This window comes from Streptococcus sp. HMSC034B03 (assembly GCF_001838575.1).
Lineage (GTDB): Bacteria > Bacillota > Bacilli > Lactobacillales > Streptococcaceae > Streptococcus > Streptococcus anginosus.
Window position 1 is genome coordinate 1 of sequence record NZ_KV837619.1, and the last position, 57,671, is coordinate 57,671.

58 protein-coding genes, 1 tRNA gene, 3 pseudogenes and 1 riboswitch (1 of these 63 running past the window's edge) are annotated in these 57,671 nt (G+C 38.9%); of the genes and pseudogenes, 6 read left to right on the forward strand and 56 right to left on the reverse strand.

Going from position 1 to position 57,671, the window contains the following annotated elements; translation table 11 throughout:
• Positions 1–118 precede the first annotated feature (118 nt).
• Positions 119–1,470 (forward strand): IS3 family transposase gene (locus HMPREF2634_RS09585; RefSeq protein ID WP_142350290.1). Its coding sequence is split into 2 segments (ribosomal slippage): positions 119–560 and positions 560–1,470, totalling 1,353 coding nucleotides; the frame shifts between segments, so codons are not numbered across the junction.
• A gap of 44 nt (positions 1,471–1,514) precedes the next feature.
• On the opposite strand, the gene kphA is transcribed toward HMPREF2634_RS09585, so the two are convergent.
• The 5 genes from kphA to ligA all read right to left on the reverse strand — a co-directional run bounded on the left by kphA (position 1,515) and on the right by ligA (position 7,404).
• Positions 1,515–1,754: an RNA-binding protein KphA gene (gene kphA / locus HMPREF2634_RS00015; protein WP_003001620.1), complete on the reverse strand. Its 240-nt coding sequence runs from the start codon at positions 1,752–1,754 to the stop codon at positions 1,515–1,517.
• A gap of 18 nt (positions 1,755–1,772) precedes the next feature.
• On the reverse strand, positions 1,773–2,045 hold the full coding sequence (gene rpsP, locus HMPREF2634_RS00020) for a 30S ribosomal protein S16 (RefSeq protein ID WP_003024685.1): 273 nt from the start codon (positions 2,043–2,045) through the stop codon (positions 1,773–1,775).
• 118 nt (positions 2,046–2,163) lie between these two features.
• A complete protein-coding gene (pulA, locus tag HMPREF2634_RS00025; protein ID WP_070836080.1) occupies positions 2,164–4,464 on the reverse strand; it encodes a type I pullulanase in 2,301 nt (766 codons plus the stop codon).
• Between the two features lie 13 nt (positions 4,465–4,477).
• The gene (locus tag HMPREF2634_RS00030; RefSeq protein WP_003024688.1) at positions 4,478–5,437 is read right to left on the reverse strand and encodes a diacylglycerol kinase family lipid kinase; all 960 of its coding nucleotides are present in this window, start codon (positions 5,435–5,437) and stop codon (positions 4,478–4,480) included.
• Between the two features lie 8 nt (positions 5,438–5,445).
• On the reverse strand, positions 5,446–7,404 hold the full coding sequence (gene ligA / locus HMPREF2634_RS00035; RefSeq protein ID WP_070836082.1) for an NAD-dependent DNA ligase LigA: 1,959 nt from the start codon (positions 7,402–7,404) through the stop codon (positions 5,446–5,448).
• Positions 7,405–7,602: 198 nt separating this feature from the next.
• Between ligA and HMPREF2634_RS00040 the strand changes: the two genes are divergently transcribed.
• Positions 7,603–8,550, forward strand: a complete 948-nt coding sequence (locus HMPREF2634_RS00040; RefSeq protein WP_021001645.1) for a 2-dehydropantoate 2-reductase — start codon at positions 7,603–7,605, stop codon at positions 8,548–8,550.
• A 135-nt stretch (positions 8,551–8,685) separates the two neighbouring features.
• On the opposite strand, the gene HMPREF2634_RS00045 is transcribed toward HMPREF2634_RS00040, so the two are convergent.
• A complete protein-coding gene (locus HMPREF2634_RS00045; RefSeq protein WP_018543497.1) occupies positions 8,686–9,195 on the reverse strand; it encodes a QueT transporter family protein in 510 nt (169 codons plus the stop codon).
• Positions 9,193–9,301, reverse strand: a riboswitch (PreQ1 riboswitch). (Overlaps the previous gene by 3 nt.)
• 28 nt (positions 9,302–9,329) lie before the next feature.
• Between HMPREF2634_RS00045 and HMPREF2634_RS00050 the strand changes: the two genes are divergently transcribed.
• A complete protein-coding gene (locus tag HMPREF2634_RS00050) occupies positions 9,330–9,773 on the forward strand; it encodes a GtrA family protein (protein ID WP_021001644.1) in 444 nt (147 codons plus the stop codon).
• Positions 9,774–9,839: 66 nt separating this feature from the next.
• On the opposite strand, the gene HMPREF2634_RS00055 is transcribed toward HMPREF2634_RS00050, so the two are convergent.
• From HMPREF2634_RS00055 to HMPREF2634_RS00125, 15 genes are all read right to left on the reverse strand, one after another.
• Positions 9,840–10,547: a B3/B4 domain-containing protein gene (locus HMPREF2634_RS00055; RefSeq protein WP_021001643.1), complete on the reverse strand. Its 708-nt coding sequence runs from the start codon at positions 10,545–10,547 to the stop codon at positions 9,840–9,842.
• 10 nt (positions 10,548–10,557) lie between these two features.
• Positions 10,558–11,007 carry a MarR family winged helix-turn-helix transcriptional regulator gene (locus HMPREF2634_RS00060; protein WP_021001642.1) on the reverse strand — a complete coding sequence of 150 codons (450 nt, stop codon included), beginning with the start codon at positions 11,005–11,007 and terminating at the stop codon, positions 10,558–10,560.
• A 71-nt stretch (positions 11,008–11,078) separates the two neighbouring features.
• Positions 11,079–11,987: a YihY/virulence factor BrkB family protein gene (locus HMPREF2634_RS00065; RefSeq protein WP_003024700.1), complete on the reverse strand. Its 909-nt coding sequence runs from the start codon at positions 11,985–11,987 to the stop codon at positions 11,079–11,081.
• A 50-nt stretch (positions 11,988–12,037) separates the two neighbouring features.
• Entirely contained in the window at positions 12,038–12,895 is an 858-nt protein-coding gene (locus HMPREF2634_RS00070) for a methionyl aminopeptidase (RefSeq protein ID WP_021001640.1), read from the reverse strand.
• A 24-nt stretch (positions 12,896–12,919) separates the two neighbouring features.
• Positions 12,920–14,197, reverse strand: coding sequence for a CBS-HotDog domain-containing transcription factor SpxR (gene spxR / locus HMPREF2634_RS00075; RefSeq protein ID WP_070836084.1), 1,278 nt, complete (start codon positions 14,195–14,197; stop codon positions 12,920–12,922).
• Entirely contained in the window at positions 14,190–14,741 is a 552-nt protein-coding gene (locus HMPREF2634_RS00080) for a GNAT family N-acetyltransferase (protein ID WP_021001638.1), read from the reverse strand. The genes spxR and HMPREF2634_RS00080 overlap by 8 nt, the downstream gene beginning before the upstream one ends.
• Positions 14,742–14,819: 78 nt before the next feature.
• Positions 14,820–16,079 (reverse strand): UDP-N-acetylglucosamine 1-carboxyvinyltransferase, encoded by a 1,260-nt coding sequence (locus tag HMPREF2634_RS00085; RefSeq protein WP_021001637.1) that lies wholly within the window; start codon positions 16,077–16,079, stop codon positions 14,820–14,822.
• Between the two features lie 196 nt (positions 16,080–16,275).
• The gene (gene metK, locus HMPREF2634_RS00090) at positions 16,276–17,466 is read right to left on the reverse strand and encodes a methionine adenosyltransferase (RefSeq protein ID WP_021001636.1); all 1,191 of its coding nucleotides are present in this window, start codon (positions 17,464–17,466) and stop codon (positions 16,276–16,278) included.
• Between the two features lie 265 nt (positions 17,467–17,731).
• Positions 17,732–19,009 (reverse strand): dihydroorotase, encoded by a 1,278-nt coding sequence (locus HMPREF2634_RS00095; protein ID WP_021001635.1) that lies wholly within the window; start codon positions 19,007–19,009, stop codon positions 17,732–17,734.
• Between the two features lie 12 nt (positions 19,010–19,021).
• Positions 19,022–19,492: an NUDIX hydrolase gene (locus HMPREF2634_RS00100; protein ID WP_021001634.1), complete on the reverse strand. Its 471-nt coding sequence runs from the start codon at positions 19,490–19,492 to the stop codon at positions 19,022–19,024.
• A 36-nt stretch (positions 19,493–19,528) separates the two neighbouring features.
• Positions 19,529–20,182, reverse strand: coding sequence for a uracil-DNA glycosylase (locus tag HMPREF2634_RS00105; RefSeq protein WP_003024719.1), 654 nt, complete (start codon positions 20,180–20,182; stop codon positions 19,529–19,531).
• Positions 20,183–20,203: 21 nt separating this feature from the next.
• Complete coding sequence (locus HMPREF2634_RS00110; RefSeq protein ID WP_003024723.1) at positions 20,204–21,190, reverse strand: Gfo/Idh/MocA family protein; 987 nt, start codon at positions 21,188–21,190, stop codon at positions 20,204–20,206.
• A 630-nt stretch (positions 21,191–21,820) separates the two neighbouring features.
• Positions 21,821–22,387, reverse strand: coding sequence for a DUF805 domain-containing protein (locus tag HMPREF2634_RS00115; protein WP_021001633.1), 567 nt, complete (start codon positions 22,385–22,387; stop codon positions 21,821–21,823).
• Between the two features lie 81 nt (positions 22,388–22,468).
• On the reverse strand, positions 22,469–24,697 hold the full coding sequence (locus HMPREF2634_RS00120; RefSeq protein ID WP_037613581.1) for a DNA internalization-related competence protein ComEC/Rec2: 2,229 nt from the start codon (positions 24,695–24,697) through the stop codon (positions 22,469–22,471).
• Positions 24,681–25,385 (reverse strand): helix-hairpin-helix domain-containing protein, encoded by a 705-nt coding sequence (locus tag HMPREF2634_RS00125; protein ID WP_003024731.1) that lies wholly within the window; start codon positions 25,383–25,385, stop codon positions 24,681–24,683. Before HMPREF2634_RS00125 ends, HMPREF2634_RS00120 begins: the two co-directional genes overlap by 17 nt.
• 130 nt (positions 25,386–25,515) lie before the next feature.
• Here HMPREF2634_RS00125 and HMPREF2634_RS09590 point away from each other — a divergent pair.
• Positions 25,516–26,867, forward strand: a protein-coding gene (locus tag HMPREF2634_RS09590; protein ID WP_106079248.1) for an IS3 family transposase whose coding sequence is annotated in 2 segments (ribosomal slippage) — positions 25,516–25,978 and positions 25,978–26,867 — 1,353 coding nt in all. Because the reading frame shifts where the segments join, the coding sequence is not laid out codon by codon here.
• Positions 26,868–27,009: 142 nt separating this feature from the next.
• On the opposite strand, the gene smpB is transcribed toward HMPREF2634_RS09590, so the two are convergent.
• From smpB to HMPREF2634_RS00235, 19 genes and pseudogenes are all read right to left on the reverse strand, one after another.
• Positions 27,010–27,477, reverse strand: a complete 468-nt coding sequence (gene smpB / locus HMPREF2634_RS00140; protein WP_003024738.1) for an SsrA-binding protein SmpB — start codon at positions 27,475–27,477, stop codon at positions 27,010–27,012.
• The gene (gene rnr / locus HMPREF2634_RS00145; protein ID WP_021001630.1) at positions 27,440–29,773 is read right to left on the reverse strand and encodes a ribonuclease R; all 2,334 of its coding nucleotides are present in this window, start codon (positions 29,771–29,773) and stop codon (positions 27,440–27,442) included. Before rnr ends, smpB begins: the two co-directional genes overlap by 38 nt.
• Positions 29,774–29,865: 92 nt before the next feature.
• Positions 29,866–30,099, reverse strand: coding sequence for a preprotein translocase subunit SecG (gene secG / locus HMPREF2634_RS00150; protein ID WP_003024744.1), 234 nt, complete (start codon positions 30,097–30,099; stop codon positions 29,866–29,868).
• A 39-nt stretch (positions 30,100–30,138) separates the two neighbouring features.
• The gene (gene rpmG, locus HMPREF2634_RS09595) at positions 30,139–30,288 is read right to left on the reverse strand and encodes a 50S ribosomal protein L33 (RefSeq protein WP_003024746.1); all 150 of its coding nucleotides are present in this window, start codon (positions 30,286–30,288) and stop codon (positions 30,139–30,141) included.
• A complete protein-coding gene (locus HMPREF2634_RS00155) occupies positions 30,272–31,477 on the reverse strand; it encodes a multidrug efflux MFS transporter (RefSeq protein WP_171004446.1) in 1,206 nt (401 codons plus the stop codon). The genes rpmG and HMPREF2634_RS00155 overlap by 17 nt, the downstream gene beginning before the upstream one ends.
• 16 nt (positions 31,478–31,493) lie before the next feature.
• Positions 31,494–32,087, reverse strand: a complete 594-nt coding sequence (gene coaE, locus HMPREF2634_RS00160) for a dephospho-CoA kinase (RefSeq protein ID WP_021001628.1) — start codon at positions 32,085–32,087, stop codon at positions 31,494–31,496.
• Positions 32,088–32,090: 3 nt separating this feature from the next.
• Positions 32,091–32,915 (reverse strand): DNA-formamidopyrimidine glycosylase, encoded by an 825-nt coding sequence (gene mutM / locus HMPREF2634_RS00165; protein ID WP_070836086.1) that lies wholly within the window; start codon positions 32,913–32,915, stop codon positions 32,091–32,093.
• A 7-nt stretch (positions 32,916–32,922) separates the two neighbouring features.
• Positions 32,923–33,366, reverse strand: a complete 444-nt coding sequence (locus tag HMPREF2634_RS00170) for a GNAT family N-acetyltransferase (RefSeq protein ID WP_021001627.1) — start codon at positions 33,364–33,366, stop codon at positions 32,923–32,925.
• 8 nt (positions 33,367–33,374) lie between these two features.
• Positions 33,375–33,899 (reverse strand): DinB family protein, encoded by a 525-nt coding sequence (locus tag HMPREF2634_RS00175; protein WP_003032811.1) that lies wholly within the window; start codon positions 33,897–33,899, stop codon positions 33,375–33,377.
• Between the two features lie 53 nt (positions 33,900–33,952).
• Positions 33,953–34,423 carry an NUDIX hydrolase gene (locus HMPREF2634_RS00180; protein ID WP_003024764.1) on the reverse strand — a complete coding sequence of 157 codons (471 nt, stop codon included), beginning with the start codon at positions 34,421–34,423 and terminating at the stop codon, positions 33,953–33,955.
• Between the two features lie 2 nt (positions 34,424–34,425).
• Positions 34,426–35,200 (reverse strand): annotated as a pseudogene (locus HMPREF2634_RS09825) (alpha/beta fold hydrolase).
• Between the two features lie 12 nt (positions 35,201–35,212).
• Positions 35,213–36,112 (reverse strand): GTPase Era, encoded by a 900-nt coding sequence (gene era, locus HMPREF2634_RS00195; RefSeq protein ID WP_021001626.1) that lies wholly within the window; start codon positions 36,110–36,112, stop codon positions 35,213–35,215.
• Between the two features lie 67 nt (positions 36,113–36,179).
• Positions 36,180–36,584: a diacylglycerol kinase family protein gene (locus HMPREF2634_RS00200; RefSeq protein ID WP_003024772.1), complete on the reverse strand. Its 405-nt coding sequence runs from the start codon at positions 36,582–36,584 to the stop codon at positions 36,180–36,182.
• Positions 36,565–37,062 carry an rRNA maturation RNase YbeY gene (gene ybeY, locus HMPREF2634_RS00205; protein ID WP_003024775.1) on the reverse strand — a complete coding sequence of 166 codons (498 nt, stop codon included), beginning with the start codon at positions 37,060–37,062 and terminating at the stop codon, positions 36,565–36,567. Before ybeY ends, HMPREF2634_RS00200 begins: the two co-directional genes overlap by 20 nt.
• A 117-nt stretch (positions 37,063–37,179) precedes the next feature.
• The gene (locus tag HMPREF2634_RS00210) at positions 37,180–38,916 is read right to left on the reverse strand and encodes an ABC transporter ATP-binding protein (RefSeq protein ID WP_021001625.1); all 1,737 of its coding nucleotides are present in this window, start codon (positions 38,914–38,916) and stop codon (positions 37,180–37,182) included.
• Positions 38,913–40,643: an ABC transporter ATP-binding protein gene (locus tag HMPREF2634_RS00215; protein ID WP_021001624.1), complete on the reverse strand. Its 1,731-nt coding sequence runs from the start codon at positions 40,641–40,643 to the stop codon at positions 38,913–38,915. Before HMPREF2634_RS00215 ends, HMPREF2634_RS00210 begins: the two co-directional genes overlap by 4 nt.
• Positions 40,644–40,929: 286 nt before the next feature.
• Positions 40,930–41,701: pseudogene (locus tag HMPREF2634_RS00220) on the reverse strand (FAD-binding protein); the annotation flags it as partial.
• 170 nt (positions 41,702–41,871) lie between these two features.
• Positions 41,872–41,944, reverse strand: a tRNA-Thr gene (locus HMPREF2634_RS00230).
• 144 nt (positions 41,945–42,088) lie between these two features.
• Complete coding sequence (locus HMPREF2634_RS00235; RefSeq protein ID WP_070836088.1) at positions 42,089–42,658, reverse strand: GNAT family N-acetyltransferase; 570 nt, start codon at positions 42,656–42,658, stop codon at positions 42,089–42,091.
• 130 nt (positions 42,659–42,788) lie between these two features.
• Here HMPREF2634_RS00235 and ald point away from each other — a divergent pair, with 130 nt between their 5' ends.
• Positions 42,789–43,901 carry an alanine dehydrogenase gene (gene ald / locus HMPREF2634_RS00240; RefSeq protein ID WP_021001622.1) on the forward strand — a complete coding sequence of 371 codons (1,113 nt, stop codon included), beginning with the start codon at positions 42,789–42,791 and terminating at the stop codon, positions 43,899–43,901.
• Between the two features lie 216 nt (positions 43,902–44,117).
• Here the strand turns inward: ald and HMPREF2634_RS00245 are convergent, their stop codons facing one another.
• The 11 genes from HMPREF2634_RS00245 to HMPREF2634_RS00295 form a co-directional block, all read right to left on the reverse strand.
• A complete protein-coding gene (locus tag HMPREF2634_RS00245) occupies positions 44,118–44,438 on the reverse strand; it encodes a TfoX/Sxy family protein (protein WP_003024793.1) in 321 nt (106 codons plus the stop codon).
• 2 nt (positions 44,439–44,440) lie between these two features.
• Entirely contained in the window at positions 44,441–44,941 is a 501-nt protein-coding gene (locus HMPREF2634_RS00250; RefSeq protein WP_021001621.1) for a GNAT family N-acetyltransferase, read from the reverse strand.
• Between the two features lie 127 nt (positions 44,942–45,068).
• A complete protein-coding gene (locus tag HMPREF2634_RS00255; protein WP_021001620.1) occupies positions 45,069–46,133 on the reverse strand; it encodes a PhoH family protein in 1,065 nt (354 codons plus the stop codon).
• A 75-nt stretch (positions 46,134–46,208) separates the two neighbouring features.
• Positions 46,209–46,424 (reverse strand): YozE family protein, encoded by a 216-nt coding sequence (locus HMPREF2634_RS00260; RefSeq protein ID WP_021001619.1) that lies wholly within the window; start codon positions 46,422–46,424, stop codon positions 46,209–46,211.
• Positions 46,421–47,950, reverse strand: coding sequence for a glycosyltransferase family protein (locus HMPREF2634_RS00265; protein WP_070836090.1), 1,530 nt, complete (start codon positions 47,948–47,950; stop codon positions 46,421–46,423). The genes HMPREF2634_RS00260 and HMPREF2634_RS00265 overlap by 4 nt, the downstream gene beginning before the upstream one ends.
• Positions 47,951–48,027: 77 nt before the next feature.
• Positions 48,028–48,483 (reverse strand): ASCH domain-containing protein, encoded by a 456-nt coding sequence (locus tag HMPREF2634_RS00270; RefSeq protein ID WP_003024806.1) that lies wholly within the window; start codon positions 48,481–48,483, stop codon positions 48,028–48,030.
• Positions 48,484–48,488: 5 nt separating this feature from the next.
• Positions 48,489–49,118, reverse strand: coding sequence for an orotate phosphoribosyltransferase (gene pyrE, locus HMPREF2634_RS00275; RefSeq protein WP_003024810.1), 630 nt, complete (start codon positions 49,116–49,118; stop codon positions 48,489–48,491).
• Between the two features lie 10 nt (positions 49,119–49,128).
• On the reverse strand, positions 49,129–49,455 hold the full coding sequence (locus HMPREF2634_RS00280; protein ID WP_003024813.1) for an inorganic diphosphatase: 327 nt from the start codon (positions 49,453–49,455) through the stop codon (positions 49,129–49,131).
• Positions 49,448–50,143 (reverse strand): orotidine-5'-phosphate decarboxylase, encoded by a 696-nt coding sequence (gene pyrF / locus HMPREF2634_RS00285; protein ID WP_021001617.1) that lies wholly within the window; start codon positions 50,141–50,143, stop codon positions 49,448–49,450. The genes HMPREF2634_RS00280 and pyrF overlap by 8 nt, the downstream gene beginning before the upstream one ends.
• 313 nt (positions 50,144–50,456) lie before the next feature.
• Positions 50,457–51,398, reverse strand: a complete 942-nt coding sequence (locus HMPREF2634_RS00290; protein ID WP_021001614.1) for a dihydroorotate dehydrogenase — start codon at positions 51,396–51,398, stop codon at positions 50,457–50,459.
• A 9-nt stretch (positions 51,399–51,407) separates the two neighbouring features.
• On the reverse strand, positions 51,408–52,214 hold the full coding sequence (locus tag HMPREF2634_RS00295; protein ID WP_070836092.1) for a dihydroorotate dehydrogenase electron transfer subunit: 807 nt from the start codon (positions 52,212–52,214) through the stop codon (positions 51,408–51,410).
• A 194-nt stretch (positions 52,215–52,408) separates the two neighbouring features.
• Between HMPREF2634_RS00295 and HMPREF2634_RS00300 the strand changes: the two genes are divergently transcribed.
• Entirely contained in the window at positions 52,409–53,317 is a 909-nt protein-coding gene (locus HMPREF2634_RS00300) for a LysR family transcriptional regulator (RefSeq protein WP_021001612.1), read from the forward strand.
• A 274-nt stretch (positions 53,318–53,591) separates the two neighbouring features.
• Here HMPREF2634_RS00300 and HMPREF2634_RS00305 read toward each other — a convergent pair.
• From HMPREF2634_RS00305 to HMPREF2634_RS00325, 5 genes and pseudogenes are all read right to left on the reverse strand, one after another.
• A pseudogene (locus HMPREF2634_RS00305) lies at positions 53,592–54,053 on the reverse strand (NAD(P)H-binding protein).
• 153 nt (positions 54,054–54,206) lie between these two features.
• The gene (locus HMPREF2634_RS00310) at positions 54,207–54,647 is read right to left on the reverse strand and encodes a cupin domain-containing protein (RefSeq protein ID WP_021001611.1); all 441 of its coding nucleotides are present in this window, start codon (positions 54,645–54,647) and stop codon (positions 54,207–54,209) included.
• 24 nt (positions 54,648–54,671) lie between these two features.
• Positions 54,672–55,415, reverse strand: a complete 744-nt coding sequence (locus HMPREF2634_RS00315) for a carboxymuconolactone decarboxylase family protein (protein WP_003024831.1) — start codon at positions 55,413–55,415, stop codon at positions 54,672–54,674.
• 94 nt (positions 55,416–55,509) lie between these two features.
• Positions 55,510–56,400: a LysR family transcriptional regulator gene (locus tag HMPREF2634_RS00320; RefSeq protein ID WP_049506927.1), complete on the reverse strand. Its 891-nt coding sequence runs from the start codon at positions 56,398–56,400 to the stop codon at positions 55,510–55,512.
• Positions 56,401–56,494: 94 nt separating this feature from the next.
• On the reverse strand, positions 56,495–57,671 hold the 3' portion of the coding sequence (locus HMPREF2634_RS00325; RefSeq protein ID WP_057489633.1) for an MFS transporter. It continues 62 nt past the right edge of the window; the window shows 1,177 of its 1,239 coding nt (coding positions 63–1,239); its start codon lies off the right edge, out of view; it ends in the stop codon at positions 56,495–56,497.

A 57,671-nucleotide genomic window follows, 5' to 3' on the forward strand; every position in this document is an offset into this window, starting at 1 on the left:
TTTGACAACTTTAAGAAACGCATTCTCATCACCTTAAACATCAAAAAAGAGAAGACCAAGCTATGATCTGCACCCCAAAAATTAGACAGAAAAAATCTGACTTTTGGGGTATTTTATTATGAAATTGAGTTATGAAGATAAAGTGCAAATCTATGAACTAAAAAAACAAGGAATCAGCTTAAAGCAACTCTCAAATAAATTTGGAGTACGTATTTCTACACTGACATACATGTTTAGTTTGATTGCTCGTTACGGGATAGAAATAGTCAAGAAAGGAAAGAATCGTTATTATTCTCTAGAATTAAAACAAGAAATGATTGATAAAGTTCTTCTTGAAGGTCGTTCGCAAAGAAGTGTTAGTCTTGATTATGCCCTCCCAAACCAAGGAATGTTTCCAAATTGGCTGGCGCAATACAAGAAAAACGGGTATACTCTTGTTGAGAAAACAAAAGGGAGACCAGCTAAAATGGGACGTAAACGGAAGAAAACTTGGGAAGAAATGACAGAACTAGAGCGACTTCAGGAGGAGAATGAACGGTTACGTACTGAGGTGGCCTACCTAAAAAAGTTAAAAGAGTTAGAGGAAAGGGACGAAGCCTTAGAGCGAGAAAGGCAGAGACAGTTAGAGAAATGGTTTCAGGAGGATTTCGATTAGATTTACTTCTTGAAACAGCATGTTTAGCTCGCTCAACTTACTATTATCAATTGAAACAGCTGGATCAACCAGATAAGGATAAAGAGCTAAAGGATGAAATACAAGCCATTTATAATGAACATACAGGCAACTATGGCTATCGTCGAATCCATTTAGAATTAAGGAATCGCGGATTTGTGATTAATCATAAAAAGGTTCAACGTTTGATGAAAGTCCTTGGTTTAACGGCTCGAATTCGTCGCAAACGGAAGTATTCTTCCTACCAAGGAGAGATTGGCAAGAAAGCAGAGAATCTCATTCAACGCCAGTTTGAAGCATCGAGGCCAATGGAAAAGTGCTATACGGATGTGACAGAGTTTTCTATTCCGAATGGCACGCAGAAACTCTATTTATCACCTGTTTTAGATGGTTTCAACAGTGAAATCATCGCTTATAATCTTTCTACTTCACCGAACTTGGAACAAGTGAAGAGCATGTTAAAACAGGCCTTCACAGAGAAACACTATGAGAATACGATTCTCCATAGCGACCAGGGTTGGCAATACCAACACGATTCTTATCATCGTTTCCTAGAGAGTAAGGGAATTCAAGCATCTATGTCGCGCAAGGGTAATAGCCCAGACAATGGTATGATGGAATCTTTCTTTGGCATTTTGAAATCCGAAATGTTTTATGGCTATGAGAATCACTTTAGGTCTTTAGAAGACCTTGAACAAGCTATTGTGAACTACATTGATTATTACAACAACAAACGAATTAAGGTCAAACTAAAAGGACTTAGCCCTGTGCAATACAGAACTAAATCCTTTCAATAATTATTTGTCCAACTTTTGGGGGTCAGTACAGAATGGCTCCATTTTTATTTTTCATCAATAACAATTCTGACTTTTTTATCTTCGGTTGGGACAGAATAAACAATCGTTCTTATCGCAGAGATCGTGCGACCTTTACGACCGATTACACGTCCAACATCACTAGGGTCAAGATCTAAATGATATTCCAAAAATTCTGGTGTATCTTCAATCTTGATAGTTAAAGCATCTGGTTGTGAAATCAAAGGTTTCACTATCGCAATAATAAGATTTTCAATCGTGTCCATAGTCAACCTGCAGTTCTATTATTTAGAGTATTTAGAATCGTGGAATTTCTTCATCACGCCAGCTTTTGAAAGAATGTTACGAACAGTATCAGAAGGTTGAGCACCTTTTGACAACCAGTCAAGAATACGATCTTCTTTTAAAGTTACTTGGTTTTCAGCAACAAGTGGATTGTATGTTCCAACTGTTTCAATAAAACGTCCGTCACGAGGTGAACGTGAGTCTGCTACGTTGATACGGTAGAAAGGTTTTTTCTTAGAACCCATACGAGTTAAACGGATTTTAACTGCCATTTTAAAAATTTCTCTTTTCTCTTTTTTATTTTTAGGAATAGCAGAGCTACTCCCAACACATTCTATCTTATCACAAGAAAGAAAAGGTGTCAAGAAAAAATCTTGACATCTTTTGATATCACCATTCTACAACTTCAAAGACTGTAGCTGTCAGATCTTCAACAAAAGAATCGCTAACTTGACGACTATTTCCAGCTACAAGTTTCAAATTTCCAATATCTTCAATATTGTATTTATCACCACTTGCATTAAAAATTACAAGGTAATAATTGTCATCCTTCACTTCAAAAATGACAATTCCGCTTCCGGAATGCGCCGAATGTACAAAGGCATGCTGGTAAATGTCATCATAATGCTGGTAAGAAAATTCTTTTGTTGTCGTTTTTAAATGAATCATCTGTTTGATATAGTTGATACTTTCCTGATGATGAGTTAATAAATCCCAGTCTACTTGATTGACAGCGTCGGGAGCGTTATAACTGTTCATAGCACGCTTATGATCTGCCTGAATGGCATTCCCATTTGCTCCAGTTGCCACTAGTTTGCTACGTGAAAATTCCTGTCCCAACTCCATAAAACTCATGCCTTGCAAGAGGAGATTCATCGCAGTTGCTAATTCAATCCGCTTAGTACGAGTCAATTCATCATCATCTGGGTGCAGTTCAGCTAACAAATCGTGCAAATTGTAATTATCATGCGCTTCTACATAATTAACAACTTGTTTTGGCTCCAGATAGGTTCCTAGTTCACTACTTCCTAGAATTGCCTTGGCAACAATTGATTCTGTCGCTTGACCACTTACAAAGCCAGCTTTCAAACCACCATAAACCTCTGCGCCTTTGATAGCATCACGTTCAGTATCGTTGAAAAATCCGATATTAGGTAATTCAAAGGCATTATCTTTTTTAGCTTTGTCAAGCGGAAGCAATCCTGTCCCCATATCCCAACCTTCACCGTATGTGAGAATTCTCGGGTCAATTTCATCTAACGCTTCCCGAATTTGACGCATCGTTTCAATATCATGAATGCCCATTAAATCAAAACGAAAACCATCAATATTATATTCTTTTACCCAATAAAGAATAGAATCAATCATATATTTACGAAACATTTCATGCTCGCTGGCTGTCTCGCTCCCCACACCTGTTCCATTTTGGAAAGATCCGTCTGGATTCATCCGATAGTAATAATCAGGCACTGCTTGTTGAAACGGTGAATCATGAGTCGAATAAATATGGTTGTATACAACATCTATCACTACGGAAATGCCCGCATCATGATAGGCTTGAATCATCGTTTTTAAATCCCGCATTCCTTGAGATGGGTTTGCTGGATCAGTTGAAAAACTTGTTTCTGGAGCATTGTAATTTTGTGGATCATACCCCCAATTGTAGGTCACATTTCCATGCCAATCATACTCTTTATGTCGATCAGAGATGGGCTGCAATTGTACAACATTGATACCTAAAGATTGGATATAATCAAATCCCGTCGCCTGGCCAGATCGATTTTTGGTTCCTTTTTGACAAGCCCCTAAAAAGGTTCCTCGGTGTTTTTTAGACACGCCAGAACTGCTAGACTTCGTCAAATCTCGTACATGCATCTCATAAATAACAGCTTGACAAGGATTCTTTAGACGCCAAATTGCCTGTTGCCCTTGTTTCACTTGGAAATGTTTTGGATTTCTCTCCGCAGGCGATAAAATGACAGAACGCTTTCCATCTTCCGTTACGGCTTCCGCATACGGATCGCGTGTTACTGTTTTGTGATGTTCAAACTCTAGCTGGTACTGATAGGCTTTATTTGCCAAGTCATCTGAAATCACTCGAGACCAAATTCCGATTGTATTTTTAGCATGATCTTTGGAAAAATCTTCTCCTCTTTGTAAGTCGTAGACCTTCCAGATTTTCGCTTTGTTAGTGCTATTCTTGTAGACTACTAGCTGAACTTTTTTTGCAGTCGGTGCCCAGAGTTTGAATTCTGCTTGTTCACCATTATACCGGCACCCTAACCAACCTTGATACCCCCAATGCTGATCAAAATGTTTGCTGTCTAATGCCATATCAAAAGCATGAGGATCTTGCTTTGCATAATACGGACTAGTCATAGCAGCCTGCCTAGAATAATAAACTTGACTGTCTCCTTCGATAATCCAAACCTCAGTCACTAAATGAGATGGTAACAACTGAATGGAATAGTCAACCGACTGGTGAGACCAATCGGTTGTTTTTACAATGACATGGACATTACTCAAAGCTTGTTCGCTTTTATAGGACAAGGTTCCTTGAATCCCGAAATCATCATACTGGGAAAAAGTACTCTCTTCTCCCCATTTATTCATTTGCCATTTCCACATATTATAGGCTGCATAATTTCCTAATTGATTATGGTAATGGATTAAGACACGATAGTCTAACATCACATTCTCCTGATTATTCTTTATTCTCCAATGACAAAGCACTATCGCTAATCTCATCAATATTTGCAAAAAATTCTAAATGGTTATGAAGAACTTCCAATTCAACAGGAGTATCTCCACCATATTCGCCATCCAGATTTAACATGAATGGGGCTTTTTTGTCTAAAACTTCTAACTTTAACTTACTTGTTTTTAAATATTCTACATTCACATCTGTCACATGTTGACCACCATTGATTGCTTGAATCATCAACGCCAACATATCAAACAACCGAGCAGTTTTCACCAAAATTAAGGTGAAATTACCGTCATCTAGCACTGTATCTGGCGCTAATTTTTCAAAACCGCCGATTGAATTTGTCAAGGCAACAAAGATTAAAGAGACCTTGCCTTCAAACACACCGTGGTCGTGCTCAATATGTACTTTACGTAATTTAGATTTTGGCAGCATTTCTGCTCCTTTTGCGACATAGGCAAGGTAGCCTAGACGTGACTTGACTTCACTTGGAACACTATAGGTCAATTCTGTCAAAGTTCCCGCTGCAGCAATGTTAATAAAATATTTTTTCCCATAAGCCTGACCAATATCCATTTTTATAGTTTGATTTTTTTCAATGATACGAGCTGCTGCCACCGGATCCCCCATTGGAATCTTGAGGGCGCGTGCATAATCATTGGTCGTACCAGTTGGAATAAACGCCAACTTTGGACGATTTTTCAATGGTGCTACCCCATTGACTACTTCATTGATTGTCCCATCGCCACCAGCCGCAAGAATTAAATCAAATCCTGCTTTAGCCGCTCTCTCAGCTTCATTTTGAGCTGATAAAGGAGCTGGGGTTGTCTGATAAGCACTTGTTTCATAGCCTACATCTTCTAAAACGTCTAAAACTTCTGCGATATTTTTTTTAATAATTTCCTGACCAGAGGTCGGATTATAAATCAGTCGTGCTCTTTTTCTAGCTGTTTCCATACAAACCTCTATAAACTCTCAAGCCAAGCTTCATCACGAATGATTATGCCCAACTCTTGAGCTTTTGTTAATTTACTTCCTGCATCTGCTCCGGCAACGACTAGACTTGTTTTCTTAGAGACCGAGTTCGTCACCTTTGCACCTAAACTTTCTAATTTCTTTTTCGCCTCTGAACGATTGAGACGTTCCAATTTTCCTGTTAAAACAACGGTCAATCCAGAAAGCGCTGCATCTGCTGCCACTTTTTCGCCAAGGTAGGTGAAATTTAACCCCGCTTCTTTTAATTCCGACAATAAAATATGAGTTCCTTCTTGTGCGAAATAGCTGGAAAGACTCTCAGCAATCACCATTCCTAGACTATCCAGCGCAGCAATTTCTTCTCTTTTTGCTTTTGCTAATTGCTCCAAATCATGAAAATGCTCCAACAAAATCTGACTGGCTTTACTTCCAACATGGCGAATGCCCAAGCCAAATAATAATTTCTCAGCAGAATTTTCCTTGGAAGCCTGAATAGCAGTATACAACTTATTAGCTGATTTTTCCTTAAAATTTTCCAATTGCAGCAAATCTTTGACAGTCAAGCGATAAATGCCAGCCACATCATTTACCAACTGCTGATCAAATAACTTTTCTACAACAGCAGGACCAAGACCAGTGATATTCATGGCATCGCGACTAGCAAAATGAATCAAGCCTTCTTTGATTTGTGCAGGACAACGTGGATTGATACAGCGCAAAGCAACCTCATCTTCAAAGTGAATCAACTCGCTGTTGCAACTTGGACAATTCTTTGGAATCTCCAATTTCTCTTTTGATTGGCGCTTGCTTTCAACCACTCGCAAAACAGCCGGAATAATGTCGCCCGCCTTATAAACGATAACTGTATCGTCTTTGCGAATATCTTTTTCAGCAATGTAATCTACATTGTGCAAAGTGGCTCGGCTGACCGTTGTCCCTGCTAATTGCACAGGCGTCAGGTTGGCGGTCGGCGTAACAACTCCAGTCCGCCCAACCGTCCAGTCAACTGATAAAAGCTGCGCTTCTTTTTCCTCGGCTGGAAATTTGTAAGCAATCGCCCATTTAGGTGCTTTTACAGTAAAACCTAGCTCTTCCTGCACAACCAAATCATTTACCTTGATTACAACACCATCAATATCATAAGGCAATTGCTCACGTTCTTGATTGATTTCTTCTATGAATTGCCATGCTTCATCCATCGAATGTGCCAAAATATGCCGCTCATTCACGCTGAATCCATTTTTAGATAACTGATTTAAAACAGCTTCTTGGCTCGTCGCACTTGTTGGACTGGCTTCTTGATAGAGAAAGGTTGCAAGATTTCGCTTGGCAACAATCGCCGTATCCAACTGACGCAATGTTCCTGCCGCTGCATTTCTCGGATTAGCAAATTCTGGTTCTCCGTTTTCCTGGCGTAGCTGATTCACCGCGTCAAAAGAGCTACGTGGCATATAACATTCACCACGGACAGTCATATCAACTTCGCTTGGCAACTTTAAAGGAATATCTTTCACTCTTTTCAGATTTTCTGTGATATTTTCCCCAACAGAACCGTCTCCGCGAGTCGCTCCTGCAACTAAAATCCCCTTTTCATACATGAGAGAAATAGAGAGGCCGTCAATTTTTAGTTCACATAGATAGCTAACATCTGGAAAATCTTTCCGAATCCGTGCATCAAATACATCTAACTCTTCACGTGAAAAAGCATCCTGCAAACTATAGAGCGGATACTGGTGTTGGTATTTTTCAAAACCTTCTAAAACCTTACCTCCCACACGATGAGTTGGGCTATCAGGCTGAATGAACTCTGGATACTGCTTTTCTAAATCTAATAATTCATGATACAACTTATCATATTCACTATCCGATACGCTTGGATTATCAGTCGTATAATATTCATGAGCATACTGATTGAGCAACTTCACCAGTTCTAACATTCTGTCTTTCATAGTTCTATTTTATCATAATTCATACGTTTCTACAGCATTCTTATCTATATTCTTTATAAAAAATTAGACAAAAATGTAAAATAGCAGAAAAATAATCGTTACTGTAGCAAATATTATAAATTTTAAAAATTTAATTGATTAAAATACATAAAAGAAGTAAAATATACTATAAATAAAAAAGCTAGGAGAATTGTTAGTATGAATATTACAATTGCAGGTGTCGGTGCCATGGGTAGCCGCTTTGCTCTGATGTTGCATCGAGCAGGGCATAAAGTGACTTTAGTAGATGGTTGGAAAGAACATGTCACAGCTATCCAAAAAGATGGCTTACAAGCTAACTTAAACGGCGAAGAAGTTGTTGCCAAGTTGCCCATCTATTTGCAAAGCGAAGTAGATCCAACCTTATCTAATGACTTAATTATTCTGTTTACAAAAGCCATGCAGCTAGAAGCGATGTTAGCAGATATTCAACCTTTGATACATGATAATACAGCTGTTCTCTGTCTATTAAATGGGATTGGTCATGAAGAAGTCATTGAAAAATATGTCCCAAGAAATCAAATTATGATTGGAAATACCATGTGGACTGCTGGTATGGAAGAACCTGGACGTGCAAAATTATTCGGAAACGGCTCAATAGCTTTGAAGAATTTAGTCGCAGATCCAAAAGCCGAACAAGCAGCTTATAAAGTCATTGAAACCTTGAATTCTGCCGGATTAAATGCGCAATACACAGAAAATATCTTATATGCCATTTATAAAAAAGCTTGTGTCAACGGAACGATGAATAGTTTGTGTACCCTTTTGCTTGCTAATATGGCAGACTTTGGAGACACTACTCCTGCACATAATATTGTTGTGAAAATTGTTAGCGAGTTTGCAGAAGTTGCAAAACACGAAAATGTAGACTTGAATGTCACAGAAACCGTGGACTACATTGAAAAGAATTGTTATAATCGCGATACAATTGGCTTGCATTATCCGTCAATGTATCAAGATTTGAACGAGCACAATCGTTTGACAGAAATCGATTATATCAACGGAGCTATTGCACGAAAGGGACAACAATATGGTGTAGACACGCCATACTGTGCCCTTATAACTGAACTCGTCCATTGTAAAGAACAATTATTAGGTGCAAAATAAACTTAGCTAGAAAATTCATTGTTTTTACAAAAATCTTAAAACGATATGGTCTTATATTTTTTAATTTCCAGATAAACAAAAATATGCCGAAGAATTTTTGGGCATATTTTTTATTGAATCTAATATTAACGAAAATTATTTTCCTAAATCAATCCGCTTATTTAGCTTGTCCATTAAAATTCCACCAATGATGAGTGAAGCAAACTCTCCTACTGCTGTCGTAAACCAGGTCAAGAAAAACGGTGCTTTAGCAACAATGTATAATTCAGCTGCAATGGTCACCATAGAAAGTGAAAAGAAAATCGCAAAATAAAAGAAAGCTTTATTGATTAGTCCATTAAACAAGTATTCATTCATGTATTTTCTAAAGAAATACACACCTAAGCTCAAAAAGACCAAGGTTGAACCACCACCGACAAAGACATCGATGATTCCAAAACTAAATAAATTTGCAATCATACACCCCAACGTGACTCCGATGATGTACTTAGGTTTATAAAAAGCCATAAAGTTCATCATTTCGGAAATCCGAAATTGGTAGGCACCGTAGCTAATAGCATTCAGGGGCGGTGTCATTGTCAGAGCAACGTAAATCGCAGCAACAAGAGCAATCTGAGCCATATCACGAACAGTAATTTTTTCCATGTTTTCTCCTTTAGCGGCTAAACCGCGTGTAATATGCTTGACGAAAGGGAACTAAGCGCCAAGGGCTGTATTGACAAAACGAATACAGCTTTTCAAGTATAGCACATTTTTTGCAAATATGATAGACTAAATCTATGAAAAATTATATAAAACGCTTTTTCAATAACGAAATCTTATCCTATTTATTTTTTGGTGTTGCTACAACTGTTGTTGCAGTTCTTACACGTATGCTTTGTTATGCTTTCACGAGTAATGAATTGCTTTCTACAGCGATAGGCAATATTGCTGGAATTCTTTTTGCTTTTGCGACAAATGATACGATCGTTTTTAAACAAGAAAGAACGGGCTGGTTCGCTCGTTTTGTCAAATTTGCTCTTGCGCGACTTTCCACTTTTCTACTGGACATGGGGCTCACATTCATTTTTGTCACAACATTTCCTAACATTATCGGTCAATTTGTCCACAATGACATCAAAGCAGTCAATACCATTGAAACTTTATTTGCTCAAATCGTTATTATTGTGCTCAATTATGTTTTTAGTAAAGTCTTTGTATTTAAAAATAAATCAACTAATTAAAAAGACAAACCTACCTCAAATGGTGGTTTGTCTGCAATCTCAAAGAGCTTTAATGCTCTTTTTTTCTTAAATGTCTACACTTGGATTGTCAATTGTTAGATGAGTGATTTCTCCTTTGACTCCAAAATAATCTTCAACTAAACTTTGCAATTCCTGCATAGCTGCTTGCGCGCGTTTAGCTTGGTCTTCATTGATTGCTTCGATGACTAATACTGCATCCGTTGTGCCTTCAGTCAGCATTGTCCGTTGCGCTTCCCTCCAGTTAAAACAACGACAAACCGCTCCTTCATTATCATAATAGATAATCTCTTCTGGAAGAGCTGGGGCGTCTGTCTCTGCACCAAGTGGAAAGAAAGGTTCGCCTCCTTGCGCTTTTCCAAGATGCAAGCCTCCTTGAATCTTAACAATATCTTCACCACCACAAGGAACGGCATAGGAAAGTGACACACTATTATAAATATCCACCAATGGGTTGATCGGATTGAACTCACGACCTTGACTTACCCTTTTTAAAAGAGCTTCAATAGAAGAACGCGCACCTTTTTTAGTTTTAAACTTACTAAAAGCACCACGCCATTCTTGAATCACGTCATTTTGCGTAAAGGTTTCATCTACGATAAAATCTTCTGCACGCTTACTTCCCTTGTCTAACAAAGATTTAAAATAAGGGTCTTTGCTTTCGTCAACGCTATTATCCAAGCCTTTAACAACCATAATGCTAATTTGTGCTTGAGGGAATAATTCCCAAAATTCATTTTCAACTGTGACTTTCATTTTACACCTCTCAATAATTTCTTTTTTGTCCTTTTTTAACCAATTCCCAATCATCAGTAATATTCTGTCGCACCTTTGCTAACATATCTTCTAATAATTGAGCGTCTTCTTTTGAAAATCCTGTCAAAGCCTGCTGCTCAGAATAAGTGTGCTCTGCTAAGATAAACGGATAAAGTTTTTTTCCTGTGTCTGTCGCAAAAAGCTCTTTATTTTTTAAATTTACAGCTGCACTTCTTCTTTCAATCAAACCTTTACTCTCTAATTTTTTGACGGAGCGAGCAACAGTTGAACGATCAACTTTCAGCAAATCAGAAAGCTCTTCTTGAATAATACCGGGACTTTCTACGATACGAACCAAATAAAGGTACTGCCCTTTGGCCAAATCAACATGGCGAAATTCAATATTCGCCATTGAATCCAACGCTCGAGCGATGATACCAATCTCTCGCAAAATCGTCATATTGCCTCCTTAAGCAATATTATACCACGTTTTATTGCAAATGCAACAAAAACACCACAAAAAAAGAAGTTTCATTTGAACTTCTCTTTATTTTTTATAAGTCTCGTTGTCAGTTGTTTATGTCTCGTTTCAAATTCTTTTTCGTGACATCCTTGGTAACTTGCATTTAAGATTGCCCCAATAATCATAATTTGGGCAATGAGGGTAAACCAAATCATGACGACGACAACAAAAATGGAACTAAAAAATCGGACATCCATTAAGTGATTTACATAAGTGTCCAAATAAACGGAAAATAAATTTAACAATACCCCAATCGTAAAAACTACAAAAATCGTTCCTGGCAAAACATAGCGGATTTTCCTGATTTTTACATTGGGTAAAAAGTAATAAAGCATCAGTAAAGAAAGAAACAGCAAGGTGTAAATAGTTGGCTGGGTCATTCTTTGCAAACTGGCATATAGTTGATCATCAAACTCCCAAAAGCTATGAAGCAAGCGAAGCGACATTCTCCCAAACATTGTCAGTAAAAGAGACAAGGCAAAGAGAAATTGCAACCCCAAGCTAATGACTAAACTAAATAATCTATGTGATATCAGACCTCTATCTTTTGCAACACCATAAGCTTTATTAAATGCTTTTTGCAAAAATGACATTGATTGTGAAAATGCCCATAGAGCCGAAAGGATAGAAAAACTCAACAAGCCAGAAGAAGGCTGAGTTAGCAAATTTCGGGTAACCTTTGCAACGACTTCATACAGCGATTCAGGCAGAACATCTTCCATTGCTTCCAAAAATTCTGCTATCGGAATTTGAAAATAAGGCAATATATTCACAACAATCAATAGCAACGGAAAAATCGAAATCAGCAAATAATATGCCACCGCAATGCTTGTCAAATCAATCTCGGATGCTTGATAAAATTTAAAAAAGGATTGTAAAAACGGGTTCTGTCCAATCTTAGAAACAAACTTTTTCATCTCGTCTCCTACTAGAATACAGAGCAAAAAGCCCCTTTCCATTCTTATTTTTAATAAGTTCCTTCTTCTCCTTGGCTGGTTAAGATAACAGGACCATCTTTAGTAATCACAAATTGATGTTCATATTGACAAGAAAGTCCACCGTCCAGCGTTTTGTGAGCCCAACCCGTTTCAAAATCTGTGTCAATCTCCCAAGTACCTGTTGAAATCATCGGCTCAATTGTCAAAACCATGCCTTCACGAAGACGCAATCCGCGTCCAGCGCGTCCGTAATGAGGCACCATTGGCTCTTCGTGCATGGTTGGTCCAACACCGTGTCCTACCAAGTCACGAACGACACCATAGCCATGACTTTCCGCATACTCTTGAATCGCTGCACCAATGTCACCAATTCGATTGCCAACTTGAGCAGCTTCAATTCCACGATAAAGGCATTCTTTTGTAACGTCCATCAGTTGTTGCACTTTTTCACTTGCTTGACCAACTGCATAAGCCCAGCAAGAATCCGCAACACCTCCACGGAAATTTTCTGTATAGTGTTTCATCTGCTCTACATTGTTGAAATCCAGCTTAGAAACATCCAATTCTGCTTTATCAACCAAGCCAACAACCATATCTACTTTAATTAGGTCGCCCTCAACCAATTTTTGGTGGCGTGGAAAAGCATGTGCCACTTCATCATTCAATGAGCAGCAAGTGGCATAAGGGTAGTCCATGATGCTCCCTTCTACACCAATTTGAAGTGGAAGAGCATTATCTTCCTTACAACGTCTGCGGACGTATTCTTCAATTTCCCACATGTCAATACCTGGCTTAATCAAATCCCTTAAACCAATATGAATACTGGCGAGAAATGCACCGCTTTTTTCCATTAAATCAATTTCACGTTGTGATTTTAAAGTTATCATTCTTTCTCCTTAATATCTGAGGTATTAGTTTATCTTTACTATAATGGTCGCTTTTGCAACCAATTGAAGTTTTAAATAAATATCGTAATCCAAAATAGCAGAATGCCGTGTTTGTCGGACAATTCTTGGTCGAAGCGTCAAAGTTTCATCAATCTGAACAGCTTGCAAGAAATAAATCATCATCTGTTCAATAATAATATTTTTCTTGCCAGATGTCATGTATTGATGCGTTGCTGTCGTTAAAATCTCTGTTAGAATCCCGTTAGACAAAACACCGTTACTTTCTAACATAAAAGGTTCCACAACAAAAGAAAATTCATTGTTGATATGACGAAGTTTTTGAGAAACTTGGTCACTAAAAGTCGGTAAGCTAGAGACTTGTTCCCGACTCATTTTTTCCATGACATCACGACGCGTAATGACTCCAAGAAGAGTTTGATTGCTCCGAATGACTGGTACCATTTCAAAATCTTCTGTAATCATACGCTGGCTAACATTGGCAATACTGGTGTTTAAAGTGACGGCATAGATATTTTTCGTCATGACTTTGTCCAAAATAGTGTGAGGAGACTTGTCACCAGTATCACGCATAGTCACCACGCCAACGACCATATTATGCTGATTAACAACAGGAAAACGACTGCTGCGATTTTTCCGAACCAAATCCATAAAATCACGAACGGTATCTGTATCTTTTAAGAAACCATACTCATGACTACCACGATACACTTGCTCCACTGTTAAAATATCTGTTTTAATCTGCATATTAGACAATGCACGATTGATGATTGTCGCAACTGTAAAGGTATCATGTTGGGATCTTAGAACAGGAATGCTTAAGCGGTTCGCTAATTTTAGAACATCAGAACTCACTTCTAAGCCACCCGTCACTAAAACAGCATTTTCATGCTTCAAAGCCAATAACTGAATACGGGTGCGGTCTCCAATAATCAAGAGACCTCCTTCCGTTAAGTAACGTAAGAGATTCTTCTCGGTCATTGCCCCGATTGTGAATTTACTGAATTCCTTTTCAAGTCCGTCTTGACCAGCTAAGACTTCTGATTTCGTAATTTCAGCAATTTCTTTAAATGTTAAGTGCTCCAGCTCTACTTTGGGAGATTTTACGCGAATCGTGCCGCTACGAGGACGTGTTTCTACCAATCCACGATTTTCAGCTTCTTTAATTGCACGATAAGCCGTCCCCTCGCTTACTCCTAAATAATTGGAAATACTGCGTACACTAACACGCTTTCCTACTGGTAATTCTTCCAAATAAGCGATAATTTCTTGATGTTTACTCATGAAAATCTCCTTTTTCATAGCAAAACTCTAAATAATCCCGCATTTTACGTGTATAACGGTCGCTCCCCTTGAACTGCCGCCTACAAGAAAATCCTGTCTTCTCGGCAACCCTTTGGCTGGCTTTGTTTTCCAGATGAGTTATAATATAAAGTCGCTTCAAATCAAACTGTGTAAATGCCAAATAAACAATATTTTTGACGCACTCAGTCATCAGACCATGTCCCCAATAATCATGCTGAAGAAAATAACCAAGCTCTGCTTCGCCCTTGATTTCGTCTATCTTTTCAAATTTGATAGATCCGATCATTTTCTCAGAATCTTTATCACAAATCGCCCAAATTCCAAGAGGATGTTTCATAAAATAATTAGCCAATACATGTTGGCTTTCTTGTAAATTAGCCTGCACAGGAAAAATGAAGCGTAGATTTTCAGGATTGGAGGCAATTTTATAAAAATCTTCACTATCCATAAAGGAAAATGGACGTAATACTAAATGTTCTGTTTCTATAAAGGCGAATTCCGCCAATTTTGTCCACAAATTCATATCTTACCTCTAAAGATAAGACCCAGTTGGTACGCCAACTGGGCTATTTCACCTCATCATGTCAACGTTGTTTCGAATCTATTCTTCGACAAGCTGAATGTCTGCTCCTAAACTCGTCAACTTTTCAATAATATTTGAATAACCACGCAAAATAAATTCTACATTTGTAATCTCAGTTTTCCCGTGAGCTAGCAATCCTGCAATTACAAGTGCTGCTCCTGCCCGCAAATCAGTTGCTTTGACCGCTGCACCTTGCAATTGATTAGGTCCTTCATAAGCAATATGATTGGCACTCGTTGAAATCTTACCTGCCATTTTCGCTAATTCAGCGACATGATTTACTCGTTTTTCATAAATCGTATCAATAATCAAGCCACGTCCTTTAGCTGTCAATAAAAGTGGCGTAATAGGCTGTTGCAAGTCTGTAGCAAAGCCTGGATAAGGAGCCGTCTTAATATTAATTGCTTTCAAATCATGTTGCTTTTCAACATACACACTATCTTCAGAAACGGTCATGCGAACTCCCATTTCTTCTAATTTCGCAATAAAGCCTTCTAAGTGTTCATAAAGGACATTGTTGATTTGCACACCTTCACCAATTGCAGCAGCCATTGAGATATAAGTTCCTGCTTCAATTCGATCTGGAATGACTTGATGACGAGTACCATGAAGTTTGTTAACACCTTCAATGACAATAATATCCGTACCAGCTCCTCGAATGTGTGCTCCCATATTATTCAAAAGTGTCGCTACATCAATGATTTCAGGCTCACGAGCTGCATTTTCAATAACGGTGCGCCCTTTTGCTTTTACTGCCGCAAGCATGGTGTTAATGGTCGCCCCAACACTGACTGTATCCATGTATATACTAGCTCCGTGGAGATGTTTACCACCTGTCGAAAGGTTCATGGAATTCCCCTCGTAAGACATAGTAGCCCCCATGGCTTCAAATGCTTTCAAATGCAAGTCAATAGGTCGCGGACCCAAATCACAGCCACCAGGTAAACCAACTGTTGCTTCGCCATAGCGGCCCAGCAAGCTACCATAAAAGTAATAAGAAGCACGCAGGCTATTGATTTTACCATAAGGCATTGGCACATTTTTTATACCACGAGGATCAATTCTTAGCGTATCATCTTGGCGCTCAACAGTAGCTCCCATAGCTTCCATAATGTCAATCAAACTCACAACATCGGAAATATCTGGCACACAGTCCAATGTCACGATTTCATCAGATAAAATTGTCGCCGGAATTAAAGCGACTACGCTATTTTTAGCACCACTAATAGTCACCTCTCCTTTTAAGGGGCGACCACCATTAATTACAATTTTTTTCATTTTCAGCTCTTTCAAAGAATTTCTAATCAAATATACTGCACTTTATTATAACACAGTTTCTGGGAAAATCCTATCCTTTTAAAGAAATCTCTTTTGACTTGTCATTCTTGTTATATAACGATTACAGAGCCATTTTATTTTTGTGTCATTCTAAAAAGGGAGCGGGACAAAAATCAATTTTGTTGTCCCACTCCTGTTATTTTATAGCTGCTTTCAAAGCATCTACTTTATCCAGTTTTTCCCACGGCAGGTCAATATCCGTACGTCCCATGTGCCCATAGGCAGCAGTCTGACGGTAAATTGGTCGTTTCAAATCAAGCATTTGAATAATACCAGCTGGACGAAGGTCAAAGATTTGTCGAACTGCTTCTTGAAGCTTGCTTTCTGAAACTGCACCTGTACCAAAAGTATCAATGCGGACTGATACTGGATGTGCAACTCCGATAGCATAGGCTAGCTGAACTTCTACTTTCTTAGCTAATCCTGCTGCAACAATATTCTTGGCAATATAACGCGCTGCATAAGAAGCAGAACGATCGACTTTTGTGGCATCTTTTCCTGAGAAAGCCCCACCTCCATGGCGTGCATAACCGCCGTATGTATCAACGATAATCTTACGTCCAGTTAAACCAGAATCTCCTTGAGGTCCGCCAATAACAAAGCGGCCGGTTGGATTGATGAAAAACTTACTTTTTTCATCCAAATACTCTGCTGGAACTACTTCTTTAATGACCTTTTCAATCACATCTTGATGAATCTGCTCATTGCTTACTTTTGGGTCATGTTGTGTAGAAATAACGACAGCATCCACGCGCACTGGTTGGTCATTTTCATCGTATTCAACCGTTACTTGAGATTTTGCATCCGGACGAAGATAGGAAATTTCTCCAGACTTGCGAAGCTCTGCTAAACGACGGACTAATTTGTGACTGAGAGAAATAGGCAACGGCATTAGTTCTGGTGTTTCATCTACAGCAAAACCAAACATCAGCCCCTGATCACCGGCACCAATCAAATCAAGCGGATCTTGTTCAGCATTTCCACGAATTTCAAGGGCTTCATTCACCCCTTGAGCGATATCTGGTGATTGCTCAACAAGCGACGGATGCACCCCCACTGTTTCTGCTGAAAAACCATATTCAGCTTTTGTATAACCAATCTCTGCAATTGTATCGCGAACTATGCGGTTAATATCCACATAAGCATTTGTGGATATTTCCCCAAAAACATGGACAGAGCCTGTATAGACAGCTGTCTCAGCAGCCACATGAGCTTCTGGATCCTGCTCCAAGATAGCATCTAAAATAGCATCTGAAATTTGGTCTGCAATCTTATCTGGATGTCCTTCAGATACAGATTCAGACGTGAAAAGTTTACGTTCTGACATATTCATGTCCCCCTTTTAATGAAATATTCCCTCCTAAAAATGCTATTATTGCTAGGAAGTTACTTGAAAATCTGAAACAGACTTACGTTAAAAAGTTACAAAGCACTAGTCTCTATGGTTAATATTTAACCTTTGACTACCTTTTCGGGACTATTTTAACTTCTCTATTGTATCATTTTTTATCCTAATAAACAGAAAATTTTCTAAAAATTATAAGAAATTTAAAATACAATAAGGTTGAAAAACACTTCCAACCTTATGCTTGTTATGATGATTTGCTTCCATAGACAATTTGCCCATCACAAATCGTATAGTGAACAACACCTTTTAATTTTTCACCGATAAATGGTGAATTAGCTGCTTTTGAGGCAAAATCTTCTGTTATCATGCGTTCAGCATTTGTATCGAAAATCGTGAGATCTGCTGGTCCATTCTCAGCAAGGTAGCCCGCTTCAAAATCATAGAGTTGCGCTGGGTTAATTGTCATTTTTTCCAGCAACTGCATGAGTGTCAAATGACCTGCTTCCACCAAATAAGTCAAACCAAGCGAAAGTGACGTTTCTAGACCTGTCATACCAGACGGTGCTTTGGTGATGTCTTTTACATTCTTTTCATCAGAGTGATGAGGTGCATGGTCTGTCGCAATGACTGAAATAACTCCAGACTTAAGCCCTTCAATGACAGCTAAACGATCTGATTCCAAACGAAGTGGCGGGTTCATCTTGGCATTGCTACCTTTTAACAACAATAGCTCTTCTGTCTTAGAAAAATGCTGGGGCGCTGCTTCTGCTGTTACGTGAGTGCCCAATCGCTGAGCGAATTCCACGACTTTCACACTTTCTGCTTTTGATAAATGCTGGATATGAATATGAGTATTGGTTGCATGAGCAATCATCACGTCACGCGCAATCATACTATATTCAGCAACACCTGTGGCACCGCAAAATCCAAAATGTTCTTTGGCAATCTGCTCATTAAACCCAAGGATACCATTGAGTTCTGGGTCTTCTTCGTGAAGGCAGATAAATGTACCATTTTGGTCAGCTTCTTCCAAAGCTTCGCGTACTATTTTTGTACTTTTTAATGGAATTCCGTCATCTGAAAAACCAATAGCTCCCGCTTCCAAAAGCGCTTTGAAATCTGTCAAATGCTGTCCATCAAAATTCTTTGTAATGGTTGCAACAGACTTAATATGAATGTTTTCATGATTGGCAGATTCTAATACTTCTTTCAACGTCTCTACTGTTGAAATCGTTGGAGTGGTATTTGCCATCATGACAACCGTTGTAAATCCACCCGCTGCCGCAGCTAAAGCACCCGTATGAATGTCTTCTTTATGCGTCTGACCAGGTTCACGAAAATGAACATGAATATCAATCAGCCCTGGCGCCACCACCAATCCAGTCGCATCAATCACCTGAGCGTTTTCTGCCTTCAAATCCTGACCAATTTTAAGAATTTTTTTATCCTTAACCAAAACATCGCAAATCTGATCTAAACCAGACTTAGGGTCCATGACACGACCATTTTTAATTAACAACATGTACTTTTCTCCTTATTCTCCATAAAAATCAACATGACTCTCCACCAACTTCTCTCCTTTGTAAGAAAATTTAGCCGAGAAGAATGGTTTATCTTCTAAAATCCAAGATAGAAACGTATGATCTCCCTCCCAAGTTGGTTTGGACAAAACTTGTTCATAAGGCACCCATTCCAAAGTCCCCTCATCGCAGTCAATCAAGCCTCCCTCAAACTCCGTCACTTTAAATACATAGGTATACCAATCATGGTTAGGTATAAAATCTGGAAACGTGATAATACCTTTTAATACTGGCTTATTGACCCGCAAACCTGTTTCTTCAAAGATTTCTCTTACAGCGCACTCCTGCGGCGTTTCACCTTTCTCTAATTTACCCCCAACACCAATCCACTTACCAGCATGAACATCATTAGGCTTTTTATTTCGATGTAGCAATAAAAATTCTTTGCCGTTGTCAATATAGCAAATCGTTGCTAACTTAACCATTTTTCTCCTTTCGAAAATACCACTATATAAAACTACTTATAATAACCAATTTATCGGCTCTATCCCTTGCGCTGTTAGAAAGGCATTGGTTTTAGAAAAAGGTTTGCTGCCAAAAAATCCACGATGAGCGGATAAGGGACTCGGATGAGGAGATTCTAAAATGAGATGTCTAGGATTAGTTATCAAGGCTTTTTTCTTGCGTGCATAAGAGCCCCAGAGTATAAAGACAACAGGTGTATCTTTTTCATTGACAACCTTAATCACAGCATCCGTAAACGGTTCCCAGATTTGACCGGCATGTCCATTTGCTTGCCCAGCAGGAACAGTCAAACTGGCATTCAACAGCAAGACTCCTTGCCGTGCCCATGGTGTCAAATCATGAGATTCTTTGATGCCAATGTCATCTGCTAACTCTTTCAAAATATTTTGAAGAGAAGGCGGCGCTGGAATATCATCTGGTACTGAAAAGCTCAGCCCCTGCGCTTGACGCGGACCATGATAAGGGTCTTGTCCCAAAATCACTACTTTTACATCTGCTAAATCCGTCGTTTGTATCGCATTAAATACTTTTTCACGCGGCGGATAGATTGTGCCTGATGAATAAACCTGATTTAAAAAATAATTAATTTTACCAAAATAACCATCAGGTAATTGTTGCTTAATCAAACTATGCCAAGCTGAGTGTTCCATTGTTTCTCCTGTTCTATATCGTTATTTTTCTTCCTCTGGATAAGTCATGCCCCACTCTTTTCGCAAATCCGTCATGATTTTCATGACATCACGACTATAATCCAAATACATCTCATTTTTGTCACCAGCTACTGCTTCTTCCATATCAAGAATTTCATACATTAAAGCATCACTCGTCTTTCCAGCTTCAATGATTTCTTGATGCCCGTCCCCCGTATAGGTAATAACCGCCTTTTGTCCTCGAGGATATTCATATATTTCAATATAGCCTTTATCATAAGCAATTGTTCCTCGCTTAGGCTGTTTAGCGTGGAGACTCAAGGTCAAAGTTGCCATTTCTCCTTCAGCATTCGTCAGAAGAACCCCCGCCTGCTCATCAACGCCCGTTGGTGCAAATTTCACTTGTGAAAGAATTTGATTGGGTCGAGATGTCATAAACCACCGAACAAATGACAAGGCATACACGCCAATATCTAACAGTGCACCGCCAGCAAGCTGACGATTAAAGAAACGATTTGTCATATCATATTCTTTGTAGCTACCAAAGTTCATTTGAATCATTTTTAAATCACCTAATTGACCACTGGAGATGATGTTGTTCAATTTTCGATAGATTGGCATGTGGTAAATCGTCATCGCTTCTGCCAAAACGACATGTTCTTGTTCGGCTAATAAAACTGCTTCTTCCAATTCTTCTGAATTGAGCGTAATGGACTTCTCACATAAAACGTGTTTCCCGTTTTTTAATGCTTTTCGTAAAAAATCAATATGCGTATTATGTGGTGTGGAAATATAGATAATGTCCACATTTTCGTCCTTAAATACATCATCAATCTGATCATAAACTTTTTCAATACCATATTTCTGTGCAAAATCCACACCTTTTGCATACGTTCGATTGGCAACAGAATAGAGTTTTCCACCCAATTTCTCCAAGGCCTGTGCCAATTCATTAGCAATCACACCTGTACCTAAAGTTGCCCAATTATAGCGTACCTTATTTTCCATGGTCATTCTCCTAGCTACATAATTATCTTTATCATACCAAATTTTCCTTCATTTAGCTGACTTTTTGTGTAGAGACATCCCTTTTGACAAAATCCTATGAAATCAAACTATGCTTTTCTATCTAAACAATCGAATAAAATCAAGGATTACAATTATTCAGAATATTCCTTTATGTTATAATAAATTGAGAAGGGAGCAATTTTATGTGGTCTTGGTTTATTGTATTTTTACTTTTGGTTATTGCTTTATTTTACTTTTCAAATATCATAATAAAAACTATTATCGGATTTGGATTATTTATTTTTGCGATTGCTATCATTTGCTTTATCATTGATTATCACAACGATCCAAATAAAGACTAAAAATTAGCTTAAATAGGTCATTTTTCTAATGAGATAAATGAGATATAAGATTGGCTTATTCAGGAATAAATTCATAAAAATGATATTAAAAAAATCGTCATTTCTAAAAAATACCCCAATATATTATTGGAGCATTTCTAGTTTAGTTATCTTCAGAGATAGCTGAGTCCAACTCTTTCTCATCTGATTGAACAACTTGTTCTGGAGTTTCAGTTGTAGTCGCAGATTCTTGTTGAGGTTGATTTGGTGTTGTTTCAGGTTCAACTGCTTATTCTTGTGGTTGAGTAAATTGTTGTGCTTGAACAGGTTGTTGCTGAGGTTGTGCTTGTTGTGTCGTAAATTGTCCTTGGTGAACCGTAGATGTTTTCACTTCTTTAGTTGGCATACAAAGTAGGACAATTAGAGCGATAGAACATGGTAACATAGCAACGGCAGCCAAAATATTTAAAATTGGAACCCACATCAAAAGCATAGGATCTGCATATAAAAAGATAAATGCCCAATGATAACCAGCATCACGCAAACGACGCACAATAATCGCCAAATTTGGGACTAAAGTTGCTATCCCAAAAATACTTAATAAAATAATGATAAAAAATGTGGAACCTAAACTACTTATAAAAATACTTGGATCAAATTCTCCTTCATAATCATAATAAGTCGCTTGCTGTACAACATTGAAGATTGCAACCAAAATTGACCCAAAAGCCATAATACCAAATGGAAGTGTAATCAAAACATTGCACAAAACAGACCACCAATAGTCAGATCTAGTTGATTTTCCTTCAAAATCAGCATAGTGAGTCCAAAACTTTTTATAAGCTGTAAACATCATAAATCTCCTAACATTTTAATTTCTAATAGGAATATCATACTTTCCCTAATAAATCAACGGAAATTAATTTTTAGAGAACAATTACTTGACCATCTCTAATCGCCAGTTTGTCCACCCTGAAAATTTAACTGCCCCTTGTTCATCTGTCCGATAGACTTTAGCAGGCAATTGTGCAAATCGCTCTATTGTATCTTGACTAGGTTGCTTAGATTGATTATTTTTCCCAACAGAAATGAGCGCAACCGTTGGTTCTATTTGTTGCAAAAACTTTGAACTTGATGAACTTTTAGCTCCATGTTGCCCGACTTTCAAGATATCTGTTTTCAACTTTGGATAATGTTGCATCAACTTTGCTTCCTCTTCTTCTTTCAAATCGCTTGCAAATAAAAATCTTGTACGGAAAAACTGACCATATAAAACAATCGAATGGTCGTTCTTGCTAGCACCCGAAAGAACTTGCAAATGATGATCAAAAATAGGAAGTTTGTCACCTTGTTTTATGACATGAATGAATGTATTTGTCTCCCTTAATTTCTTTAGGAAATCTGCATTGCTTAGACTACTTCTGGAAATATAAATTTTCTTTATTGCAAACTTTTTAGCAACTCCTAATACATCTCCTGCATAATCTGGATTAGGATTTGTTAAGACTAAAGTATCAATCGTATCTACGCCACGACTTTTTAGGTAAGGAATCAAAGTTTTCTCTGCATTTGAGCTAGTTGCTCGTTTTTGCCAAGCTTCTTTTGTTCTAATTTCCTCACGTCCGCCAACATCAATCAATACATTTTTTCCTTTCCAGTCTCTCAGAAAAATACTATCTCCTTGTCCAACATCAACCATTGTGATCTCGTTTTGCAAAGGAAATTTATTTATGAAAAATAGTAATGAAAGAAACAGACTAAGAAATATTACCCACTTTTTATTTTGCCGAATATCGTACAAAATAGCTAGTACAAGTAACATGACAATCAGCAAAAGCGGACTGGGCTGCCCAAAAACGATTGGTTTACCAAAGACACTTGCTATCCAACGAATACTATTTTCTAAACCTTCAAATAAAAAATTGACTTGAGTCAGCTTTATCAAAGGCGAAAAAAGAAAAATAAACATCAAGCCTGGCAGCATCATTGTATCGAAAATTAGTGAAAAAACAAATGTCAACAAAATAGACCAAGGTTGAAATTCACCAAAGTAAAAGATTAGAATTGGTAAAACACCAAGTGAAATAACGCTACTCTCTACAACAACTTTTCGCCAAGAAGTCAGACTTTCAAAATCTATCACACTAATGACAAAAGCATAAGCACAGGAGAGAACTCCTCCTGCCGACAAAAGAAAGGACGGCATAATCAAGGACAATATCATCATCGTTAAAGCAAAATTATCTAACTTAGTGATACCATGTTGCGATAATAATTTCTGAACTAAGCTCCGTACAACGGATACTGAAAATCCAGTCATTCCCGCATAAAAGAAAGAAAATGGATATTGGCATTTACGAACCATTTCTTGTGTAAACCCCAGCCTTAACAGTAACTTGCGAAATCCCTCCATAAAAAAGCCAACTTGCATGCCAGACAGCGCAAATAAATGAATAATTCCCAAGCTAGAATAAAGATTGCTCATTTCGTCAAAGGATGTATCCAAGGCACCAAATAAGAGTCCTGTCATGTAATTACTCATCGGATTTGGAAAATGGTTCTTGATAAATACCAGTGCTTTTCTTCGCCAGCTAGAAAGCCACTCAAAAGGGTGCAAGCTGATTCTATCTTGGCTCGATAAAATGGTATCCACTTTTAAAATTCGATAAATCCCTTGCGTTTTTAAATAGGATTGGTAATCAAAACCAGCAAAATTACGCTTCTTCTCAGGGATTTCAAATTCCCCTTCAACGGTCAATGTAACCAGACTAGAGAGATTTTGAAAAGCCAACTGTTCTTCCTTTGATTTCAATTTGTAGTAAACTTGATAAGTCTGCCTATTAGCTTTACCACGAAAAGAAAGCGAATCACCATTTACCTTAATCGTGTCAGGTAGAACTGCCACTTGTCTTATGGGAGAAGGTTCTACTTTCGTCTTCTGCTCTGCTATTTCCCTACGAACAAAGAAAAAACCAGCAAAACAAGAGAGGATCATGAAGGTCATGAAACATTCTTTCGGTGAATAAAAGCGAAAAAGACAAATCACCAGAAAGATAAAACCCAACCAGCCTAACCAGCTACTTTGATAGATTGCAAAATACAACCAGACGAGCAAAAAAGCAATGTAAATCGGCTTAATCGGAAATCTTTTAATCCACTGTGACATATTCTTTCAATTTCTCTAGTGTTTTAGCACCTACTCCTGATACATTTTTCAGGTCATCAACGGAATTAAATTTCCCGTTTGCCTCCCGATAATCTAAAATATCTTGCGCGCGTTTTTGACCAATACCAGAAATGGTCTGCAACTCAGATAAATCAGCTGTATTTAGATTGACCTTATTCCCTTTTTGCGATGCGACTTCACTAGTTCCTGATGTTGAAGATTGTCCTGTATTGCTTGAAACACTCGCCGCATTCTCACCCATAGTTGCCACATAAACAACAGCTTCATCCGTTAGTTTCTGCGCCAAATTGATAGACTTGCTGTCAGCGTCTGTCGTTAAACCACCTGCTTTTTGAATCGCATCATTGATACGGCTAGTCTTTTTCAGTTGATAAATACCTGGATTTTTGACTGCACCCTTGACATCTACGGTTAAAAATTCTGATTCTTCACTGGAACTCGTTTGAGGCTCTGCTTTTTCTTTCTGTGAGTTTTTCTTCGTTCCAGTTGAAATTTCTTCTGATTCTGCCTCCGAACTCGTAACTGTTTCCTGTGCGAGCTCTGCTACATTTGATTGTCTACTAGATTGACCATTTATCATAAAAAATCCTGCTATTATCAAACCAATCAAACTTAAACCAATCAAAATTTTATACTCTTTCATCTTTTCAATGATTGTCTCTAACATCTTTCCTCCTAAGTTGAATGAAAATTTGCTTTATCTATTTATTCGTAAAACAAATAAAAAAGCTGAAAAAATTTTGAACTGCACCCCAAAAGTTAGACAAGAAAACTCTAACTTTTGGGATGTTATTTTTATGAAATTAAGTTATGAAGACAAGGTTCAAATTTATTACTTGCGAAAAAGCGGCGCAACTCTCAAGTCATTATCAAAACAGTTTAACCTCAATCAGTCAGGGATCGAATATCTGATTCGACTAATTGATAGACATGGAGTAGACATTGTCAAGAGAGGTAAGAAGACTTATTATTCTCCTGAACTAAAGCAAAAAATCCTTCATCAAGTTCTTCTTGAAGGGCGTTCTCAATTGTCAGTCTCTCTCGATTTTGCCCTTCCTAACAGGGGGACTCTCCCAAATTGGCTGGCACAATATAAGAAAAACGGCTATACTATTGTTGAGAAACAAAAAGGGAGACCACCAAAGATGGGACGTAAGAAAAAGAAAACTTGGGAAGAAATGACGGAACTAGAGCGACTTCAAGAAGAGAACGAGCGTCTTAGAACGGAGAATGCCTATCTAAAAAAGTTGAGGGAGTTACGCTTAAGGGACGAAGCCTTACAGCGCGAAAAGCAGAGACAATTAGAGAGATGGTCAAGGAAGGATTCCGATTAAGTTTCCTACTAGCTACCGCTAAACTCTCTCGTGCAACTTACTATTACCAGCTAAAACAGCTAGATAAACCAGACAAGGATCAAGAGTTAAAAGCTGAAATTCAATTGATTTATGATGAGCACAAGGGAAACTATGGTTATCGTCGAATTCATCTTGAACTGAAAAATCGTGGTTTTCATATCAATCACAAGAAAGTTCAGCGATTGATGCAAGTGATGGGGCTACAAGCTCGAATTCGCCGTCAACGGAAATATTCTTCTTACAAGGGGGAGATTGGTAAGAAAGCAGAGAATCTCATTCAGCGTCAGTTTGAAGGCTCTAGGCCTTACGAAAAGTGCTATACAGATGTAACCGAATTTGCCTTACCAAACGTCAATGGAAAGCTCTACCTGTCTCCTATTTTAGATGGGTATAATAGTGAAATCATTACCTTTACCTTGTCACGTTCACCTGACTTGAACCAGGTCAGAACAATGTTAGCTAAGGCTTTTCCTGCTGAAACCTACAAGGGAACCATTCTCCACAGTGACCAAGGCTGGCAGTATCAGCACCAGTCTTATCATCAATTCTTAGAAGCGAAAGGAATTGTCCCATCTATGTCTCGCAAGGGCAATAGTCCAGACAATGGGATGATGGAGTCCTTCTTTGGCATCCTCAAATCGGAGATGTTCTACGGTTATGAGAAGAGTTATCAATCGCTTGATGAGCTGGAGAAAGCTATTGCAACTTATATTGTTTATTACAACAATAAACGGATTAAAACAAAACTAAAAGGACTTAGTCCTGTGCAGTACAGAACTAAATCCTTTCACTAATATTTTTTGTCTAACTTTTTGGGGGCAGTACATTTCTCAGCTTTTGCCATGTTAGAAAAGGATTTTTGATAAAAATTAACTGATAAAATATTTCAAACTACTGAAAAATCGGAAACAACTTCCGATTTTTATATCTTGTACATTATCTCACATTATAAGCCTTAATCGTCCGAGCAATATCTCTATTTTGCTCACGAAGTTTAATGGATTCACGCTTGTCATAGTCGTGTTTCCCTTTAGCCAATCCTAAAAGTAACTTGGCATAACCGTCCTTAAGATAAACTTTAAGGGGAACCAAAGTCATTCCAGTTCCTTTGGTTTCCTGCTCTAATTTCTGGATTTGTTTTTTATGCAATAGCAATTTTCTCCTACGTTCAGGATCTTGATTCCAGATATTGCCCTCCTCATAGGGAGCGATGTGAACATTACTGAGCCAGACCTCTCCGTTTTTGACTTGAGCAAAGCCGTCTTTCAGGTTAATTCGTGCAGCCCGCACACTTTTGATTTCAGTTCCGGTCAGAACCATGCCCGTTTCAATCGTATCAACAATCGTATAGTCGTGTCGTGCTTTTTTATTTTGCGCTACGACCTTTCCTTCTCCCTTTGCCATTCTTGCTTCCTTTCTTTACCACTTCTTTATAAAAGGGTCTCTTGCCCTTGTTTTTCTTTAATTTCTTATCCCTAGGAACTTTTCCTTTCGGAGATTTGTCTCTTCGTCCTCTGTTATCTTGATGCGACTGTTGACGCCTATCACGATTGGATTGCTTTCTTTTTTCAATCACGTCATATTCACTAGGTAGGTATTCAAAGTCAATCTCTCCCGTAGCCTTATCAGCCCGAACTAGCTTAATGTGAATCTGTTGACCGACACGGAAAACAACACCTGACTTTTCACCCTGTAAAGTTAGATTGCGTTCATTGTAGTGGAAAAATTCTGGCAGGTTAGTTACATGAATCAAACCTTCAACTGTGTTTGGAAGTTCAACAAAAAGACCGAATTTAACAACGCTTGACACAATACCATCAAATTCTTCTCCCACAAATTCTTCCATAAACTCAGCCTTTTTCATAGCTTCTACTTCTCGCTCTGCTTCAATAGCTCGCCGTTCCCTGCTGGAAGACTGACTGGCAATATCTGGAATGACTTGTTCAAAATGCTCTGCTATTTCTTTAGAATGCCCATAATCGCGCACCATACGGTGAACCAGAAGGTCTGGGTAACGGCGAATCGGACTAGTAAAGTGAGTATAAAACTCGGCTGCCAAACCATAATGACCGTGGTTGTGCTCTGAGTAACGAGCCTGCTGCATGGAACGCAAAAGCATCATAGACAGCACTTCTTCATAAGGCTGACCTTGGACTGCTTTCATAATATCCTGAAGGGCAGATTGGCTCATAGAATTAGCCGTTCCGTAGACCCGAACGCCAAAAGTAGAAGCATAATCAATAAACTTCTGCACTTTCTCAGCCTTAGGCTCTTCATGAATCCGATAGATAAAGGGCAGGTTTAACGTAGCAAAATGCTCTGCCACTGTTTCATTGGCCACCAGCATAAAGGACTCAATCATACGCTCCGCAAGTCCCCGCTGACGTAAAATAATATCTACTGGACGTCCAGTCTTATTGACCAAAATTTTAGCTTCTTTCGTATCAAAATTAAGAGCTCCACGTTTGTATCGCATCCGCTCAAGAATTGTATGAAGTTCCACCATTGCTTCAACACTCGGTAAAATCACTTTAAAAGCTGCTCGTTTTTCCTCATCTCCTACAATCATGTCATTCACATCGCTATAGGTCATACGAAAAGTAGTTTTAATGATTGTTTGAGTAATAGTATGCTTGACAACTTGACCTTTTTGGTCAATCTCCATGATAGCCGATTGCGTCAGCCGATCTACATTAGGATTGAGCGAGCAGATGCCATTGGACAGGCGCTCAGGTAGCATAGGCACCACTCGGTCAATCACATAAACCGATGTCGCTCGATTGAGGGCTTCCTTGTCCAACTCAGATCCTTCTTTGACATAGTAAGAAACATCTGCAATGTGAACTCCTAGTTCAAAATGCCCGTTTTCCAGCTTCTTGATATGAACTGCATCATCCAAATCTTTCGCATCCGCCCCATCAATAGTAAAGGTAATTTCATTACGCAGATCTAAACGACCTTCAAAATCCTTTTTAGATGGCATATCCGGAATTGCTGACGCTTCTTTCAAAACTCTCTCTGGAAACTCAGACACAATGTCCATGGACTCCAAAACTTCCAGAACATCAATACCCGGATCATCCTTGTGACCCACTACATCCAAAATAGTAGCTACAAAAAAATCATGTTTTTTAGTCGGGTACTTATCAATCTCTACTTTTAAAATCTCTGTCCCATCCAAAACCAAAGCTGGTTTCTTGATATAAATAGGTTGAGATATTTTCTGATTTTTTGACCGAATATAACCAGCATACTTAGGCTTTTCTTCATCCAAGATGAGCTGACCCACTGCTGTTTTTAAGCTGTGTTCCAAAACATCAATAACCTTCGCTTCAGCAGACGTTCCCTTGCTGCGATCTGCAACCTTAGTGATTGCAACTTCTACCGTATCACCATCAATCGCATAGTTAACATCATTGCGACCAATAAAAAGATCATCCTCTTCTTCATTTAAGGTAACAAAGCCAAAGCCATTTTTATGGGCGTGAAAGGTCCCTTTCAAAGTAAGCAGCTGCTTTTCTTTACGAAGTTGGATTTTCCCAGCATTGCTAAAGGTCAATTGACGTTTTCGCTCCATTTCAGAAATCGTCTGAACTAAATTTCTAAAGTCTTTTGCTTTTTCTTTTCCTAATCTTTGTGCCAGCTCATCCATACTAGCTTCTTTCTTTTCTCTTAAATAGTTTAAAATTTCTTCTTTCATTCTTTCCTTTTTTCTTATATTCTCTAAACTTTAAGTTACTTTTTCCTCACCTAATACAGAAAAAATAGGCAAAGACAAAGTCAGAGCCCATTTTATTTACTAGATAAGATTGTCAGCATTAGTGCAATCAACAACCAAAAGAAAACCATCACTCCTGTCAAACGCTGCATAACTGCTTCAAAGCCTCTTGCTTTTGGTCGTTCAAACAAATCTCCTGCACTTGCGTCAAATACATTACTTGATTGATTTTTTGTAGGTTGCATAAAAATTGCGATTAAAATAAATACTGATAAAATCAATAAAATGGTTAATAATAAATTATACATATCAAACTCCTTAAAATCTCATTCATTTTACCATAAAACTTATTTTGATTCAAGATGTAAGGTCACTTTTCTTTCTTTGGGACAGTATTTTAATACCTCAACCTTTTCTGGATGTGTTTTCATATTTTTACTCGTTAAATAATTCTGACTGCCGCAAGAAGAACACTTTAAATTAATTTTTACTCGCACTGATTTCCTTTACTCCTAAATATTTTCTAAAACTAAACAATAAAAAGAAGAAGTTCAATAACGCTAAACCTGCTGTGCTATAGAAAACCCAATGATAGCCAAAATGAACAGAAATAGCTGACCCCATTAACGGCCCAATAACACCACCGATATAAAAGAAAGTTTGATTGTAACTGAAAATCCGTGAAATACCTTCTTTTGGTGTGATTTTATTGAGGAGAGAGCTAACTCCAGGCAGAAGAGCTCCAGTGCCCAATCCAAATAGAAAGCGATAAATTCCCAATTCAAGTGGTGTACCAGCCCTCGCACAGAAAATATAAATAACAAAACTATACAAAAGAGCCAGTAAGAGCAAACGGTGATTTCCTATTTTATCTCCTAATTTTCCCAGCCAACCAGATGAAAATATGCTTGAAATGCCCATTGCTGAAACGATTGCACCAGATACCAATAACAAATTTTCTTTTTGCCCTAAAGAGCGGATATAAAGTGTCAAAATAGGGGAAATGGACTGTCCAATCATCTGAATCACCATGCTAGTAATAAACAAGCCAAAAAGCATTGATTTTTGAGGAATTTGTTGAAATAGTTGCTTGGTCGAAACTTCTTTTCCTTTAGAGACAGGATGAAAATCTTCTTTTATCCCAAAAATTGTCCACAAAGTAACGACAAACAAGAAAAATCCAACCAAAAGGAAAACATTTCTCATTCCCAAACTTTGAGCTATCATTCCTCCTAAGAGCGGTCCCATCAGAGTCCCCGCTACGACACCTGTTGACAATGTTCCCAAGGCATAACCAGAGTGTTTTTTAGGAGCTTGACTAGCAATCAAAGCCGTGCTATTCGGTACATAACCAGAAAACACCCCATTTAACAGTCTCAATACAATGAGCCAAAATACATTCGGTACAAAAGCCAAGCCTCCCATCGTAAAGGTCATTGCAAAAGCTGCCCGAATCATCATTGGTTTGCGACCGTACCTATCAGCTAAACTTCCCCAGACAGGCGACAAAAGTGCGGCTGTCAAAGCTGTACTCGAAACCGCCAAGCCTGAATAAAATTCAACCATAGAGCCTCTGGCGCCTAATTCTTCCACGTACAAAGACATAAAGGGAACAACTAGTGACAAGCTAGCACCTATAAAAAAGTTACCCAGCCAAGCAATCCATAAATTCCGTTTCCATTTCACTTGATTCTTAATAAAATCATCTTCTTTCTTTGTCTAAAAGCGCCTGCAACTGTTTTAAAGTATTCGAAAGCGCACCGTTATTATCAATCACAATCTCAGCTCTTTGTCTTTTATCTGCCAAAGAAAGCTGAGCTGCTATGCGTTGTTGAGCCTCTTCTTGACTAAGATTGTTTCGAGCCATCAAACGTTCTAGCTGAGTGCCTTTGCTCACATCTACTAGCCAAACCTCATCAAACCAGTCTGCATAATCCTGCTCAAATAAGAGCGGAATATCCATAAAGAAAGTCTCCTCAATCTTAGCCAGTTGGTCGCGTCGATTGGCTAACTCTTGCCGAATTATATCATTTTGTAGCCGGGAAGATTTCGCTAAATTTTCTTGGCTAGAAAAAATGAGCTGAGATAGTTTAGGACGATCAAGCTCACCTGCTTCGTTCAAGATAGCAGACCCTAGCCAGCTGACCAATGCTTGATAGAGTTTACCGCCTTTCGCCTGCAATTCATGAACCACCTGATCCGCATCAATGACCTGATAGCCCTTTTGCCTGAGATAATTTGTGACTGTCGATTTTCCAGAAGCAATACCGCCTGTAATTCCGATTATTTTTGCCATGTCCTACCTCATTTTTTGACAATGTGGACAAAGGTGAGTTCCACGACCAGCTAGTTTGATTTTTTCAATTTCGTGACCGCATCTAGTACAAGGTTGGCCTGTTTTTCCATAGACTTGTAGGAAATCCTGCATGGTTCCGTCTTCTCCCAAAGCATTGCGGTAGGTGCGAATGGTTGAACCGCCTTTTTCAATACCTAGCTGCAAGACTGCAATAATCTGCTTGCGTAATTTCTCTGCTTCTCCAGCAGTCAAACTTTGAGCTGCTCTTGCCGGATGAATCTGCGCCCGCCATAATACTTCATCTACATAGATATTGCCAAGACCAGCTACTAAAGTTTGATCCAACAGGTAAGGTTTAATCAATTTCTTAGATTTTTTCAGAGCAGCTTTAAATGGTGGTAAATGAAAATCTGATTCAGTCGGTTCTGGTCCTAGTCTTCGCTTAGTAAAATAGGATTCTAATTGCTCTTTTCTCAACAACTCCATCGTGCCAAATTTCCGAACATCCTGATAAACGAGGCTGCTGCCATCTGTAAAATGAAAAATTACATGAGAATGCTTCGTCAACTGGACCTCTTCAGGATAGAAAAGATACTTTCCTTCCATTCGCAAATGCGAAATCAGCACCCAATTCGTCAAATAAAAAATCAGATACTTGCCCCGACGCCCAACAGCATTAATGCTTTGCCCTGGTAATTCTAAGACAAAAGGATCTGCCCCCGTTCCAATCATCTTGGCATAACGGACATCTACCTTTTCAATCTCTTTTCCTTTACCCAGCCGCTCTAAACCACGGCGTACCGTTTCTACTTCTGGTAATTCGGGCATAAAATCTTTATCCTTTCTTATCCAAATGTAACATATAATGAACAGTTCGACTTATTTCTTCAAATCCCGCACTCTTGTGAAAAGCTTGACTGACTGCATTGTCCATATCACAATCTGAAGCTAGCTGGTACACTCCTTTTTCTTTCGCCCACGACTGTGCAAACTCTAGAAGTTGATGAGCGATGCCATTTCTTTGAAAAGCAGGTGCTACCGCTATGCCTTCAATATATGCGATAGGAAGTTGCTCTGCTCCTTCCACATACTCCGAACGCATAGATAAGCTGATCCAAGCAACGGCTTCTCCTTCTATGTAGTACAAAAATTCATTAGGAAATTTGCCTTCAGAAAATGCTGCTAGTAATTTCTTTTTCTCTGTCTTCCAAGCTAAATGAGCAAAGTAAGCCCAGTCAGCTAGATGAGATTTTTCGACCGCTCGAATTTCCCCTACCATTACCTTTTTCAATCTTCTCTTCCTAGCAGGCGGCGAGCATAGATTGCCTGACCTGAATGCATAGCAGCATCGTCAATGATCGATACTAAGCGATTCCCACGCTTAACAGCTGGAGTCCAATTCTCATCAATAACATCGTCCAGACTGGCTTCATTCACCTCTGATAAATAAGCAATTGTTGCCGCAACCGCATCAGACAGATAGTCTTTGAGCAACTCAATATCTGTCACCACAACTCTATGCGCTTCTTGAGGAGTATGGTGCCAATCTTCCGTATCATCTGGCAAATCCAAGGCAAACTTTTTCTTCCAACCTTTAGAGAACCAGACTGGCTCGGTCTTAGCTAAATCAGCAATCTGAAAATCCAGCTCCCGCGCCGTATGCCAAGTCAACCAAGTCACAGACTTAATGGACGGAACTGTATCCGCAACCGGAAAAGCATTCGCTTCTTCCACAGATAAATTAGTCAGCACCGACAAAAAACGCTCCTCGGCTCGTTCCACATTTTCCACTAAAAGATTTACAAATTCCATTGCCCTATCTCCTTAAAAAATAAATTAATCACGGATTATATGTCAATCTCAACTCAATGTCCCATCGCAAAGTTGTCATCAAAATACTCAGCTAACATCAGGCGATGCTTACTACTCACAGATTCTAAATTCTCAATTTCTTCCTTAGAAAAGAAACGCAGGCGTAGAGTTTCCTCATTGTGAAAATCTGCAATATTCACTGGTGAAACCGCCGCCAGCTCATAGATGAAGACAACCGTCTGCACCGCATCACCATTCGGATAAACTTCCTCGAAATTACTATAAACATTGAGAAAACGAGTAGCTTCTACTTCAATGCCAGTTTCTTCAAAAAATTCACGCTTAGCAGTATCAAGAGTGGATTCGCCAAGCTCCATTGCACCGCCTGGAATAGCCCATGTTTTCTTATCCCCGCGTAGTTGCAACAGCACGCATCCCTTGTCATCTGCTAAAATACCACCAGCAAAGGTCAGGATAACCTTGTCATGCCCAACTTTTGAGCGAATGTAGGAAATGTAGTCCATATTTAGAAACCTTTCAATTTATATGGAAATGCTCCGTCTTAAAAAAGTAGCGGAGTAATTGTATATGCGTGTCAATATCACTAAACAACCAAGTATGCCCTTTATTTGGATAATAGGCACAATTACTCAGTCTGTTTTTTCTTACCAATTCTTTATGAGATTCATGAATTGACTTCGATTCTTTACCGCCCGAAACAAAGAAAACAGGATTGTCGAAATTTGCAGTAATCCTCAGCAGATTTGCCTGTAACATTGCTCGGCGAAAAGACTTAGCAGAAGCCCTTTGCAAATCCATTATGAACTAACGATAGCTCTCTTCAGGTACACCATCTTTCTGCATCATTTTTGCCATAAGGTTGCCCATTAGCTTAGTGTTTTTTAATAACGACATGATGTAGACAACGGCAATGACTTTACCATGCCCATTAATCGGTTCATGATTAGCAACGTCAACAATCGCTCTATCAAATAAATCAGCATGTTTTTCCAACAATTTAAGAACGAGACCGCCTCCCAACGATAGTCCAACAAGGTGCGGCTTGCCGTGAGCCCTGTTTTTGATAATATCAGCAATCATTCTGTAACATCATTAAAATTTGTCCACCCAATGTCGCGGCTAGAAGCATGTCCAGGCAAATCAACAGCTATACATTGAAAATCATTTTTTAACTCAGCGATATGATGTGCCCACATCTGACTGCTAGAACCAGAAGCATGCAAAAAGACAATACTCTTATCATTTTGCTGTCCTTTTTCTGCGACAAATAACGACCTCATCTTCCTCAGCCTCTAATACTCCTTTTTGTTATATCCAAAATCTGCCAAGTCTAGCTTTTTGTCCCGCCAGTTTTTCTTGACTTTAACCCAAGTTTCAAGAAAAACTTTATCACCTAGCATGAGTTCAATGTCGCGGCGTGCCAAAGAGCCGATTTTCTTAAGCATAGAGCCGCCTTTGCCGATGATAATGCCCTTTTGACTGTCTCTTTCCACCATAATGGTAGCGCGGATATGCACTTTGTCAGTCTCCTCATCCCGCTTCATACTGTCAATGACCACCGCCACCGAATGCGGAATTTCTTCACGTGTCAGCAATAAAACCTTTTCCCGAATCATCTCAGAAACCAAAAAACGCTCAGGGTGATCGGTAATCTGGTCAGCTGGGAAATATTGGAAACCTTCCTCTAAGTTTTCACTTAAAATATCAACTAGATGCGAAACATTATTGCCTTGAAGAGCAGAAATTGGCACAACTTCCTTAAAGTCCATCTGCTTGCGGTAATCATCAATCTGACTCAGCAGCTGATCCGGGTGTACTTTATCAATTTTATTGATGACCAGAACAACAGGAACTTTAGCCACTTTTAAACGCTCCATAATCATATCATCACCCTTACCGCGGTTTTCATCGGCAGAAACCATAAAAAGAACTGTATCCACTTCACGCAACGTGCTGTAAGCGGATTCCACCATAAAGTCGCCCAAGGCAGTCTTTGGCTTATGAATCCCTGGCGTATCAATAAAGACAATCTGCTCCTGATCTGTCGTGTAAATTCCCATAATCTTGTTACGAGTCGTCTGAGCCTTATCACTCATGATAGCAATCTTTTGCCCCATAACATGATTTAAAAAAGTAGACTTTCCAACATTTGGACGTCCTAAAATAGCAACAAATCCTGATTTAAAGGTCATTTTTCACCTCGTTTATTCCTTATTAGTCTAATATAAGAAAATCGGAAAGGATTCTCCGATTTTCATGTTAAAAAAGTAAATTCCAAATTTTCGGAACGAAAATAATCACTCCTGTTATAACCGCAAAACCGGAAACAACCAAAACAGCTCCTGCTGCCATATCCTTGGCGTTTTTAGCTCGCATGGAGAAGTGATAATCACTAGCTAAGTCTACCACATTTTCAATAGCAGAGTTCATAATCTCAAAAGAAATGACTAGAAAAATACTCAAAAAGAGAAAGAGCCACTCTATCGCAGATACCCGAAAAAGCAATCCTGCAAGCACGACCGCAACTGCTGAAACGGCATGATTACGCATATTACGTTCTTCTTTGATTGCCGTAAAAATCCCTGTCAGAGCAAATTCTAAACTCGAAATGACATCCCGATTCTTCCATTTGCGCTTGTTTTTTTTATTGTCTTGTAAGTCCATAAGCAGTCAAAATTTCTTCCTGTAAACCAAACATTTCCGCCTCTTCTTCTGGCGTATAGTGATCGTATCCATTGATATGCAAAAAACCATGCACTGCAAGAAACCCCATCTCTCGCTCAAAACTGTGACCATATTCTTCTGCTTGTTCACGCGCCTTATCTATGGAAATAAAGAGCTCTCCGATATAGGCATCAAAATCCTCTAACATTTCCGCCAGCTCAGGATTTTCTAGTAAATCCTCCTCGTCAATGGCAATGTCCAGCTCAGGCTTGTACTCCAAGCTGATAACATCTGTCGGACGATCTGTATTTCGATATTCCAAATTCAGCTCATGGCTGCGCTCGTTGGTAACAAATGTCACTGCCATTTCTTTTTCTTCTTTGCCAATCTTTTTAGCAGCAAATTCCAGTATATCATGTGTTTGCTTGATGATTTCTTCTGAAACTTGCCCTGTCTCGTCGACCATTTCTATATACATATTACACCCACTTTATTAGTATCACTTCATTATACCATATTTCAGATAGGGATGCCTGATTTATAAATCATTTACTATTTCGTTCTGCTCTTTATTTCATATTTTTTCTTTCAAAACTTATACTTGTTGCTGGAGGCGGCTCATTTGCGCATAGATGCCATTTTGTTTTACCAATGTATCATGTTGCCCTCTCTCCACAATCTTTCCTTCAGAAATAACCAAAATTTGGTCTGCATCTTGAATGGTGGATAAACGGTGTGCAATGATAAAAGTCGTTCTCCCCTCCTTGACCACAGCCATTGCTTTTTGAATCATTTCTTCGGTTTCTGTATCAATATGGGAAGTTGCTTCGTCCAATATTAAAATTTTGGGATTAGCGTAGAGAGTTCGTGCAAATGAAATCAGTTGCCGTTCACCGCTCGAAAATGCTGTCCCTTTATCCTTTACAGGTTCATCAATTCCTTTTTTACAACGAGCCAGCAAGTCCCTTGCACCAACCTTTTCTAAAGCTTCTAGAACTTTTTCACGATTGATGCCTGAATGGCTCATCGCTACATTGCTTGCTAGTGTTCCTGTGAATAGATAAGGATCTTGCAAAACAATCCCCATGTGACTACGAAGACTTTCACGAGAATATTGTTGAATATCTTGTTGATCAATATATATTTTCCCTTTTTGGGGATCGTAGAAACGATAAAGTAGGTTCATGATAGAAGATTTTCCAGAGCCGGTATGTCCCACCAAAGCAATCGTCTCTCCTTGCTTTGCCTTAAAGCTAATATCGTGCAGGATAGTTTTTTCTTTCTCATATGCAAAGCTCACATGTTCAAACACAACCTCACCTTTATTGACTATTAACTGCGTTTTCTCATCCGCTTCCTGAGGTTGATCTAGCAATTCTAAAACTCGTTTTCCTGTTTCCAATGATCGTTGTACATTCGGGAAAAGTCGAACCAGAAAACCCATCATCTCAAATAAATCAATAATATAATTGAGATAGACAAACAGTACACCTGCGGTAATAACGCTATGACCGCCTAAAAATTGCTGACCAACTATTGTCAAAATAACAGCAAGCACTGCATTTTTCAAAAATTCCGTTAACGGCCAAGACGAAAGAGCGCTTACCCATACAATTTGTTTATCAGCTTGGCTCATTTTTCGGGCAGTTACATCAAATTCTGAAAGAACAGTTTTTTCCTGATGATATAGCTGTATCAGACTAGCTCCATGCATCAATTCATTCACTTGATTATTGATGTCACTCCGTGAATCATAAAAGTCTTTCATCGGCTTGTCCGTTAGTTTTTTATAAAATACTTGTATCCCATAAAAAGCAGGAAGCAACAGCAACAGCATAGAGGCAGCAAGCGGATTAAGATAAAACAACAAAACGTAGGTAAAAACAATCCGAAGGACTTGAATCAAAACACTAACCAAACTGGAATAAAATTGTCTGCGTAAGGTTTCCGTATCATTTACAATTCTGGTTGCAATCTTCCCTGCCGGCTTATCATCAAAATAAGAAATCGGCAAATTTTGCATGACTTGATAAGCTTCATTTCTCAGATGTTCGGCGACTTTGTTGCCACAATGCGCTAAAAGTCGGTCGCCTAAGTAAGTCAAGGCACTCCCCAAAACTACAGCAATTAGGTATAATCCAGCTAATTGCAAAAGCTGAACCTGACGATCTTTTCCACTTCCAATCTGTGTAAGCGGTCCGTCTATCATATTTCTCAAACAGAGAGGAGACAGTTGGCTAGTCACCGTTGCTAAGACAGCAATTCCAACCGCAAGAAAAAATGCAATTCGAACAACTTTTAGTTCTTTTAATAAACGACTAATGATACTCATTCGCTCCCTCCTTTCTGATGTTGCTGCCGCTGATATTGTTCGGCGTACCAACCTCCTTTATTAAGCAACTGGTTCGGAGTCCCTTCTTCTATAATTTGTCCGCCTTCTAAGACAAGAACCCAGTCTGCCTTCTGGATAGCTGACAAACGGTGCGTCACAATGATTGTTGTCTGATTCGCTCGTAACTTCTGGATATTTTGGATAATTCGGCGTTCTGTCTGAGCGTCAACTGCCGACAAAGAATCATCCAAAATAAGGACTTCTGGCTGTCTAATAAAAGCGCGTGCCAAAGAAATTCTTTGTTTTTGACCGCCAGATATTGACACTCCCCTCTCACCAATAAGAGTTTCCAGTCCGTCTGGCATTCGTTTTAAATCTTCTGAAAATGCCGCTGTTTCAATAGCCCGCTCAATATCACTTAATGTCGCATTCCTCTTGCCAAAGACAATATTGTCTTTGACGGATTTTGAAAATAAAATATGTTCCTGTGGGACATAGCCAATCATCGCTTCAATCGACTGACGTGAATAGTGACCGACAAATTTTCCATTTATCTGAAATTCACCTCGTCCAACAGGATATTGCTGAAGAAGCTGACGAACTAAGGTTGTTTTACCAGATCCTGTTTTTCCAACAATACCATACGTCTTTCCTGCTTCAATTTGCCAAGCTATGTTACGCAAGCTAGGTCTTTTTGTTTGTGGATAAGTGAAATGATAATTATGAAAACGAATAGAGATAAGATGTTGCAACTCCTCTTTGCCACTCATTTTCATATCATCTGTCGTTTCAATCAATTCTGTGACCTTTTTAAAAGACGTCTTCCCCGTTTGATAGACCAAGATAAAATCCGACAACATCCAAAAAGGTTCAATTAGGCTAATCATATACAATTGAAGAGCAATCACTTGCCCAATTGTCAACTGTCCCGTTTTTATAAAAGCAGCCCCAATAAGAAGCACAATAATCGTTGATAAAGCGATAAAGACCGAGGAGAGCGGTGCGTAAAGATATTGAATACCGGCAATTTGATCACCAACCTTAGATAAAGCTTTCGTGCGCAATTGGAACTGTTCTTTCTGAGTTGTTTTCTTGCTATAAGCACGCGCAACTCGGACTCCCTCTATCGTTTCCAATACCTCATCATTCAAAGATGCCACTGCTTCACGATTATTTTCAACTAATTTATCTTGTTTTTTCCCAAGAACATAAATCCATATCATCAATATCATAAGCGGAAGCATAGCCAGTAAGCTAATTTCCCATGAGATAAAAAACATGGTCGGAACGACAAAGGCAATCATGCCTCCTGCGTATAAGAGAATGACAATCCCATAGCCAGCCATCTCCATCATTCCCTCAACATCTGTTGAAAAACGCGTTAGAATATCGCCAGAACGAAATTTTTCGTAGAAAGGCGTTCTCATAGCTACCAATTTCTCAAAAGCTCTTCTTTGCATGAGAAACTTATAGTCAATAGACGACTGAAATATTTTTAAATGCCAATAGTAAGCCGACAGATAGTTGCAAATTGTCACCAGAACTAACAAACCAACATCTTTAATTAAATTCTGCTGTGTCAAAGTATGATGCGACAGATGATCTACCAAACGCTGAATCACCTGTGTTGGAATCAACATGGTAAAATCATACAATAGTAAAACCAGAGCAATGGATAAATATAACCATTTATGCTCTTTTATATATCCAAATAAACTTTTAATCATCCTAATCCTTCCCGAAACGCACAAAAAAGCCCAAGACAGAATAAACCTGTCCTGAGCTTACTTGTTTTTATTTATTTTTTCATCAAAAATAAACTACAATGGTTTGCTAGAAAGGAGTTCTGTCATACGATATACCTGAGTGTTATTTTGTTTTACATTGTTCATATTACCGTTCTCCTTTCTGTTCTTATTAGTTAATACTTTAACATTAAAAGAAATGCTTGTCAAGAATATTTGCAAAAGAACCCTCCCAAAACTGAATGAATTTTCTGCCTTAAAATCAAGTTTAACAATTCTCTGCAATAGCTGTTTCGGCTGCGATACGTCCAAAAGTGAAAATATCAGTAAGAGAATTGCCAACTAAACGGTTTCCGGCATGCAATCCGCCAGCTACTTTCAAGCTGCATAGAGACCTTGGATAACTTGTCCTTGTTTATTGATAACATGTGTTTCCGTATCAATCTTAAGCCCACCCATAGTGTGGTGAACGGCTGGTTTTCGAAGAGTGGCATAATACGGTGCTTTTTCAACCTTGAGATCGAAAGCTTCCTTTTCAAATTCAGGATCATAGCCCGCATCAACATAAATATTATAAGCTGTGATCGTCTTGATAAAGACCTGTAGCTCCATTTGTCGCTGTTAAGCCAACTCTTCCAAACTATCTGATCGGTAAATCATTCCATGTGCTACCTGCGCATCAATCTTTTCTTGACTGGTATTATAAGCCGTTTCTTTGATATTTTCGTCTGCAATCAGATAGAAAAGACCGCCATTGTCAATCGCTGCTTGGTCCAATTTATCTCGACTACCGTACTCATCTACAAAACGTTTTCCTTAAGTATTGACCATGATGAAGTTAGCCGGAGGCGCCTGTAATCGGGTCAGATACCAGCATTATTTGCCGGCATTATTTGATAGAAGTCCAAACCGACTAGGTCTGTGCCAACGCTTTGACCTAAGAGAATACCATCACCTATAATAGCTGATGAATTTGATGTCTTAATATCGTCACCAATGTGCATCCAGTATTGATTGTATTGCTGCAACATCATAGGATTAAGATACAAATTAAAAGCGTTGATATGATTAGCTTTAAAATACTCTTTCAACAAAGAAATCATTGATGTTTCTTAATTATTCTATTAGAATGTGAAAACAATAACAATATTGATTTCTGCTTTTATAATGCAAAAAAGCCCATTAAAATTGGGCTTTTTCCTGTTCTTCATGCTAATTGCCGGGATCGAACCGGCGACCTCATCCTTACCATGGATGCGCTCTGCCAACTGAGCTAAATCAGCAGTACCTATCTACTATATCACGTAGACAGATTCTTGTCAATAGATTTGAAAAATGTTTTCATCATAAGAGAAAGAACTTTGTGTTAGAACGTCCCAAAAAGAACCTAATCACCATTAAAATTTCCTATAAATATCACGTTCACATCAATATTTTTTAAAATAATCTTCCTTTGTCAAACGATAATAAGCTCTCTGAGAAATTCGACCTTCTTTATGTAAATCCAAGGCAGCATACGGATCTATGTGAGAAAAGTTCATACCAGCTTTTTCCATAACCCGTCCTGAAGCTGGATTTTCCACATCATGGAGAGCCACCAACATATTCATATTCAAACTTTCAAAAGCCAGCTGGATTATTTCTTTCAAAGCTTCCGTTGCCAAGCCCTGATTCCAGTAATTCTTATGAATCACATAGCCGATAGCCGCCTTTTTGAGGACCGGATCTAGCTTGTGTAGGTCAATGCTGCCAATCAGTTTTCCATTTTCTTTTAACTCAATTCCCCAATTTCCGAGCGGTCGACTAATAAATAAACGAGCAATAATATTTTTAGTTTCTTCCAAATCTTTATTAGGTAAAAAAGTGTAGCGAATATTTTCTTCATCAGAGGAATATTCAAACATGTCCTCCGCATCATCCAATGTCACGGGTCTCAAAAGTAAGCGCTTTGTTTCTACAACTCGGTTTTCAGCTAGCTTTAGATAAATACTTTCCATTTTACACGAACCTCCTATGTTGCCTCATAGCATAACATAAATATTCACTGAAATCAATGTTTCTAATTTTGCCTTGATTTTTAAAACGTTTTCATATACAATAAAAACATCTCAAAAAAGGAGTAAATCTATGTTAATCGGTATTCCAAAAGAAATTAAAAACAATGAGAATCGTGTTGCTTTAACACCAGCTGGCGTTCACAGTCTCGTCCAAAAAGGTCATCAGGTTTTGGTTGAAACCAAAGCTGGTCTTGGTTCTGGATTTACAGACGCTGACTACAAAGCACAGGGAGCGACAATTGTCACAACTGCAGCCGAAGCTTGGACAGCTAATCTAGTTGTCAAAGTCAAAGAGCCCTTAGCTGCTGAATACGGCTTCTTACGTGATGACCTCTTGCTTTTCACGTATCTACACATGGCTGCTGCACCTGAATTAGCCAATGCGATGATTGTGGGCAAAACAACAGGGATTGCTTACGAAACCGTTCGTGACCAAGAAGGAAAACTCCCTCTGCTCGTTCCTATGAGTGAGGTCGCAGGGAGAATGGCTGTGCAGATTGGAGCTCACTTTTTAACCAAACAAGAAGGCGGTTCTGGCGTGCTACTAGGCGGGGTTCCTGGTGTTCCTAAAGGAAAAGTCACTATCATCGGAGGTGGAGTTGTTGGGACACACGCAGCTCGCATCGCTTTAGGACTGGGAGCGCAGGTCACTATTCTTGATATCAGCGCTAAACGCCTATCTGAACTCGAAAACCTTTTTGGCCACCAAATCCAGAGCCTTATGTCTAATTCTTTCAATATTGCTGAAAGCGTCAAAGATGCTGATGTAGTGATTGGAGCCGTGCTAATCCCTGGTGCCAAAGCACCTAAACTCGTTACGGATGATATGGTCAGCCAAATGCGTCCAGGTTCTGTCATCGTTGACGTAGCAGTTGACCAAGGTGGGGTCGTTGAGACTGCTGACCGTGTAACTACTCATGATGAGCCTGTTTATGAAAAACACGGAGTGCTTCACTATGCCGTTGCCAACATCCCAGGTGCTGTTGCCCGTACATCAACTCTTGCCCTGACAAATGTAACACTTCCTTACATTGAAGCTTTGGCTGACAAAGGTTTTGAACAAGCTATAGCAGATGATTTGGGGCTACAACAAGGAGTGACTACTTATAAAGGATATATTACTAACCGACCAGTTGCAGAAGGGCTCAATCGCGACTACACTGATATCGCTGATTTAGTATAAGTTTTGAAAATAAAAGGATATGCCAACTTGCTTCGCAGGTCCTATACACCACCTTTTAAGCAGTTTTTTTGAACAATCACCTACTACACTGCTCATTTATTATAAAAATAATTTGAGTCTGAGACGCTATTGTCCCAGACTCTTTTTTACTTATCATTTTAAGTCGTATAACTATAAGAAAAGAGCTTTCAAATCCACCTCTTTGCTTCATTCCATTTATTTTTTCTTTTTAGGTTTAGGTAGCGGCAATTGATCATACATGGCTAAAATTAAATCTTCTAGAAACACCTGATTTTCAAGGTCTTCCACTAAAATCATTTCTTTGGCACCTTCGTATGGAAACTCAAAAGAAGGTTGGTCAATCTTATCTAAGACTGCTTGCACGGGTTTAACTAAAAAGCGATTATCATAAATGCCGCCAATAATCTTGCCACGGAAGTAAAGAATATACTCTCCCATCATGGAACGGTAAGTCACATCATCTAATTCTGATAATTGCTCCAAAACAAATTCCAAATAGTTCTTACTTGATGCCATTTCTAATCTCCTAAGCTCTGTTCAACGATAACAACCGTATAGAGTTCTTGCTTAACCTTGCATCCAATTGGTTTAAAGCCCTGCTTTTCCCAAAAATGCCGAGATTGAGGATTTCCCTTAACATAAGCCAAACGTGCTTTTCGAAAGTTCTTAGTAAAATAAGCTAGTGCTTCTGTCACAATCTGACTGCCAATCCCTTTCCTCTGATAGGCTTGATCAACCATAAACAAACCAATAAAAACAGTCTCCTCATCAGGATATGCATAGACAAAATCCATAACAGCCACAAGGTCAGAGCCATTCCAAAATCCAACATAAAACTTATCAGCCTTAGCTTTACCTTCAGGTAGACGAAGTATGTCCTCTTTTACACTTGCCAAATTTGGCTTTGGTGGACAATACTGAAAATATAGAGGATTGCTTTCATATAAAGATAAAATACTTGGGATATCCTTTTCAGTTAGTATTCTACAACTGTAATACTTAGATAGTTGGTCAATCATTTTTTAATTCTTACTTTCTGTGTCCTGTGATTATGACATAGGAAGATGCATTGATAGTCATCAGTCACGTAGCAGATTCTTTTGCAAGCGTACTTCCTCAAAATCAGTCGTGTGCAACTTGTCCAGATTAGTCAAGAGCTTTTCCTTCATCATCTTCTGACTCCTTGGCTGGCTCGCCGACGATTTTGGAATTGGTCAAACTTGAATTTTCTTCTTTAGAAAAATGATGATGCACCACTTCAGTAGAATGTTCATAGGCTTGGATAATCTCTGCAACCACAGGATGACGCACAACGTCCTTGGCTGACAGGTAAACAAAATCAATTTGCTTGATATTTTTCAATTTCTCTGTTGCATCAATGAGACCTGATTTACTATTCTTCGGCAAATCAATCTGGCTAATATCCCCATTGACAATCATCTTTGAATTAAAACCAAGTCGTGTCAAAAACATCTTCATCTGCATAATAGTCGTATTTTGCGCTTCATCTAAGATGACAAAAGCGTCATCTAATGTTCGTCCACGCATGTAAGCCAAGGGGGCTATCTCTATGATTTCTCGCTCCATAAGGCGCGTTGTTTGATCCTTGCCTAAAATCTGATACAATGCATCGTAAACTGGTCGTAGATAAGGGTCTACTTTTTCTTTTAGATCCCCTGGTAAAAATCCTAGACTCTCACCAGCTTCAACCGCCGGACGAGTCAATATAATCCGTTTGACCTGCCCTCGCTTCAGCGCTGTCACAGCCAAAGTTACGGCAAGAAAAGTCTTACCTGTTCCTGCTGGTCCAATCCCAAAGACAACATCATGATTCTTAATGCTATCGACATACACTTTCTGCCCTAGGGTCTTGACACGAATGGGCTTGCCATAAGAATCTTTGATAATTTCTTCCTCATACAGAGCCACAAACTTATCAATTTCATTATTTTTGACCATGGTAATAGCCGTCACTACATCTGGTGTCCCAATCGTCATCCCGCGATTCACCAAAACTAGCAGAGCTTGAAGCACCTGGCGAGTCTCCTCACAAGCTGCTTCGCTACCGATAATCTGGACAATCTCCGTCCTTGCATGAATGGTTACCTGCAACTCCTGTTCCATTAAACGCAAGTGACGTTCATTGGAACCAAAAAGATGAAAAGCATCATCCGGATGCTGTAAGGTAATTTCTACTGAATGTTCTTGCAAATAAAGAACCTCTTTCTTCACATTATTTACTTTATTATAGCAAAGTAACTCGGAAAATTCTATCTTTTTCCCGAACTAATGTGCTTGATATTCTTCCCAGATCGCATCAAAATCACTAAGATTAAAGGAAAAATCAGCATGTTCTTCTAAATAGCGGCTAACCTCATCAAAATTATCTGTGTGCTTAGGAAAAGCCGGTTCATGAAAAACTAAATCGGCGAGTATTGCCTTAGGTGCTTTGCTTTTGGGATTACGCTCCGTCATCAACCAAGTGTAAAACGATTTTCTCATTTTATTTTTTCTCCTTTCTTACTTTTTAACCAATCCGGTAAATATTTAGTCAATCCTAATGCAGATAATATGATGATTTGCGGTAAAAATTGTATTAAATACCGCGTCTTTCCACCTTCAAAAATGAGCAAAAACAACAAACCACCAAAGACTGCAAGACTGATACAATTCAATTTATCATTTGCACGATATTTCCACAAGGCAAAAACAAGCCCCAGACTCATCACAATCCAAACAACTTGCTTCACAATCTCATAATACCGATACTCACTCTTATCCACACTCAAAAAATAAGTTCTGATAAACTGTGCCACAAGATTCTTTTTTGTATAAGGATAAAGAGGGGAGATATAAGGCGTTTTTTCACATTCCACATCTCGATATAACCAACCTAGAGTTCCTTCTGAAACAGTTAATGAATGCTTATAGTAAAGATGATTGAGAAATCCAAAAAACGAATACTCTTTTAAACGTCGTTTGATTTCTTTTTTTACATTTTCTTGCTTAAACATTCCATTATTATATTGTTCTCTCTGATCCACATCAATGTATTGAAGCAAGCCCTCTTTCATGTCTTCTTGATCGTGTCCAATAAAAGTCAACCCTAAGTCAATAAAGAGCAGAGGACTTTTAGACAATCCTTTCTCTTGTATCAATGTCACTTCTGTTTGTGTCGCTTTCAGATAGTTTCCGCCGATAGAAGTTACGCCAAACGATAGGAGAAAGGTGAAAAAGATTAGGATAAATTTCTTCCATTCCTTTTTGAACAACAGCACCATAAAACCTGCCATAATAATAATCAACACAGTTGGTCGTATCAGCACTGCAAGCCCACTTATCAAACCTAATCCGATTGTCTTTATGAAGAGTACCCTCTTATCCTGCCATCGAAGCCCAAATAAATCAAAAAGTAAGAATATCTGTAAAGCAATGAGCGGAAGAGGCCATATATCCGTGTACATCGAATAAAAATAAGGTGAAAAGCCAACTAGCAAGACATACAAACTAAATGTCATATCAGCAGCAGGCTTGCTCACACATTTTTTCATTCCCTTGTACAAAATGAGTGCCGTTATATCAGCATAAAATATATTTAATCCCTGTAAAATCCATAAAGCTGAGCTTCCAAAGATATTATAAAAAAAGCGCTCATACAAAAAGAGAAACAAGTTATTAGGATTGCGTGTCAAATAACTGGAAATAGAAGATTCCTTTAAGTATTTGAAAGCACCGTTAAAAACAACTGCTGCATCTCGCCGAATCAACAACTGAGCAGATAAAAGCATGGCTAGCTGAAATACAATCACCGCTATCATAATAGCAACTTTGTGCTTCATCAGGTAGTGGTAGCATTTTTTAACATTTTCTAGATAACGATAAGCTAGAAACGCTAGTATCGCCACTCCAATCAAAGCCAGACTAGAAATTGTCCCTAGATGACTAATCGCAGTAAAAAACCAATGCAAGCCAATCAGTAACATAATTTTTTGCAAAGCCGAAAAGAAAAAGGAATACATTTTTAGCATAGGAATATTATAACAAAATCTACAGTGTTTCGCTATTTTAAAAAACAACAATCGTCAGATTGCTGCTTAACGTCTAATTACTTGCTACGTCCGTTTTCTTCATTGTCTAAAAGATAATCTTCTAAAACAGTAAAAATTTCTGTAACAACCAAACCAGACTCTGAAAATTCTAATCCTTCTTCTGGCAAGGTTTTACGCCAATAATCACCAAAAATAGTCTGCCAATCTCTTAAACTACGATTGCCTTCCCCTTCTAAAAAAGCTTCTTCTGCTGTCACTTGATGAAAGGGACGAACAAGAACTTTTTTTGTCACCATAACCAAGGCTCGACTAGGATTCTCCATTCTATCTAGCATGATGGAGACTTCTCCAACTTTAGGTAACGATACCTTGTCTTTTTCATACTCTTCAAACCAAGAACTTGTCGCTTGCTTAATTCCTCTCAATGTCAAATCATATAAGTCTGGAAATTCATCTGGATGTGCCCAAACTTCTGCCTGAGGATACTTCCTACTTAGTTCTATTAGATTCATCTTTCTTATCCCTGCCAATTTTCTTGATCATGCTTAAATTTCTCAAGTAGAGCCAAACCTTCTGCTGAAACATAGCCTTCTTGTTCTGCCAGATTGATCAATTCAGTGTAGTTAGATAAGGTTACTAATTTCACACCTGCATCTGAAAAATTCTTTTCTGCTCTAGGTAATTCATAAGTGAAAATAGCCACTACTCCAATGACATCTGCACCTTCCCGCTTCGCTGCTACAACAGCATCCAAAACAGAACCACCAGTTGAAATCAAATCCTCAACCACGACCATTTTTTGACCTGATTTTACCCGACCTTCAATCTGATTTCCAGCCCCATGATCTTTTGGTTTGCTACGAATATAGGCAAAGGGCAGATTCATCTTGTCTGCAATAATAGCACCATGAGGAATACCCGCTGTCGCTGTTCCAGCAATCACTTCTACTTCTGGAAATTCAGCCTTGATTTTCTCTACAAAGCCATTTTCAATCAACGTCCGCGTTTCTGGATAGGCTAAGGTCACACGATTGTCTGTATAAATTGGAGACTTGATACCGCTCGCCCAAGTGAAAGGCTCTTCCGGTTTCAAGTAAACAGCCTCAATTTTCAGTAAGTCACGGGCAATATCTTTTGCTAAAGTCATGATTTCTCCTTTACAATAATTCAATAGTGGAAGCAAAATATTGTTCCAAAAAATATGTCTTTTCTTTAATATCTTCTATGGTAATATTCTCATTTGTAGAGGTCAGTACCCACTTATCCTCCACATCATTTTGTCGGTGAATAACAGCAATCAATTCTCCTTCAAAAGATTCCAAAGGTTCTCGTATTTTTTCCGAAATGATATAAACATCTTGTTCTTCGCCGTCTCCAGCAAATAAATCCGGAATATAACCATAGTTGATAGGATAACAATTGCCAAAGTTGTCTTTGTAACCTATTGGTCTATCAATGATTGCTCGATAGATTTTTCTAACCATTCACCCATTCCGCCTTTATAGCTCGGTAAGCAGCTACTGGATCAGTTGCTCGTGTGATTGGACGCCCAACCACAATGTAATCACTACCAATTTGATGAGCTTCTTGCGGCGTCATAACCCGTTTTTGATCTCCGATTTCAGAACCAGCTGGTCGAATACCTGGAGTGACGCACAGAAAATCTTCTGATGTTGCGGATTTAATCAGCTTAACCTCCTGAGCCGAACAAACAACTCCGTCCAGTCCAGCTTCCTTAGCTTTGCAGGCATAGTTGACTACAGATTCTGAAACAGTTGTTTGGATATTTTGGCAATCCCTCATATCTTCCTCACTGGTAGAAGTTAGCTGGGTCACTGCTACGAGCTTTGCCTGATCACCTAAAACCTTCTTGGCTTCTCGCATCATTTCCACGCCACCTGCCGCATGAACCGTCACCATATCAATCCCAAAGGTTCTCAAAACTGACATGGCAGAGCGTACTGTATTTGGAATGTCGTGCAATTTCAAATCTAGGAAAATGCTGTGTCCCAAACCTTTCAGATAATGCACAATTTCCGGACCAATGGCATAGAAAAATTCCATACCGATTTTGACATATAACTTTTCGTCTTCTGGAAAATGCTCTAAAAACTCCTTGACATCATCAAATGACGGAAAATCAAGGGCAATAATAGGACGTTCTTCACGCATGGATTCTTCTCCTTTTTATAGGCTTTTCGCCATTTTTAACCTTTTGACAGAATCTCTAGCTCTGCCACCTTTCAATACTGACTATACTACATCAAACGGTGAAGTTGCTTAGTAGCACTAGCTAATCATCAATAGCTCTAAATTTGCCTTATTACGAGCTATAGAAAAACCTTGCCCGAGGCAAGGTTACACGAAAATTGGCAGAAACTGCCATTTTAACCGTATCTTCCTTAGTAGCCTCTCTGGACTTCTTTAAAGGTTTTATTTCAATTATTTTATAATTTACTTTATCTCTTGTCAAGTAAAACATCAATTAAGCAAGAAAATTTTCTCTAACTTCTGCTCGCAGACTTTCCAAACTTTCAATGCCATACTTATCCATAACTTTAGGTAGGTTCTCAATGATATTAGGACAAGCATAAGGGTCAGTGAAATTTGCCGTGCCAACACCAATAGCTGATGCTCCCGCAATAAACATTTCAATGGCTGCTTCTGCTGAATCTACTCCACCCATACCAATGATTGGCAAACTGCTGGATTGGGCTACCTGACGAATTAACTTCAAGGCGACTGGAAAAACAGCTGGTCCTGACATCCCACCCGTTCCATTTGCAATAATGGGTTTTCTGCTTTTTAAATCAAATCGCATACCAACCAAGGTGTTAATCATAGTAAATCCTGTTGCTCCTGCAGCTTCAACTGCCATAGCTATCTGCGTAATATCTGCTACACTAGGTGTCAATTTCACATAGACCGGCACTTCCGATACATCTACTGCTGCCTTCGCAGCCTCGTATGCCAAATCCGGCACTTGCCCAATCAATAATCCTCCATTGCCATGATCCACATTAGGGCAAGAAATATTGAGTTCGATTGCTTTAACGTTTGGTGCTTGAGAAATTTTTCCCGCAACAAAAGCATATTCTTCATTAGAAAATCCAGCAACATTAGCAATAATCGGCAGATTAGGATAATGTTGAGCCAACCAAGGAAGCTTTTCTGCTAACACCACATCTACACCAGGATTTTGCAAACCAATAGCATTGAGCATACCAGCTGGTGTTTCCGCCACGCGCGGTGTCGGATTGCCAAAACGAGGATTCTGCGTGCTTGCTTTAATCATGATTGAGCCAAGCACATCTAGGTCATAATATTTGGCATATTCCTGACCAAAACCAAAACAGCCCGAAGCTGGAATAATTGGATTTTTTAATTCCAAACCCGGAAGAGAAACTGCTAAACGATTTTTCGACATGTTCACCTCCTACACCAAAACTGTACCAGTCTCAAAAACTGGACCATCTTCACAGACACGCTTATTGACTGATTGATCCTCACCAGCCACATGAAGTACGCAAGCATAGCAAGCCCCCATTCCACAAGCCATTCGTGACTCCATAGAAATGTAAGCTCGCGGATGACTACGAAATGTTTCATCAACATATTTGAGCATACCAGGGGCACCGCAAGCATAAACCGCTGTAAAACTTTCTGGCAACTCATTCACAACAGAGGAAACATAGCCTTTGCGACCATAAGAACCGTCATCTGTTGTTACGATGATACGACCGTATTTTTTCATCTCTTCTTCCAAAATAACGGCGGCTTTTGTTGCAAATCCAAGAACCGAAGTGACCTTGACCCCTTTACTATGTAATTCTTTTGTTACTTGTAGTAAAGGCGGAACACCAATACCGCCTCCTATGATTAAGGCTGTATCTTCAATGTCCAAACCAGATAAATCAAACCCATTTCCTTGAGGACCCATGACATCCAACTGAAAATCCTTCTGCAATTTAGAAAAAATTTCTGTGCCTGCCCCTTCTATCCTGTAAATAATCCGACAAATTTTTCTCTCTTTATCAATCTCTGAAATTGAAATAGGTCGCCGTAGAAGCTTTGTATCATCTGGGACTCGAATATGTAGAAACTGCCCAGCCTTCATCTGGCTAACCATTTCCCCTTGTAAATCCATAGCAAAAATTCGCGGAGCAATTTCCTCTTGATGCACAATGTTCATCTTCTCCAACATGATTTTTCCAAATCTTTTCTTACACGAACTACTTACCATTTCTACCTCATTTCTTTACCAAAAAAGACCTCGCATACACACGCAAGGTCTCACGAAAATAGAGAGCAGACTTGTTCCCACTCTTCCTTCACCTGAAACCTTGGAAGCCTCGCTGGACTTTCTTAAAGGTTAAATTTAACATATTTTACAACTTAACAAGTGTTTTGTCAATGCTAATGTGATAAAATAGGCTTATGAGAATTCAGCAATTACATTATATTATCAAAATCGTCGAAACGGGCAGTATGAACGAAGCTGCCAAACAATTATTCATCACCCAGCCAAGTCTGTCTAATGCTGTGCGTGATTTGGAAAATGAAATGGGTATTGAGATTTTCATCCGCAATCCCAAGGGCATTACCTTGACTAAGGACGGCATGGAATTTCTTTCCTATGCTCGTCAGGTAGTAGAGCAAACCCAGCTGCTGGAAGAACGTTATAAAAATCCCGTTGCTAACCGAGAACTTTTCAGCGTTTCCTCACAACACTACGCCTTTGTGGTCAATGCTTTCGTATCTCTGCTCAAAAAGAGTGACATGGAAAAGTACGAGCTCTTCCTGCGGGAAACCCGAACTTGGGAAATCATTGATGACGTCAAAAATTTCCGTAGTGAAATTGGTGTTCTATTTCTCAACAGCTACAACCGCGATGTCCTCTCCAAAATGCTAGATGACAATCACTTGATTGCCACTCATCTCTTTACCGCACAGCCCCATATCTTTGTCAGCAAGAGCAATCCTCTAGCAAAGAAAAAACTGGTGCAATTAGCTGATCTAGAAGATTTTCCTTATCTGAGCTATGACCAAGGCACCCACAATTCCTTTTACTTTTCAGAAGAAATCCTATCCCAAGAACACCATAAAAAATCGATCGTCGTCAGTGACCGAGCAACCCTTTTCAATCTTTTGATTGGTCTTGACGGCTACACTATCGCAACTGGTATTCTCAACAGCAATCTCAACGGTGACAATATTGTTTCCATTCCGCTAGATATTGATGACTCTATTGAGCTGGTTTATATCAAACACGAAAAAGCTAGTTTGTCTAAAATGGGGGATAAATTCATTGAGTACCTGTTAGAAGAAGTTCAATTTGATAAGTAAATCATAACCATCTGTTCCACTCTTATATGTGATAAACAATGAAATTTTTATGCTATATTTTCTCCTGTCGCTTTACAATAGGCTTGAATCCTTTTATTGTACTGCGGTGGGAGTTTTTTCTAGCATTCTCATTTTTTTATGTGTAGTGAGAAACTGTTATCCTATCATTTAAAATGAAATAAAATCACGCAATTAAAAACAGCACAAACTTTCTTACCATAGGTTTGTGCTGTTTTCTTTAATACATAGCTCTGTCGCCGTCTGTTCCTGACTTTTAAATATCTAGACTTGCGTAGTTATGTAAAGACGGTTCTTTTATGGTACGAACAATCAAATCTGCAATACTTGCTCTTGAAATGATTGTTCCCTTATAAGGCTCTCCTTTTTCTGTTAATTCATAGTCAATGTCAGGGTTGTTTGTTATATAAGCAGCGCGTAAAATCGTATAATTAACAGTAGAATCTTAAATAATTTTCGCTGCGCGACGAGTATCATCCATAATGTCTGAACCGATACTTTCTTCCACCCAACGACCAAACTCTCTTGGCACTTCATGATACAAACTAAGTCCTGTTACATAAATTAAGCGAAGAACTTGATTCTCTTCCATTGCTTTAACAATATTTGCCGCCATAGGCTCAAACTGTCCATCAAGATTGGCGTAAACAATATCTTGACCTTTCATAGCTTTTGTCAAGGCTGCAAAATCATTGACATCCCCTTCAAGAACATCCACTCGCTCACTTTCAAGTGACTATAAACGAGCACTTTTTCGCAAATAAAGCGTCAAATGTACATCTGTTTCCTGTAATAATCTTGGAATCACCAAACGAGCAATTTGCCCATTGGCTCCTAAAATAAGAACTTTTATCATGCTAATAGTAACTTTCTAATCTTTTAATTGATTATATTCCTCGTCTGAGACGGCTTCACACCATTCATTTGATAAATCTTCCCCAGGAACACCAAGCGCTATATGGCTGAACCAAGAATCTTTCTTAGCGCCATGCCAATGTTTTACATTAGCTGGAATAACGACCACAGAGCCTTCAGATAAACTAACGGCTTCTTTTCCTTCTTCTTGGTACCAACCTTCACCAGCCGTACAAATCAAAATTTGTCCACCACCCTTGCTAGCATGGTGAATATGCCAATTATTTCGACAGCCAGGCTCAAAAGTAACATTATGAAGGGCGATTACACCATCTTTTGTTGCACCGAGGGCATTTAGATACGATTGACCGATAAAGTATTGAGCATAAGCATCATTTGATGCACCAAGTCCGAAATGATTTGCCTTATCAAAGGCTTCTTTTGTTTGATATTTCATTTTTCTACTTCCTTTGTGATAAATTTACTGTTGTGCATTTGCAACTTCGTTGATACAGCTAAGTGCATTGATAGTACGCGGATAACCAATATAAGGGATACAGGCAGAGATGACTGCAATTAACAACGTTTTATCATTTCCCAAGCAAAGATTGGCTGCAATATGTCCCTTCAACTGCGGTTCACAGCCCCCTTGAGAATAAAGATAACAGAATGTCAATAATTCACGCTCAGCATAATCAAGGCTAGAGCGAGTATAGTAATCACCGAAACAATTATCGACTAACCATTTGTTGATATGGCGTACATCCGGCTCTCCCTTTGTCGCAAAACCTTTCATTTGGTCGCCAAAAATTGCAATCTGAGCTTCTTCACCAGCTTCTAAACGAGTTTGATTTTTCGGATTTTTTTGGCTAGCCAAAGGAAGTGACATTCCTTGATTGGTAAAAATCGTATTCGTTGGTGCGAAAAAGGCATAAACCCGACTAAGACCTAGATAAGCAACCGCTTGATACAGCAATTCTTTGACTTCCACGGCTTTCACCCCATTGTCCAAAGCAACGGGAAGAATCTCTTTATAGGCTTCAAGCCCTTGACTGCCAACTAAAACAGCTAAAGTGGCTAAGTAATATCTTCTTTCATCTAATGAGAAGGGGAGGTCTTTCGGCACTTCCTGAAAAGCGAATTGCTTAAAAAGTGCAACAAATTCTGGATCCGTTTCAGATAAGCCTAGCAAATCCGGAAAAGAGACTTTATTATCAATATCCATGATATTTCCTCACTTTCTTCTTTACATTTCTTATTGTACGGCTTTGCTTTTGACAAATCAATTTGAATTACAAGAAAAATCAGATAAGAAAAACTTATCTGAAATAACGTTTAGCAATTTCTAAAAAATCTTCTGTGTAAGGATGAGCATGCTCCAAATGATAAAAAAGAAAATAGTCTCGCTCTATCGGTTGCTGATTCTGCAAAAGAGGAAATTCGCAATATTCGCAATAAAGGTTTGAAGTTGCCTTAGTAGTCATTTTTTCAAAAGGAAAATAAGCAGTAGAAACCATGAGTTGCAATGCTGCTTCTTCTGGAGAATAAGCAAAATTAAATTCCGACTGAAAACCAAGATTGTCACGATAATAATCAGATTCTATCTTTTCCTGTCCTTTCACAGCTAATAACAAAGCTGGATAGACCTGCAAGTCTTTCATCTGAACAGATTTTGATTGGGATAAAGGATGAGTATGTCCAACTCTGATATAAAGCGGGAAAGAAGTTAAGCAAATATTCGCATAATTGCCAGAAAATGCTTTTCGCTGGTCGCTAATGGTCATATCCAACTTTTGCTGGCGCAGTGCCGTGCCAATCTCTTCATGACTTCCTACCATGATCTCCAACTGAACACTTGGAAAACGCTCTTTGAATTCAGCTAAAATCTGGGGCAGTACGCTTTCTGTCATTCCCCACAATAGACCTATCCGCATGGAAACTGGCTGTGTTCCTGTCAAAACTTGTGTATCAGCTACCAAGCCATTATAATCTTCTAGCAACCGTTGACTTTTTTGATAAAAAAATTTCCCAGCTCTCGTTAAATGAAATCCGCGATTTTTTCGTTCAAAAAGGGTCACACCAAGCTCCTCTTCCAGCGACTTCATCTGTTGGGACATGGCTGATTGCGAAATAAAATTTTCTTCTGCTGCTTCTGTAAAACTCCCTGTACGAACAATATCCTGAAAATACGACAGCTGTTTAAAATTCATCCTATTTTCTCCTATACTTGCCTGATTTCATTATATCATGAAATGTAAAAAGCCTGTCATTCAAATGAACAGACTTTCATTAAAACTTGGTATACTACGCTTCTTTTGCGACTAATTCTTCTCCTAACAGTGAGTAACGTTCTGCTTTTAAATTCTTAATCGTCCACAAGGCAGCAAAGCTAATCAAATAAAGGCTTGCTAGGAAAATCATGACCATTGAAACGCTCGAGATATCTAAAATTTTCCCAATAATCACAGATGAAAATCCTCCAATTGCTCGGCCAACATTTAAGATGACATTATTAGCTGTGGAGCGAATGTGAGCCGGATACAATCTCGTAATCATCGCGCCATAACCAGCAAACATACCGTTTACAAAGAAGCCGACAATCGCACCACCGACAATCATGGCTGGCATTGAATTGGCGAATTGGAAGAGGTAAACACACATAGAAGAAGCTAAAAGAAAGATTGAATAAACAAATCTTGGTCCCCATTTATCAAGGATTTGACCGAAAGTGAGCATTCCCAGACACATTCCCAAAATCGTTGAGACCATCCAAAGTGAGGAATCTTTTACAGAAATATGCAGGCTTGTTTGGATAATGGTTGGAAGCCAGTTCATCATCCCAAAATACCCAGCAATTTGTACCGTCGTCATGACCATTAGTGCTACCGTCTGAGCTGTTAGAGCTGGTGTTTTAAACAATTCGCTCATTTTAATAGGCTGGCGTTCTTTTGCCGTTGATTTCACATTGCCATTATCTCGAATATGGTCATCGTCAATCGCTAATATCATCCACAAAACCAAGGCAATAGGCGCAAGTCCAAAGAGGAAAAGGCCTTTCCAGCCAAGTGCCGGTGCCAGCCAACCTGCTAACAGCGCTGAAGTAATGGAACCGATTTGACCTGCAATTCCGTTTAGAGATGAAATGCGTCCCATTTTTCCAACAGGAACAATTCCTGCCATGATCGCAATGGCAACTCCATACTCTCCGCCAACACCTATCCCAGCAATGAAACGCATGAGATAGAGATAATAAATATTTTGCGTAAAGTAAATCAGCCCTGTCGCTAATGAAAAAATAACAATCGTCCATTTAAAAACTTTGAACTTGTGATAACGGTCAGCCAGTATGCCAAAGAGCAAACCACCAACCAACATTCCTAGATTGGTAATCGTCGCAATCCAGCCACCTTGGGCCCCTGTAACGCCCAATTCTGAAATGATAGACGACATCGAAAAAGCTAAGAACATGACATTTAAGTCG

Excerpts from the sequence above, each read along its gene's own strand:
- kphA (WP_003001620.1), bottom strand. The coding sequence starts at position 1,754 with ATGGACACGATTGAAAATCTTATTATTGCGATAGTGAAACCTTTGATT.
- rpsP (WP_003024685.1), bottom strand. The coding sequence starts at position 2,045 with ATGGCAGTTAAAATCCGTTTAACTCGTATGGGTTCTAAGAAAAAACCT.
- pulA (WP_070836080.1), bottom strand. The coding sequence starts at position 4,464 with ATGTTAGACTATCGTGTCTTAATCCATTACCATAATCAATTAGGAAAT.
- HMPREF2634_RS00030 (WP_003024688.1), bottom strand. The coding sequence starts at position 5,437 with ATGGAAACAGCTAGAAAAAGAGCACGACTGATTTATAATCCGACCTCT.
- ligA (WP_070836082.1), bottom strand. The coding sequence starts at position 7,404 with ATGAAAGACAGAATGTTAGAACTGGTGAAGTTGCTCAATCAGTATGCT.
- HMPREF2634_RS00040 (WP_021001645.1), top strand. The coding sequence starts at position 7,603 with ATGAATATTACAATTGCAGGTGTCGGTGCCATGGGTAGCCGCTTTGCT.
- HMPREF2634_RS00045 (WP_018543497.1), bottom strand. The coding sequence starts at position 9,195 with ATGGAAAAAATTACTGTTCGTGATATGGCTCAGATTGCTCTTGTTGCT.
- HMPREF2634_RS00050 (WP_021001644.1), top strand. The coding sequence starts at position 9,330 with ATGAAAAATTATATAAAACGCTTTTTCAATAACGAAATCTTATCCTAT.
- HMPREF2634_RS00055 (WP_021001643.1), bottom strand. The coding sequence starts at position 10,547 with ATGAAAGTCACAGTTGAAAATGAATTTTGGGAATTATTCCCTCAAGCA.
- HMPREF2634_RS00060 (WP_021001642.1), bottom strand. The coding sequence starts at position 11,007 with ATGACGATTTTGCGAGAGATTGGTATCATCGCTCGAGCGTTGGATTCA.
- HMPREF2634_RS00065 (WP_003024700.1), bottom strand. The coding sequence starts at position 11,987 with ATGAAAAAGTTTGTTTCTAAGATTGGACAGAACCCGTTTTTACAATCC.
- HMPREF2634_RS00070 (WP_021001640.1), bottom strand. The coding sequence starts at position 12,895 with ATGATAACTTTAAAATCACAACGTGAAATTGATTTAATGGAAAAAAGC.
- spxR (WP_070836084.1), bottom strand. The coding sequence starts at position 14,197 with ATGAGTAAACATCAAGAAATTATCGCTTATTTGGAAGAATTACCAGTA.
- HMPREF2634_RS00080 (WP_021001638.1), bottom strand. The coding sequence starts at position 14,741 with ATGAATTTGTGGACAAAATTGGCGGAATTCGCCTTTATAGAAACAGAA.
- HMPREF2634_RS00085 (WP_021001637.1), bottom strand. The coding sequence starts at position 16,079 with ATGAAAAAAATTGTAATTAATGGTGGTCGCCCCTTAAAAGGAGAGGTG.
- metK (WP_021001636.1), bottom strand. The coding sequence starts at position 17,466 with ATGTCAGAACGTAAACTTTTCACGTCTGAATCTGTATCTGAAGGACAT.
- HMPREF2634_RS00095 (WP_021001635.1), bottom strand. The coding sequence starts at position 19,009 with ATGTTGTTAATTAAAAATGGTCGTGTCATGGACCCTAAGTCTGGTTTA.
- HMPREF2634_RS00100 (WP_021001634.1), bottom strand. The coding sequence starts at position 19,492 with ATGGTTAAGTTAGCAACGATTTGCTATATTGACAACGGCAAAGAATTT.
- HMPREF2634_RS00105 (WP_003024719.1), bottom strand. The coding sequence starts at position 20,182 with ATGGAACACTCAGCTTGGCATAGTTTGATTAAGCAACAATTACCTGAT.
- HMPREF2634_RS00110 (WP_003024723.1), bottom strand. The coding sequence starts at position 21,190 with ATGGAAAATAAGGTACGCTATAATTGGGCAACTTTAGGTACAGGTGTG.
- HMPREF2634_RS00115 (WP_021001633.1), bottom strand. The coding sequence starts at position 22,387 with ATGATGTTTACAGCTTATAAAAAGTTTTGGACTCACTATGCTGATTTT.
- HMPREF2634_RS00120 (WP_037613581.1), bottom strand. The coding sequence starts at position 24,697 with ATGTCACAGTGGATTAAAAGATTTCCGATTAAGCCGATTTACATTGCT.
- HMPREF2634_RS00125 (WP_003024731.1), bottom strand. The coding sequence starts at position 25,385 with ATGTTAGAGACAATCATTGAAAAGATGAAAGAGTATAAAATTTTGATT.
- smpB (WP_003024738.1), bottom strand. The coding sequence starts at position 27,477 with ATGGCAAAGGGAGAAGGAAAGGTCGTAGCGCAAAATAAAAAAGCACGA.
- rnr (WP_021001630.1), bottom strand. The coding sequence starts at position 29,773 with ATGAAAGAAGAAATTTTAAACTATTTAAGAGAAAAGAAAGAAGCTAGT.
- secG (WP_003024744.1), bottom strand. The coding sequence starts at position 30,099 with ATGTATAATTTATTATTAACCATTTTATTGATTTTATCAGTATTTATT.
- coaE (WP_021001628.1), bottom strand. The coding sequence starts at position 32,087 with ATGGCAAAAATAATCGGAATTACAGGCGGTATTGCTTCTGGAAAATCG.
- mutM (WP_070836086.1), bottom strand. The coding sequence starts at position 32,915 with ATGCCCGAATTACCAGAAGTAGAAACGGTACGCCGTGGTTTAGAGCGG.
- HMPREF2634_RS00170 (WP_021001627.1), bottom strand. The coding sequence starts at position 33,366 with ATGGTAGGGGAAATTCGAGCGGTCGAAAAATCTCATCTAGCTGACTGG.
- HMPREF2634_RS00175 (WP_003032811.1), bottom strand. The coding sequence starts at position 33,899 with ATGGAATTTGTAAATCTTTTAGTGGAAAATGTGGAACGAGCCGAGGAG.
- HMPREF2634_RS00180 (WP_003024764.1), bottom strand. The coding sequence starts at position 34,423 with ATGGACTACATTTCCTACATTCGCTCAAAAGTTGGGCATGACAAGGTT.
- era (WP_021001626.1), bottom strand. The coding sequence starts at position 36,112 with ATGACCTTTAAATCAGGATTTGTTGCTATTTTAGGACGTCCAAATGTT.
- HMPREF2634_RS00200 (WP_003024772.1), bottom strand. The coding sequence starts at position 36,584 with ATGGACTTACAAGACAATAAAAAAAACAAGCGCAAATGGAAGAATCGG.
- ybeY (WP_003024775.1), bottom strand. The coding sequence starts at position 37,062 with ATGTATATAGAAATGGTCGACGAGACAGGGCAAGTTTCAGAAGAAATC.
- HMPREF2634_RS00210 (WP_021001625.1), bottom strand. The coding sequence starts at position 38,916 with ATGAGTATCATTAGTCGTTTATTAAAAGAACTAAAAGTTGTTCGAATT.
- HMPREF2634_RS00215 (WP_021001624.1), bottom strand. The coding sequence starts at position 40,643 with ATGATTAAAAGTTTATTTGGATATATAAAAGAGCATAAATGGTTATAT.
- HMPREF2634_RS00235 (WP_070836088.1), bottom strand. The coding sequence starts at position 42,658 with ATGGAAAGTATTTATCTAAAGCTAGCTGAAAACCGAGTTGTAGAAACA.
- ald (WP_021001622.1), top strand. The coding sequence starts at position 42,789 with ATGTTAATCGGTATTCCAAAAGAAATTAAAAACAATGAGAATCGTGTT.
- HMPREF2634_RS00245 (WP_003024793.1), bottom strand. The coding sequence starts at position 44,438 with ATGGCATCAAGTAAGAACTATTTGGAATTTGTTTTGGAGCAATTATCA.
- HMPREF2634_RS00250 (WP_021001621.1), bottom strand. The coding sequence starts at position 44,941 with ATGATTGACCAACTATCTAAGTATTACAGTTGTAGAATACTAACTGAA.
- HMPREF2634_RS00260 (WP_021001619.1), bottom strand. The coding sequence starts at position 46,424 with ATGAGAAAATCGTTTTACACTTGGTTGATGACGGAGCGTAATCCCAAA.
- HMPREF2634_RS00265 (WP_070836090.1), bottom strand. The coding sequence starts at position 47,950 with ATGCTAAAAATGTATTCCTTTTTCTTTTCGGCTTTGCAAAAAATTATG.
- HMPREF2634_RS00270 (WP_003024806.1), bottom strand. The coding sequence starts at position 48,483 with ATGAATCTAATAGAACTAAGTAGGAAGTATCCTCAGGCAGAAGTTTGG.
- pyrE (WP_003024810.1), bottom strand. The coding sequence starts at position 49,118 with ATGACTTTAGCAAAAGATATTGCCCGTGACTTACTGAAAATTGAGGCT.
- HMPREF2634_RS00280 (WP_003024813.1), bottom strand. The coding sequence starts at position 49,455 with ATGGTTAGAAAAATCTATCGAGCAATCATTGATAGACCAATAGGTTAC.
- pyrF (WP_021001617.1), bottom strand. The coding sequence starts at position 50,143 with ATGCGTGAAGAACGTCCTATTATTGCCCTTGATTTTCCGTCATTTGAT.
- HMPREF2634_RS00290 (WP_021001614.1), bottom strand. The coding sequence starts at position 51,398 with ATGTCGAAAAATCGTTTAGCAGTTTCTCTTCCGGGTTTGGAATTAAAA.
- HMPREF2634_RS00295 (WP_070836092.1), bottom strand. The coding sequence starts at position 52,214 with ATGGTAAGTAGTTCGTGTAAGAAAAGATTTGGAAAAATCATGTTGGAG.
- HMPREF2634_RS00300 (WP_021001612.1), top strand. The coding sequence starts at position 52,409 with ATGAGAATTCAGCAATTACATTATATTATCAAAATCGTCGAAACGGGC.
- HMPREF2634_RS00310 (WP_021001611.1), bottom strand. The coding sequence starts at position 54,647 with ATGAAATATCAAACAAAAGAAGCCTTTGATAAGGCAAATCATTTCGGA.
- HMPREF2634_RS00315 (WP_003024831.1), bottom strand. The coding sequence starts at position 55,415 with ATGGATATTGATAATAAAGTCTCTTTTCCGGATTTGCTAGGCTTATCT.
- HMPREF2634_RS00320 (WP_049506927.1), bottom strand. The coding sequence starts at position 56,400 with ATGAATTTTAAACAGCTGTCGTATTTTCAGGATATTGTTCGTACAGGG.